Source organism: Nocardioides marmoraquaticus, from assembly GCF_054777915.1.
Window position 1 is genome coordinate 111,791 of sequence record NZ_BAAHAA010000003.1, and the last position, 56,986, is coordinate 168,776.

Annotated in this window: 52 protein-coding genes and 1 riboswitch (2 of these 53 cut by a window edge); of the genes, 27 read left to right on the forward strand and 25 right to left on the reverse strand. The window is 73.9% G+C overall.

All coding sequences use genetic code 11. The features are described from left to right. Window positions 1-1,171, reverse strand: the 5' portion of a protein-coding gene (locus ACYU8I_RS03420; protein WP_460837462.1) for an ABC transporter substrate-binding protein. The gene continues 257 nt to the left of window position 1, outside the view; only the first 1,171 of its 1,428 coding nucleotides appear in the window; the start codon lies at window positions 1,169-1,171; its stop codon lies beyond the left edge, outside the window. A 702-nt stretch (window positions 1,172-1,873) separates the two neighbouring features. Between ACYU8I_RS03420 and ACYU8I_RS03425 the strand changes: the two genes are divergently transcribed. Together ACYU8I_RS03425 and ACYU8I_RS03430 are read left to right on the forward strand one after the other, a co-directional pair. Next, on the forward strand, window positions 1,874-2,179 hold the full coding sequence (locus tag ACYU8I_RS03425) for a hypothetical protein (RefSeq protein ID WP_460837464.1): 306 nt from the start codon (window positions 1,874-1,876) through the stop codon (window positions 2,177-2,179). Between the two features lie 25 nt (window positions 2,180-2,204). Continuing rightward, entirely contained in the window at window positions 2,205-2,849 is a 645-nt protein-coding gene (locus tag ACYU8I_RS03430; RefSeq protein ID WP_460837465.1) for a hypothetical protein, read from the forward strand. 4 nt (window positions 2,850-2,853) lie between these two features. Here the strand turns inward: ACYU8I_RS03430 and ACYU8I_RS03435 are convergent, their stop codons facing one another. From ACYU8I_RS03435 to ACYU8I_RS03445, 3 genes are all read right to left on the reverse strand, one after another. After that, window positions 2,854-3,360 (reverse strand): type II toxin-antitoxin system PemK/MazF family toxin, encoded by a 507-nt coding sequence (locus tag ACYU8I_RS03435; RefSeq protein ID WP_460837467.1) that lies wholly within the window; start codon window positions 3,358-3,360, stop codon window positions 2,854-2,856. A 197-nt stretch (window positions 3,361-3,557) separates the two neighbouring features. After that, entirely contained in the window at window positions 3,558-7,388 is a 3,831-nt protein-coding gene (hrpA, locus tag ACYU8I_RS03440) for an ATP-dependent RNA helicase HrpA (RefSeq protein ID WP_460837470.1), read from the reverse strand. A 144-nt stretch (window positions 7,389-7,532) separates the two neighbouring features. Continuing rightward, the gene (locus ACYU8I_RS03445; RefSeq protein WP_460837472.1) at window positions 7,533-8,063 is read right to left on the reverse strand and encodes a hypothetical protein; all 531 of its coding nucleotides are present in this window, start codon (window positions 8,061-8,063) and stop codon (window positions 7,533-7,535) included. 159 nt (window positions 8,064-8,222) lie between these two features. Between ACYU8I_RS03445 and ACYU8I_RS03450 the strand changes: the two genes are divergently transcribed. From ACYU8I_RS03450 to ACYU8I_RS03465, 4 genes are all read left to right on the forward strand, one after another. Then, on the forward strand, window positions 8,223-8,945 hold the full coding sequence (locus ACYU8I_RS03450) for a response regulator transcription factor (RefSeq protein WP_460837474.1): 723 nt from the start codon (window positions 8,223-8,225) through the stop codon (window positions 8,943-8,945). A gap of 38 nt (window positions 8,946-8,983) precedes the next feature. After that, window positions 8,984-10,381, forward strand: a complete 1,398-nt coding sequence (locus tag ACYU8I_RS03455; RefSeq protein WP_460837475.1) for a sensor histidine kinase — start codon at window positions 8,984-8,986, stop codon at window positions 10,379-10,381. A 382-nt stretch (window positions 10,382-10,763) separates the two neighbouring features. Next, window positions 10,764-12,764 (forward strand): ArnT family glycosyltransferase, encoded by a 2,001-nt coding sequence (locus ACYU8I_RS03460; protein ID WP_460837477.1) that lies wholly within the window; start codon window positions 10,764-10,766, stop codon window positions 12,762-12,764. Next, window positions 12,761-13,960, forward strand: coding sequence for a bifunctional glycosyltransferase family 2/GtrA family protein (locus ACYU8I_RS03465; protein ID WP_460837479.1), 1,200 nt, complete (start codon window positions 12,761-12,763; stop codon window positions 13,958-13,960). The genes ACYU8I_RS03460 and ACYU8I_RS03465 overlap by 4 nt, the downstream gene beginning before the upstream one ends. 77 nt (window positions 13,961-14,037) lie before the next feature. Here the strand turns inward: ACYU8I_RS03465 and ACYU8I_RS03470 are convergent, their stop codons facing one another. Continuing rightward, window positions 14,038-14,646 carry a TetR/AcrR family transcriptional regulator gene (locus ACYU8I_RS03470; RefSeq protein ID WP_460837482.1) on the reverse strand — a complete coding sequence of 203 codons (609 nt, stop codon included), beginning with the start codon at window positions 14,644-14,646 and terminating at the stop codon, window positions 14,038-14,040. Between the two features lie 101 nt (window positions 14,647-14,747). On the opposite strand from ACYU8I_RS03470, the gene ACYU8I_RS03475 reads away from it, so the two are divergent. Genes ACYU8I_RS03475 through ACYU8I_RS03485 form a run of 3 tightly spaced genes read left to right on the forward strand, consistent with a single transcriptional unit; the run spans window position 14,748 to window position 17,336 of the window. Continuing rightward, a complete protein-coding gene (locus ACYU8I_RS03475) occupies window positions 14,748-15,599 on the forward strand; it encodes an SDR family NAD(P)-dependent oxidoreductase (RefSeq protein WP_460837483.1) in 852 nt (283 codons plus the stop codon). 30 nt (window positions 15,600-15,629) lie between these two features. After that, window positions 15,630-16,160 (forward strand): DUF402 domain-containing protein, encoded by a 531-nt coding sequence (locus tag ACYU8I_RS03480; protein ID WP_460837486.1) that lies wholly within the window; start codon window positions 15,630-15,632, stop codon window positions 16,158-16,160. Window positions 16,161-16,190: 30 nt separating this feature from the next. Next, a complete protein-coding gene (locus ACYU8I_RS03485) occupies window positions 16,191-17,336 on the forward strand; it encodes a glutamate--cysteine ligase (RefSeq protein ID WP_460837489.1) in 1,146 nt (381 codons plus the stop codon). Window positions 17,337-17,441: 105 nt separating this feature from the next. Here the strand turns inward: ACYU8I_RS03485 and ACYU8I_RS03490 are convergent, their stop codons facing one another. The 3 genes from ACYU8I_RS03490 to ACYU8I_RS03500 all read right to left on the reverse strand — a co-directional run bounded on the left by ACYU8I_RS03490 (window position 17,442) and on the right by ACYU8I_RS03500 (window position 21,503). Continuing rightward, on the reverse strand, window positions 17,442-18,563 hold the full coding sequence (locus ACYU8I_RS03490) for an FUSC family protein (protein ID WP_460837492.1): 1,122 nt from the start codon (window positions 18,561-18,563) through the stop codon (window positions 17,442-17,444). A gap of 105 nt (window positions 18,564-18,668) precedes the next feature. Further along, complete coding sequence (locus ACYU8I_RS03495) at window positions 18,669-19,952, reverse strand: DUF1501 domain-containing protein (RefSeq protein ID WP_460837494.1); 1,284 nt, start codon at window positions 19,950-19,952, stop codon at window positions 18,669-18,671. Between the two features lie 51 nt (window positions 19,953-20,003). Beyond that, window positions 20,004-21,503, reverse strand: a complete 1,500-nt coding sequence (locus tag ACYU8I_RS03500; RefSeq protein ID WP_460837496.1) for a DUF1800 domain-containing protein — start codon at window positions 21,501-21,503, stop codon at window positions 20,004-20,006. A gap of 171 nt (window positions 21,504-21,674) precedes the next feature. Here ACYU8I_RS03500 and ACYU8I_RS03505 point away from each other — a divergent pair, with 171 nt between their 5' ends. Further along, entirely contained in the window at window positions 21,675-23,090 is a 1,416-nt protein-coding gene (locus ACYU8I_RS03505) for a WS/DGAT/MGAT family O-acyltransferase (protein WP_460837497.1), read from the forward strand. Window positions 23,091-23,096: 6 nt separating this feature from the next. On the opposite strand, the gene ACYU8I_RS03510 is transcribed toward ACYU8I_RS03505, so the two are convergent. From ACYU8I_RS03510 to ACYU8I_RS03530, 5 genes are all read right to left on the reverse strand, one after another. Beyond that, window positions 23,097-23,435, reverse strand: a complete 339-nt coding sequence (locus ACYU8I_RS03510; protein ID WP_460837499.1) for a helix-turn-helix domain-containing protein — start codon at window positions 23,433-23,435, stop codon at window positions 23,097-23,099. Window positions 23,436-23,508: 73 nt separating this feature from the next. Further along, a complete protein-coding gene (locus tag ACYU8I_RS03515; protein WP_460837501.1) occupies window positions 23,509-24,192 on the reverse strand; it encodes a response regulator in 684 nt (227 codons plus the stop codon). A gap of 36 nt (window positions 24,193-24,228) precedes the next feature. Next, a complete protein-coding gene (locus ACYU8I_RS03520) occupies window positions 24,229-24,750 on the reverse strand; it encodes a flavin reductase family protein (RefSeq protein ID WP_460837502.1) in 522 nt (173 codons plus the stop codon). Next, window positions 24,747-25,889 carry a MacS family sensor histidine kinase gene (macS, locus tag ACYU8I_RS03525; protein WP_460837504.1) on the reverse strand — a complete coding sequence of 381 codons (1,143 nt, stop codon included), beginning with the start codon at window positions 25,887-25,889 and terminating at the stop codon, window positions 24,747-24,749. The genes ACYU8I_RS03520 and macS overlap by 4 nt, the downstream gene beginning before the upstream one ends. Then, on the reverse strand, window positions 25,886-26,599 hold the full coding sequence (locus ACYU8I_RS03530) for a lysophospholipid acyltransferase family protein (protein ID WP_460837505.1): 714 nt from the start codon (window positions 26,597-26,599) through the stop codon (window positions 25,886-25,888). Before ACYU8I_RS03530 ends, macS begins: the two co-directional genes overlap by 4 nt. A gap of 124 nt (window positions 26,600-26,723) precedes the next feature. Here ACYU8I_RS03530 and ACYU8I_RS03535 point away from each other — a divergent pair, with 124 nt between their 5' ends. After that, window positions 26,724-27,350: a hypothetical protein gene (locus ACYU8I_RS03535; protein WP_460837507.1), complete on the forward strand. Its 627-nt coding sequence runs from the start codon at window positions 26,724-26,726 to the stop codon at window positions 27,348-27,350. Window positions 27,351-27,366: 16 nt separating this feature from the next. Here ACYU8I_RS03535 and ACYU8I_RS03540 read toward each other — a convergent pair whose 3' ends face one another. Genes ACYU8I_RS03540 through ACYU8I_RS03560 form a run of 5 tightly spaced genes read right to left on the reverse strand, consistent with a single transcriptional unit; the run spans window position 27,367 to window position 31,384 of the window. Next, the gene (locus ACYU8I_RS03540) at window positions 27,367-28,311 is read right to left on the reverse strand and encodes an ROK family protein (RefSeq protein ID WP_460837510.1); all 945 of its coding nucleotides are present in this window, start codon (window positions 28,309-28,311) and stop codon (window positions 27,367-27,369) included. Between the two features lies 1 nt (window position 28,312). Further along, on the reverse strand, window positions 28,313-29,263 hold the full coding sequence (locus ACYU8I_RS03545; RefSeq protein WP_460837512.1) for an ROK family glucokinase: 951 nt from the start codon (window positions 29,261-29,263) through the stop codon (window positions 28,313-28,315). Beyond that, a complete protein-coding gene (locus tag ACYU8I_RS03550; RefSeq protein ID WP_460837514.1) occupies window positions 29,260-29,748 on the reverse strand; it encodes a hypothetical protein in 489 nt (162 codons plus the stop codon). Before ACYU8I_RS03550 ends, ACYU8I_RS03545 begins: the two co-directional genes overlap by 4 nt. Next, the gene (locus tag ACYU8I_RS03555; protein WP_460837517.1) at window positions 29,745-30,950 is read right to left on the reverse strand and encodes an ArsA family ATPase; all 1,206 of its coding nucleotides are present in this window, start codon (window positions 30,948-30,950) and stop codon (window positions 29,745-29,747) included. Before ACYU8I_RS03555 ends, ACYU8I_RS03550 begins: the two co-directional genes overlap by 4 nt. Next, a complete protein-coding gene (locus ACYU8I_RS03560; RefSeq protein ID WP_460837520.1) occupies window positions 30,947-31,384 on the reverse strand; it encodes an SRPBCC family protein in 438 nt (145 codons plus the stop codon). Before ACYU8I_RS03560 ends, ACYU8I_RS03555 begins: the two co-directional genes overlap by 4 nt. Before the next feature lie 166 nt (window positions 31,385-31,550). Between ACYU8I_RS03560 and ACYU8I_RS03565 the strand changes: the two genes are divergently transcribed. The 9 genes from ACYU8I_RS03565 (at window position 31,551) to ACYU8I_RS03605 (ending at window position 42,530) form a co-directional block, all read left to right on the forward strand. Beyond that, window positions 31,551-33,425 carry an AMP-dependent synthetase/ligase gene (locus ACYU8I_RS03565; RefSeq protein WP_460837522.1) on the forward strand — a complete coding sequence of 625 codons (1,875 nt, stop codon included), beginning with the start codon at window positions 31,551-31,553 and terminating at the stop codon, window positions 33,423-33,425. 184 nt (window positions 33,426-33,609) lie between these two features. Further along, on the forward strand, window positions 33,610-34,341 hold the full coding sequence (cpaB, locus tag ACYU8I_RS03570) for a Flp pilus assembly protein CpaB (protein WP_460837523.1): 732 nt from the start codon (window positions 33,610-33,612) through the stop codon (window positions 34,339-34,341). A 59-nt stretch (window positions 34,342-34,400) separates the two neighbouring features. After that, window positions 34,401-35,576, forward strand: coding sequence for an AAA family ATPase (locus tag ACYU8I_RS03575; protein ID WP_460837525.1), 1,176 nt, complete (start codon window positions 34,401-34,403; stop codon window positions 35,574-35,576). Then, on the forward strand, window positions 35,573-36,976 hold the full coding sequence (locus ACYU8I_RS03580; RefSeq protein ID WP_460837528.1) for a CpaF family protein: 1,404 nt from the start codon (window positions 35,573-35,575) through the stop codon (window positions 36,974-36,976). The genes ACYU8I_RS03575 and ACYU8I_RS03580 overlap by 4 nt, the downstream gene beginning before the upstream one ends. Beyond that, window positions 36,973-38,988 (forward strand): type II secretion system F family protein, encoded by a 2,016-nt coding sequence (locus ACYU8I_RS03585; RefSeq protein WP_460837530.1) that lies wholly within the window; start codon window positions 36,973-36,975, stop codon window positions 38,986-38,988. The genes ACYU8I_RS03580 and ACYU8I_RS03585 overlap by 4 nt, the downstream gene beginning before the upstream one ends. Before the next feature lie 5 nt (window positions 38,989-38,993). Further along, window positions 38,994-39,920 (forward strand): type II secretion system F family protein, encoded by a 927-nt coding sequence (locus tag ACYU8I_RS03590; protein ID WP_460837681.1) that lies wholly within the window; start codon window positions 38,994-38,996, stop codon window positions 39,918-39,920. A 3-nt stretch (window positions 39,921-39,923) separates the two neighbouring features. Next, entirely contained in the window at window positions 39,924-41,444 is a 1,521-nt protein-coding gene (locus tag ACYU8I_RS03595) for a sensor histidine kinase (protein ID WP_460837531.1), read from the forward strand. A gap of 56 nt (window positions 41,445-41,500) precedes the next feature. Beyond that, the gene (locus ACYU8I_RS03600) at window positions 41,501-42,142 is read left to right on the forward strand and encodes a response regulator (RefSeq protein WP_460837533.1); all 642 of its coding nucleotides are present in this window, start codon (window positions 41,501-41,503) and stop codon (window positions 42,140-42,142) included. Between the two features lie 169 nt (window positions 42,143-42,311). After that, the gene (locus tag ACYU8I_RS03605) at window positions 42,312-42,530 is read left to right on the forward strand and encodes a Flp family type IVb pilin (RefSeq protein ID WP_460837534.1); all 219 of its coding nucleotides are present in this window, start codon (window positions 42,312-42,314) and stop codon (window positions 42,528-42,530) included. A gap of 198 nt (window positions 42,531-42,728) precedes the next feature. Here ACYU8I_RS03605 and ACYU8I_RS03610 read toward each other — a convergent pair whose 3' ends face one another. The 4 genes from ACYU8I_RS03610 to ACYU8I_RS03625 all read right to left on the reverse strand — a co-directional run bounded on the left by ACYU8I_RS03610 (window position 42,729) and on the right by ACYU8I_RS03625 (window position 46,857). Then, window positions 42,729-44,012: a M48 family metalloprotease gene (locus tag ACYU8I_RS03610; RefSeq protein WP_460837537.1), complete on the reverse strand. Its 1,284-nt coding sequence runs from the start codon at window positions 44,010-44,012 to the stop codon at window positions 42,729-42,731. A 4-nt stretch (window positions 44,013-44,016) separates the two neighbouring features. Then, window positions 44,017-45,357, reverse strand: coding sequence for a hypothetical protein (locus ACYU8I_RS03615; RefSeq protein WP_460837539.1), 1,341 nt, complete (start codon window positions 45,355-45,357; stop codon window positions 44,017-44,019). Further along, window positions 45,299-46,330, reverse strand: a complete 1,032-nt coding sequence (locus ACYU8I_RS03620) for a C40 family peptidase (RefSeq protein WP_460837542.1) — start codon at window positions 46,328-46,330, stop codon at window positions 45,299-45,301. Before ACYU8I_RS03620 ends, ACYU8I_RS03615 begins: the two co-directional genes overlap by 59 nt. A 12-nt stretch (window positions 46,331-46,342) precedes the next feature. Then, a riboswitch (cyclic di-AMP (ydaO/yuaA leader) is annotated at window positions 46,343-46,492 on the reverse strand. Between the two features lie 158 nt (window positions 46,493-46,650). Further along, window positions 46,651-46,857: a hypothetical protein gene (locus ACYU8I_RS03625; RefSeq protein WP_460837545.1), complete on the reverse strand. Its 207-nt coding sequence runs from the start codon at window positions 46,855-46,857 to the stop codon at window positions 46,651-46,653. Window positions 46,858-47,037: 180 nt separating this feature from the next. On the opposite strand from ACYU8I_RS03625, the gene ACYU8I_RS03630 reads away from it, so the two are divergent. Further along, a complete protein-coding gene (locus ACYU8I_RS03630) occupies window positions 47,038-48,783 on the forward strand; it encodes a DEDD exonuclease domain-containing protein (RefSeq protein WP_460837684.1) in 1,746 nt (581 codons plus the stop codon). Between the two features lie 5 nt (window positions 48,784-48,788). Beyond that, window positions 48,789-49,067, forward strand: a complete 279-nt coding sequence (locus ACYU8I_RS03635) for an Lrp/AsnC family transcriptional regulator (RefSeq protein ID WP_460837548.1) — start codon at window positions 48,789-48,791, stop codon at window positions 49,065-49,067. Window positions 49,068-49,079: 12 nt separating this feature from the next. On the opposite strand, the gene trpD is transcribed toward ACYU8I_RS03635, so the two are convergent. Further along, entirely contained in the window at window positions 49,080-50,111 is a 1,032-nt protein-coding gene (gene trpD, locus ACYU8I_RS03640; RefSeq protein ID WP_460837550.1) for an anthranilate phosphoribosyltransferase, read from the reverse strand. Window positions 50,112-50,115: 4 nt separating this feature from the next. Further along, window positions 50,116-50,538 (reverse strand): Rv3143 family two-component system response regulator, encoded by a 423-nt coding sequence (locus ACYU8I_RS03645; protein ID WP_460837552.1) that lies wholly within the window; start codon window positions 50,536-50,538, stop codon window positions 50,116-50,118. Window positions 50,539-50,672: 134 nt separating this feature from the next. On the opposite strand from ACYU8I_RS03645, the gene ctaE reads away from it, so the two are divergent. The 5 genes from ctaE to ACYU8I_RS03670 all read left to right on the forward strand — a co-directional run bounded on the left by ctaE (window position 50,673) and on the right by ACYU8I_RS03670 (window position 56,466). Further along, entirely contained in the window at window positions 50,673-51,320 is a 648-nt protein-coding gene (gene ctaE, locus ACYU8I_RS03650) for an aa3-type cytochrome oxidase subunit III (RefSeq protein ID WP_460837554.1), read from the forward strand. A gap of 89 nt (window positions 51,321-51,409) precedes the next feature. Continuing rightward, complete coding sequence (qcrC, locus tag ACYU8I_RS03655; protein ID WP_460837686.1) at window positions 51,410-52,264, forward strand: cytochrome bc1 complex diheme cytochrome c subunit; 855 nt, start codon at window positions 51,410-51,412, stop codon at window positions 52,262-52,264. After that, window positions 52,261-53,370, forward strand: a complete 1,110-nt coding sequence (qcrA, locus tag ACYU8I_RS03660; protein ID WP_460837557.1) for a cytochrome bc1 complex Rieske iron-sulfur subunit — start codon at window positions 52,261-52,263, stop codon at window positions 53,368-53,370. The genes qcrC and qcrA overlap by 4 nt, the downstream gene beginning before the upstream one ends. Window positions 53,371-53,377: 7 nt before the next feature. Further along, entirely contained in the window at window positions 53,378-55,126 is a 1,749-nt protein-coding gene (qcrB, locus tag ACYU8I_RS03665; protein ID WP_460837559.1) for a cytochrome bc1 complex cytochrome b subunit, read from the forward strand. A 137-nt stretch (window positions 55,127-55,263) separates the two neighbouring features. Further along, window positions 55,264-56,466, forward strand: coding sequence for a L,D-transpeptidase (locus tag ACYU8I_RS03670; RefSeq protein ID WP_460837561.1), 1,203 nt, complete (start codon window positions 55,264-55,266; stop codon window positions 56,464-56,466). A gap of 439 nt (window positions 56,467-56,905) precedes the next feature. On the opposite strand, the gene ACYU8I_RS03675 is transcribed toward ACYU8I_RS03670, so the two are convergent. Then, window positions 56,906-56,986, reverse strand: partial view of a cytochrome c oxidase subunit 4 gene (locus ACYU8I_RS03675; RefSeq protein WP_460837563.1) — the 3' portion only. It continues 318 nt past the right edge of the window; 81 of the gene's 399 nt are visible here — the last part of the coding sequence; its start codon lies beyond the right edge, outside the window; the stop codon is at window positions 56,906-56,908.

Genomic DNA, 56,986 nt, shown 5'->3' on the forward strand with positions numbered 1-56,986 from the left:
GCACGAACACCTGCGTGTGCAGGGGCCGCTCCCCCGGCATCAGGAAGTCGTCGGAGTCGACGCTCTCGAGGTTGGTCGGCATCACCGATCCGGTGGCGGCCAGCGCGTCCTGGGCGTCGGTGCCGACCAGGTCGACGAGCAGGTCGGCCGCCTGCTCCTGCACCTGGGAGTCGGCGGAGATGCACAGCCCGCGCATGCGACCGCTGGTCGCGGCGCTGCCGAGCACGGGCATCGGCATGACGTCGAAGGTGAGGTCGGGGTGCTGGCGCAGCGTGCCGACGAGGTCGCGGTAGCCCAGCATCATGCCGAGCTGGCCGTCGATGAAGCGGCGCAGCGCCGGCTTCCGCTCGAGCGCCTGGGGGCCGAAGGTCAGGCCCGGGTCGCGCACGACCGCGAGCAGCTCCTCCATGGCGGAGGCACTCGCGTCGTCGGTGAAGGTGAGCGAGGTCGGGGCGTCGGTCTCGTCGACGAGGGTGCCGCCGCCGGACTGCAGGAACGGGGCGACCTGGTCGAGGGTGGGGGCGACGTACAGCCCCCGGACGCCGGGGGCGCGGGGCTGTTGCGCCGCACGGGCCATCTCGTCGAGGCGCCACCCCCGCTCGGGGGTGACCTCGGCGCCGCCGTCCTCGTTGACCTGGTCGAGCTCGATCAGCTGGGGGTTGTAGTAGACGACGAGCGGGGAGACGTCGACCGGCATGCACTGCAGGGCGGAGTCCTGGCCGAACGCCTCGAGGCCACGACGGTTGTAGCCGTCGCCGAAGTCGACCTGTCGCGCCGCGAGCAGGTCGTCGACGCGACGCACGGCCTCGGTCGAGACCAGCGTCGGCAGGTCCTCGACGTCGGTGAGGAAGAGGTCGGGCGGGTCGCCGGCGGCGCGGGCGCGCGTCAGCGCCGCCATGGCCTCGGCCCGGTCGTCGTACGACGTGACGGTGACGTCGGTCTCGGACTGGGTGGTCGCCCACTGGGTGGCGAGCTGCTCGTAGGTGTCGGTGACCTCCTGCGGCCCGAAGACGAACACGGTGATCTCGGTCGGGTCCGCGGCGGAGGCCGACGGCGACGGCTCGGGTGCGGAGCCGGAGTCCTCGCCGGAGCAGCCAGCGGCCACGAGCGCCACGCTCAGCGTCGCCAGGGCGGCTCGGCGCCAGCGGCGCCGTGGTGCGGGGGACCTCACGGACCTGCCACCTCGTCTCGGTCGCTCGGCACCGCGGCCGGGTGCTGTCGGGGTGAGCCGCCGGGGACCGACGGCCCGGTCACACTAACGGGGCTGCGGTCGGCGCTCACGGACAGCCGTCGACGGGCCCCGCGGCGTCGTGGCCCGGGACACGCCTGGCGCTCACGTACCCCGTGCGGCGCGACGTCGCCCCTACGCTCTCGACATGCCTTCCCCCGGCTCGCCGACCGTGTCGCGCCCGTCCGTCCTGCTGCGCCCTGCTCGGCTCGCGGGCCTGCGGCGCCGCGTCCTCGGGGCCGGCGTGGCCGGCCTGCTGGCCGGTGGACTGGTCGCCTGCGGGGGTGAGGAGCCGAGGGCCACGCCGAGCGAGCCGGCGTCGTCGGTGACACCCTCGGAGTCGGAGTCGGGGTCTCCCTCTTCGCCCGCCAGCGTCAGTGCCTCTGCGAGCCCGCCGGCGACGGCCTCGGCGACCCCCGCGGAGACCGCCTCGGCCCCGGCCGGCGGGACGCTCGCCGACGCCCTGCTCCGGGCGGGCGACGTCCCCGGCCTCAACGCCTCGTCCCGGTGGACCGCCGGCGCCACGGGCGCGGTCGGCGACCAGCCCTTCGGGTGGTGCGCCCGCACCAGCGCCCTCGCCGTCGGGGCGCAGGAGGGGGTGCAGCGCACCTTCACCTCGGGGGGGGCGACACGGCCGCGCAGCAGGTGCTCGACGTCGTCGACGAGACCAACGCGCGCCGTCTCGAGCAGGTCTTCCGGGGCTGGCACCGCGACTGCCGCGGCGCCCGGGTCGGCCCGGTCCGAGCGCTCCCGGTGCCGAGCGGCACGGCCTGGTGGTACCTCTCCAGCCGCCCCGCCGGCGACGGCACCTGGGAGGCCTTCGGCCTGGCGCGCGACGGTGCCCGCCTCACGGTGCTCCGCATGGAGCACAGCGGTCAGGACCACTCCTACGAGCCGGGTCAGGACCCGCTCGAGCGGGCCGTCGTCGCCGCGGCCGGGCGTCTGGGCTGACCGAGCCGGCGGCAGGATGGGGGGCATGTCCGAGCGTCGCCACCACCGTCCCTCGCTGCCCGGCGCCCGCCACTTCGAGGGGATCGAGGGAGCAGCCGACCCGGCCGAGCTGACCGCCGCCGCCGACCGGGCCGCCACCGCGCTGGTGCGCGGGGCCCGCGAGGACGCCGACGAGGCGCTGGTGGAGCGGGTGGTGCACCTCGCCGAGACCGAGGGTCTCGACACCCTCGCCGAGCTGTGGGCGGCAGCCCCGGCGGAGTCGCTGGCGGGATCGCTGTGGCGGCTCTACCTGCTGCGCTCGTGGGTGCACCGCGCACCCGGGCGCGCCGCCGCCGAGTTCGACCTGGGGCGGCACCACGTCCCGGTCGGCGAGGTCGTCGCCGGCGTCGAGGTCCCGCCCGGCCCCGAGGAGGTCCGCACCCTGCTCGACCAGGTGCTGCGCGGCGTCGTGGTCGGCGAGTACGCCGACACGCTGTTCCGCGCCGCGGCCTTCGCCCGGGTGACCGCGGCCGGTCGCGCCCACGCCCACGACGAGCCGGCGGACGAGGCGGCGGGCGAGGCGCACACCTCGGGCCACTACGCCTCGGACCTGTCGGCCTCGCGGCTGCTCGCCCTCGCCGACCAGCTCGAGCGCGCCGGCTACCTCGAGCTCGGCGGCACCCTGACCTGACGCGTCAGCCCAGGTACGGCGCCGCGGCGCGCAGCACGGCGTCGTACACCTCCCGGTCGAGGGCCGCCCCCTCGCGACGCACGTCCTCCGGGGCCAGCCGCAGCACGCGGTTGACCCGCACCTCGCTCGGTCGTCCCTGCCGGTCCCAGCCGCCGGTGCCGACGTCCATCCAGAGCCGACCGGCACGGCGCTCCTGCTCGGCGTCGCGGTCGTGGTCCTTGGACGTCAGCGCGAGGCCGAGCAGCGTCGTGCCCTCCGTGCCGACGACCAGCACGGGACGGTCCTTGCCCTGGCGTGGGTCGTCCTCGTAGGGCACCCACGCCCAGACCACCTCACCGGGGTCGGGGCGCCCGTCGGCGCGCGGGGCGTAGCCGAGTCGCCGCTCGACGGCCCGACGCACCGGCGCGGGGGTGGCCCGGGCGACCGCACGGCGCCGCCGGCTCGGTCGTCGGCCGGGCACGGTGCCCGCCGGAGGGCCGAGGACGGAGTCGATCAACCGGAAGAGGTCCACCGGACCACCCAAGCACGTGCATCTGGAAGTAGGGCGTCGGGCCGGGAGCGCCTCACGGCGCGTGGCCGCTCGTGGCGGCTGATGTTGGGACCCGGGGCTGCCGCGGCCCGACGCAAGACCCCACCGTACTCCCGATCACGCTGTTCCCAAGCCGAACCGCCGACCCTGTGGACCACGTCACGCGACCGCGGGTGCCCTCACCCCAGCAGCTTGCGGACCCGGGCGTCCGACACCGGCTCGGACGTGCCGAGCTGCTGCGCCCACAGGCTCACCCGGTACTCCTCGAGCAGCCAGCGCACCCGGCGCAGGTCGGCCGGTGCCGGCACGCCCTCCGGAAGGGCCTGCACCTGGTGGCGCCACGCCTCCTGCAGCGGAAGCACGCGCTCCATCAGCTCGCGGTCGCGGCGCAGGTCGGTGAGCCGCTCCACCCGCGCGGCCATGCCGGCGAGGTAGCGGGGGTAGTGCCGCAGCCGCTCGGCGCCCGCCTCCCCCACGAACCCGGGGGCCATCAGGCGCTCGAGCTGCCCGCGCAGGTCGTTCATCGCCGGCAGCGCCGCCATCTCGACGCGACCGCGCAGCGACTTCTCCACCGGACGCCACGCCTCGAGCACGCGCAGCACCTGGTGCAGCACCGCCTCGGCGTTGCCCCTCAGGTCGCGGCGCGCCCGGGCGACCAGGGCGTCGTACGCCGCCTCGTCGCGGACCGGGGGCGCGGCGTCGACCAGCGACGTCGCTGCGGCCACCACGCAGTCGGCGGCGAGCGCCCGGGCGTCGGGGTACGGCGAGGCGGCCAGCCCCAGCTTGGCGGCGTTGCCGAGACCGTCGAGCAGCGACGCCGGGGCGACGGGCACCGCGAGCAGGACGAGGCGGCGTACGCCGAGCCGGTGACGGGCCTCCTGCTCGGCCTCGGAGGCGGCGACCGCGAGGCCGACCGTGTTGCCCTCGTCGACGAGTGCGGGGTAGCCGCGTACCTCGTGGCCGGCGCGGGTGCGGGTGAAGGACGGCTCGACGGTGCCGAAGGTCCAGGAGGTCTGCCCGGTGGCCGCGACGCCGGACTCCTCGGCGACCTGCTGCACGGCGGCGTCGAACGACGGCCGCAGCGGCGCCTTGAGCTCGTCGAGGTCCTTGCCGACGGCAACCTCGTCGCCCGACTCGTCGAGCACCCGGAAGCGGGGACGCAGGTGGGCCGGGACGGCGTCGAGGTCCCACGCCTCGCGGGGCACGTGCACCCCGGTCGTGGAACGCAGGTGACGCGAGAGCGCATCGAGGAGGTCCTCCTCGCCCGGCGGCACCGCCTCGAGGAAGCGCCGGGCCACGTCGGGGGCCGGCACGAAGTTGACCCGCAGCCGCTTGGGCAGCGACCGGATGAGTGCCGTGACCAGCTCGTGACGCAGGCCGGGGACGTTCCAGGTGAACGGCGCGGGACCGACGGTGTTGAGGGTCGCCAGCGGGACGTCGACCGTCACGCCGTCGTCGGCGGCGCCGGGCTCGAAGTGGTAGCGCAGCGAGAAGGTCAGCGGACCCTCGGCCCAGGCGTCGGGGAAGTCGCCCTCGGTCACCTGCCGCGCCGTGTCGTGCACCAGCATCGCCGGGTCGAAGGTCAGCAGCTCGGGTCGTCGGCGGCGCTCCTGCTTCCACCAGGTGTCGAAGTGCGCCCCGGAGACCACACCCTCGGGCACCCGGGCGTCGTAGAAGTCGAAGAGCGTCTCCTCGTCGACCACGATGTCGCGGCGGCGGGCGCGGCGCTCGAGCTCGGCGGCGTCGTCGAGCAACCGCCGGTTGGTCTCGAAGAAGCGGTGGCGGGCGCGCCACTCCCCCTGCACCAGCGCGTGGCGCAGGAACAGCTCGCGGGCCGTCGCGGGGTCGCGCGAGCCGAGGCCGACGAGGCGGTCGGCGACCAGCGGTACGCCGTACAGCGTGACGCGCTCGCGGGCCACGGCCTGCTCGCGCTTTTTCGACCAGTGCGGCTCGGCGAGCTGGCGCGAGACCAGGTCGCCCGCCAGCTCCTCGGCCCACTCGGGCTCGATGGCCGCGACCTGGCGGGCGAAGAGGCGGGAGGTCTCGACGATCTCGCCCGCCATGACGAGGTCGGGCTGCTTCTTGGCCAGGCCGCTGCCCGGGAAGATCGCGAACCGGGTGCCGCGCGCGCCGAGGTACTCCGGGCGGGGTGGTCGGGCGCCACGTCGGGCGGGCTTCTCGACGACCTCCTTGAGGCCGACGTGCGACAGCAGCCCCGAGAGCAGCGCCCGGTGGAGCGCGTCGGCGTCGACCTGGTCGTCGGGACCGGCCGCACGCCCGGGCCGCAGGCCGACCTCCTTGGCGACCTGGCGCAGCTGCGACTCGTAGTCCTGCCACTCGCGCACGCGCAGGTAGTTGAGGTGCTGCTCGCGGCAGGCCCGGCGAAAGGCGCTGGAGCCCAGCTCGCGCTGCTGCTCGCGCAGGTGGCGCCACAGGTTGAGCCACGTGACGAAGTCGGAGGTCGGGTCGCGGAAGCGGGCGTGCAGCTGGTCGGCCTGCGCGCGCTGCTCGAGGGGTCGCTCGCGCGGGTCCTGGACCGACAGCGCCGCGGTGACGACGAGCGTCTCGCGCAGGCATCCCTCGCGGTCGGCCTGCAGGACCATGCGCCCCAATCGGGGGTCGATGGGCAGCCGCGAGAGCGACCGACCGACCGCCGTCAGGCGCGGACCCTTCGGGCCCTCGGTCAGCGCGCCGAGCTCCTCGAGCAGCTGCACGCCCGCCCGTACAGCGCTCCGGTCGGGCGGGTCGAGGAAGCCGAACCGCTCGACCGCGCCGAGCCGCAGCGAGGTCATCTGCAGGATCACGCTGGCAAGCGAGGTGCGCAGGATCTCGGGGTCGGTGAAGGCGGGGCGGGACTCGAAGTCCTCCTCGCTGTAGAGCCGGATCGCCACCCCCGCCTCGACCCGGCCGCAGCGGCCCGAGCGCTGGCGCGCGCTGGCCTGGCTGATGGGCTCGACCGGCAGCCGCTGCACCTTGGTGCGCGTCGACCAGCGGCTGATGCGGGCCACGCCGGTGTCGACGACGCCGGTGATGCCCGGGACGGTCAGCGAGGTCTCGGCCACGTTGGTCGCGAGCACGACACGGCGTCGGGTGTGGCGCTCGAAGACGCGGTGCTGCTCCTGCGACGACAGCCGGGCGAACAGCGGCACCACGTCGAAGCCGCCCACACCGTGGCCGCGACCCTCCGCGAGCCCGCTGAGCGCCTCGGCGGTGTCGCGGATCTCCCGCTCGCCGGGCAGGAACACGAGCACGTCGCCCCGGGTGTCGGCCATCAGCTCGGCGACGGCGTCGCGCACCGCCTCGGTCGGGTCGCGCTGGTAGGCCTCGCCGTCGTCGTCGGCACCCTCCGCCTCGCCCGGCAGGGCCAGCAGCGGTCGGTAGCGCACCTCCACCGGGTAGGTGCGGCCCGACACCTCGATGACCGGGGCCGGCCGGCCGCGGCGGTCGGCGAAGTGCGCCGCGAACCGGCGCGGGTCGATGGTCGCCGAGGTGATGACCACCTTGAGGTCGGGACGCCGCGGGAGCAGCCGACGCAGGTAGCCGAGGATGAAGTCGATGTTGAGGCTGCGCTCGTGGGCCTCGTCGATGATCAGGGTGTCGTAGCGCCGCAGGTCGCGGTCGCGCTGCATCTCCGCCAGCAGGATGCCGTCGGTCATCACCTTGACCCGGCTCTGCTCGCCCGCGGCCTTGGTGAACCGCACCTGGTAGCCGACGAGGTCGCCGAGCTCGGCGTGCAGCTCCTCGGCGATCCGCTCGGCGACGCTGCGCGCCGCGATCCGCCGGGGCTGGGTGTGCCCGATCATGCCGTGGCGGCCGCGTCCCAGCGCGAGCGCGATCTTCGGCAGCTGGGTCGTCTTGCCCGATCCCGTCTCCCCCGCGACCACCACGACCTGGTGGTCCCGGATCGCCGCCGCGATGTCGTCGCGTCGCGCCGAGACCGGGAGGTCGGCCGGGAAGTCGATGCGCAGGTCGGCGCCTGCGTCGGCCGACGGGCTGGTGGGTGCACTCACAACCCGACCAGTGTGACGGGTGGGGGTGACCCGGGTCGCGGCGGTTTCCCCGGACGTCCGGGGACGCAGCCACCTGGATGTCAGGATCCGGTCGTCGTGGGCGGCGTACGACGACCGGATCCTGACGACGAGCTGCTGCCCGGGTCAGGTCGTGGTGCCGCCTCCGGCCGCGCCGGGCTCGTCCGGGCTCGTGCCGTCGGGCGGGGTCGTGCCGCCGGGGCCGTCACCGTCCCGGTCGCCCGGGCCGTGCCCGAAGCCCCCGGGACCACGGCCGTCGCCGCTGCCGTCCTCGTCACCGTCGCCGTCACCGTCGCGTCCGCCGCGCTGGCCCGGGCCCACCTGGCCTCCCTGGCCCGGGGAGAAGTAGCCCATCGAGGGGCCGTGGCCACCGGGGCCACCGGGGCCGCCGCGACCTGACGAGCCGTCACCCGAGCCGGCGGCCAGGGCGACGCCGCCGAGGCTGCCGAGCGCGACCGCGACGACGCCCACCACGGCGGCGCCCTTCCACCCGCCCAGCCGTCGCAGCCGACCGCCGCGTGCGGGAACCGGCTCCCCGTCCGCCCCGGGGGGAGGCGCGGACGGGGAGCCGGGGCCACGACCGCCGGAGCCACCCGCACCGACGGCGGCGTCGGGAGTGGCGGTGACGGGGGTCATCGGGCGGGTCTCGTCGCTCATGTCCGCCACGGTGGTCGGCGCGCCTGTGCTGACCCTGTGGCCCGGCTGGCGCGGGCCTGGCAGCTGCCCGCCGGCCGGGGCGGCGTACGCCGCGACACGCACAGGTCGCTCACAGGTGCCTCATGGGTGCGGCACGCACAGGTGGCCCACAGTGGAGCCATGAGCGCGGCCCCCGACCTGACCCGACCCGACGGCACCCCGCTGCGGGTCCTGGTCGTCGACGACGAGCAGAACATCGCCGAGCTGCTGCGCATGGCCCTGCGCTACGAGGGGTGGGACGTCGAGGTCGCCCTCACCGGCTCGAAGGCCGTGAGCACCGCCAAGAGCCAGCGTCCTGACGCGGTCGTGCTCGACATGATGCTCCCGGACTTCGACGGCATGGAGGTGCTGCGGCGCATGCGCGGCGACGCCCCCGACGTGCCCGTGCTGTTCCTCACCGCGCGCGACTCGGTCGAGGACCGGGTGGCGGGCCTGACGGCGGGCGGCGACGACTACGTGACCAAGCCGTTCTCGCTCGAGGAGGTCGTCGCGCGGCTTCGCGCGCTGATGCGTCGTGCGGGCGCGCGCCAGGCCGACAGCGAGTCGGTGCTGACCGTGGGCGACCTCGTCATGGACGAGGACAGCCGCGAGGTCACGCGCGGCGGGCAGGACGTCGCGCTCACCGCGACCGAGTTCGAGCTGCTGCGCTTCCTGATGCGCAACCCGCGGCGGGTGCTCAGCAAGGCGCAGATCCTCGACCGGGTGTGGAACTACGACTTCGGCGGGCAGGCGAACGTGGTCGAGCTCTACATCTCCTACCTGCGCAAGAAGATCGACGCGGGCCGCGAGCCGATGATCCACACCATGCGTGGGGCCGGCTACGTGCTGAAGCCGGTCCCGTGAGGCCACGGCTCCCCCGCACCCTGACCGCGAGGCTGGTCGTGACCGCGGTCGCGCTGGTGGCGCTGGTCTCGCTGCTGATCGCCGGCGTCGCCACCCTCGCCATCCGCTCGTCGCTGATGGACCGCCTCGACGCCTCCGTGCGGTCGTCGGTCGAGCAGGGGCCCGGACCCGACTTCGACCGCGGCGACGACGGACCGCCGCGCTTCGACCCGCGCAACCAGGGTCCGGGCACGCTGCGCGCCCTGGTCGACGGCTCCGGCAGCCGGGGCGAGGTGTTCACGCGCGAGTACGGCGGCACGCGCCGGCTGTCGAGCACCGCCCTGGCCGAGCTGGCCGACGTGCCGCGCGACGGTCGCGTGCACGGTGTCGACCTGCCCGGCGTCGGGTCCTACCGGGTCGCGGCCGTCACCACGTCGAGCGGCGTGACGCTGGTCAACGGCCTGCCCACCCGCGAGGTCGACGAGACCGTCGCCACGCTGCTCGGCTACGAGGCGCTGCTCGTGCTGCTCGGCACCGGCGTCGCCGCCGGCCTCGGCGCGGTCGTCGTACGACGCCAGCTGCGGCCGCTGCAGGAGGTCGCCGACACCGCCGACCGGGTGGCCCAGCTGCCGCTCGCCTCGGGCGAGGGCGTGCTCGCCGACCGGGTCCCCGACCACCTGACCGACGAGCGCACCGAGGTCGGCCGCGTCGGCTCGGCCCTCAACAGCCTGCTCGTCCACGTGGAGTCGTCGCTCGGTGCGCGTCACCGCAGCGAGCAGCAGGTGCGGCAGTTCGTCGCCGACGCCTCCCACGAGCTGCGCACGCCGCTGGCGACGATCCACGGCTACGCCGAGCTGTCGCGTCGTACGCCGGACGACCCGGCGGCGCTCGGCTCGGCGCTCGCCAAGGTCGAGACCGAGACCGACCGGATGTCGGCGCTGGTCGAGGACCTGCTGCTGCTCGCCCGGCTCGACTCCGGCCGGCCGCTCGAGCGTGCGGAGGTCGACCTCACGCTGCTGCTGCTCGAGTCGGTCGCCGACTCGCGGGTGCTCGGCCCCGACCACCACTGGCGGCTGTCGCTGCCCGACGAGCCGCTGACCGTCGTGGGCGACGAGCACCGGCTGCACCAGGTGGTGCGCAACCTGCTCGGCAACGCCCGTGCCCACACCCCACCCGGCACCACCGTGACGGTCGGCGCGGCGCAGGAGGGCGACGCGGTGCTGGTGCGCGTGCACGACGACGGCCCTGGCCTGCCGCCCGCCCTGGTCGACGAGGCGTTCGACCGGTTCACCCGCGGCGACTCCTCCCGCACCCGCGCGTCCGGCGGCGCCGGCCTCGGCCTCTCCCTCGTCGCCGCCATCGCCGAGGCCCACGGTGGTTCTGCCTCCGCCGCCTCCTCCCCCGGCGACACCACCTTCACCGTCACCCTCCCCGCCCGCCGAGGGGTCACTCCCTGACACGCGAGGAGTCACTCGCTGACACGCGAGGAGTCACTCGCTGACAGCCGAGGAGTCGCTCCCTGACACGCGAGGAGTCACTCCGTGACACGCGAGGAGTCACTCCCTGACACGCGAGGAGTCACTCCCTGGCACGCGAGGAGGCAATGACAGACCCCCGACCAGTGCCAGGTGACCTCCGCCAGCCAGGCACTGACCCCTCGACCGTCAGGCACTGACCCCTCGACCGTCAGGCACTGACCCCTCGACCGTCAGGCACTGACCCCTCGACCGTCAGGCACTGACCCCTCGACCGCCAGGCACTGACCCCTCGGCGTGGGTCACAGGGGAGGCACAGGCGGGGGCGAGGGTACTCGCAGGCTCGCCCACGAACGTCAGCAGCATGACGACGAGCGCCTCGACGACGCCCCTGCCGCGATCGGCCACCGAGCCGACCACGACCCGGCGGGAGCACCCCGTCGCCACCACCACCCGACGGGTCTTACAAGGGCATCCGGACGACCCGGCGTGGGCGCGACCGGCGCTGCTCGGCCTGCTCGGGGCTACCGCGCTGCTCTACCTGTGGGGCCTCGGGGCGAGCGGGTGGGGCAACTCGTTCTACGCCGCTGCCGCCCAGGCCGGCTCGGAGTCGTGGAAGGCGTTCTTCTTCGGCTCCAGCGACGCCGGCAACGCCATCACCGTCGACAAGACCCCGCTCGCGCTGTGGCCGATGGCGCTGTCGGTGCGGCTGTTCGGGCTGTCCAGCTGGAGCATCCTGGTGCCCCAGGCCCTCATGGGCGTGGCCACCGTGGCGCTGCTCCACCGCACCGTGCGGCGTACGACGGGCTCCCCCGCGGCCGGCCTCGTGGCCGGCGCCGTCATGGCGCTCACCCCCGTCGCGGTGCTGATGTTCCGCTTCGACAACCCCGACGCGCTGCTGGTGCTGCTGCTCGTGGGCTCGGTGGCGGCCACGCTGCGCGCCGTCGAGGAGTCGCGCCGCGAAGACGGGCACGCGCTGCGGTGGGTCGCGATCGGGGGCGCGCTCGTCGGCCTGGCCTTCCTCGCCAAGATGCTGCAGGCGTTCCTCGTGCTGCCGGCCCTCGCGCTGACGTACCTCCTCTTCGCCCGCACCCCTGGGGGCAGGCGCGTGCTCCACCTGCTCGCGGCCTTCGGCGCGATGGTCGTCGCCGGCGGCTGGTGGGTGGCGGTCGTCGAGCTGTGGCCCGCGTCGAGCCGGCCCTACGTCGGCGGCTCCCAGACGAACTCGATCCTCGAGCTCACCCTCGGCTACAACGGCCTCGGTCGCCTCAACGGCGAGGAGGCGGGCTCGGTCGGCGGGGGCGGCGGCTGGGGCGAGACCGGACTGCTGCGCCTGTTCGACACCGAGATCGGCGGCCAGGTCGCCTGGCTGCTGCCCGCGTCGCTGCTGCTCGGCGCGGCCGCACTCTGGCTCGCACGCCGCTCCGCCCGCGAGGCCGCGGCGCTCACCGCGTTGCTCGGCTGGCTGGTCGTGACGGGGCTGACCTTCAGCCTGATGGCCGGCATCTTCCACGCCTACTACACCGTCGCGCTCGCCCCCGCGGTCGCCGCGCTCGTCGGGATCGGCGGGTGGACGCTGTGGCGCCACCGCGACTCCCTCGTCGCGACCGGGGTGCTGTCGGCCGCGACGGCGGTGACCGCGGTGCTCGGGTTCGCGCTGCTGGGCCGGTCGGCCGACTTCCTGCCCGGCCTGCGGTGGGTGGTGCTGGTCGCCGGGCTCCTGGTCGCGCTCGCCCTCGCCGGCCTAGGCCAGCTGCCCCGCCGGGTCGCCGCCGGACTCGCGACCGCGGCGCTCGTCGTCGGCCTCACCGGCCCGGCGGCGTACTCCCTGCAGACCGCCGCCACGCCCCACACCGGCTCGATCGTCACCGCGGGCCCGAGCACCGGCTCCGGGGGGCCCGGCGGCACGGGAGGCGGCCCCGGTGGTGGCTTCGGCCCCGGCGCCGGGCGAGCCCCCACCGGCGCCGCCGGAGGCACCGGTGGCGGCGGCGTGGGCGGGCTGCTCCAGGGCAGCGAGTCGACCGCCGAGATCACCACGCTGCTCCAGCAGGACGCCGACCTCTACACGTGGGCGGCCGCGGCCGTCGGGTCGAACTCGGCAGCGGGCTACCAGCTCGTCAGCGAGGAGCCCGTCATGGCGATCGGCGGCTTCAACGGCTCCGACCCGAGCCCCACGCTGGCGCAGTTCCAGCGGTACGTCGCCGACGGCGAGGTGCACTGGTTCGTCGCCGGCGGCGGCGCCGGACCGGGTGGCCAGGGCGGCAGCGGCACCGCGCAGGAGATCACCGCGTGGGTCGAGGCGACGTTCACCGCGCAGACGGTCGACGGCGTGACGCTCTACGACCTGTCGGGCGGCGTGCGGTGAGCGCGCTGCTCGACCCGGTCGCCGAGCCGACCGTCACCACCACCGTGCTCGACGTCGTCATCCCGGTGCACGACGAGCAGGCGCAGCTGGAGGCCTCGGTACGCCGCGTGGTGGCGCACCTGCGCACGCTGCCGTGGACCGCCCGGGTCACCATCGCCGACAACGCGAGCACCGACCGGACGCCCGAGATCGCCGACCGGCTGGCCCGCTCCCTGCCCGAGGTCGAGGTGCTGCACCTCCGCGAGAAGGGCCGCGGTCGCGCGCTGAAGCGCGCGTGGTCGACCTCCGGCAGCGCCGTGCTGGTCTACATGGACGTCGACCTCTCGACCGACCTGGCGGCCCTGCTGCCCCTCGTCGCCCCGCTGGTCAGCGGCCACTCCGACCTCGCCACCGGGTCGCGGCTGTCCCGCGGGTCGCGCGTCGAGCGTGGGCTCCGGCGCGAGGTGATCAGCCGGTCCTACAACGTGCTGCTGCGCGGCACGCTCCGAGCGGGGTTCCGCGACGCCCAGTGCGGCTTCAAGGCCATCCGCCGCGAGGCCGCGGCCGAGCTGCTCCCGCTGGTGCGCGACGACGCGTGGTTCTTCGACACCGAGCTCCTCGTCGTCGCCGAGCGGGCCGGCCTGCGCATCCACGAGGTGCCCGTCGACTGGGTCGACGACCCCGACAGCAGCGTCGACGTGCTCCGCACCGCCCTCGCCGACCTGCGGGGCGTCGTACGGCTCGGGCACGCGTTGCTCCGCGGCCGGCTGCCGCTGCGTGAGGTGGGCGAACGCCTCGGCCGCACCAGTGCCGAGGCGGGCCGCGGCCGGCCCGGCACCCAGCTGGCGGTGTTCGCCCTGGTCGGCCTCGCGTCGACGGCGGCGTACGCCGTGCTCTACGTCGCGCTGCGCTCCCTGGTGTCGCCGTGGTCGGCCAACCTGCTGGCGCTGCTGCTCACCGCCGTCGCCAACACCGCGGCCAACCGGCGGCTGACCTTCGGCGTGCGCGGGCCCGACCGGCTGCTGCGGCACCAGGTGCAGGGGCTGGCCATCTTCGGGGTCGGCCTCGGCGTCACGAGCGGCGCGCTGTGGCTCCTGCACGCCACGGCCACCCCCGGCCCCGGCCTCGAGGTCATCGTGCTCACCGCCGCCAACCTCGCCGTCACCGTGCTCCGGTTCGTGGCGCTGCGGGTGTGGGTGTTCGCCCGCCGTACCTGACCGACGACCGTCAGCGGCTGACCTCTCGGACGCCAGGGAGTGACCCCTCGGCTGTCAGGGACTGACTCCTCGGCGGGTCACAGGGCGCGGAGGAGGCCGGGGAGGGAGCCGTGGAGCGTGGTGAGGAGCTGGGCGCGGGTGACGTCGCGGGGGTCGCGCACCCAGTCGACGACGACCTCCTCGACGAAGGCCGACCAGCCGTGCACGAGCAGGCGCACCTGGGGGGTGTCGTCGAGGCCGATGGCGGCGCGCTCGGCCGGGGCGGCGTCGAAGAGCCGGTCGGTCAGGGCCGCCCGGGCGGCCTCGTAGATGCGGCGGAGCTCGTCGTCGCCGCCGGCCGCGCCCCGGCGCAGCGAGAGGTAGCCGCGGTAGTTGGCGGCGACGTGGTCGACGTAGCGCTCCAGCGACCCGGCCAGCTGCTCGAGACCGGTGCCGCGGCCCTGGGGTGCGGTGACCTCGTAGAGCCGCTCGGCGGCGCGTCGTACGACGGCGAGGTGGTACTCCTGCTTGCCGCCGAAGTAGTGGTAGAGCAGCCCTCGCGAGATGCCGGCCTCGACGGCGAGCACCTCGATCGAGAGCTCCTCGAGCGAGCGGGTGGCGAGCAGGCGCACCCCGAGGTCGATGAGCTGCTCGCGGCGCTGGCCGGGCGCCATGCGCACCCGGCTGCCTGCAGGCGTGGTCGACACGTGGCGCATCTTACTGAACTTCGTTCAACAGGCCTGTTGACGCCCTGTCAACAGAGCCGGGACCATGGTCCGACCGCCCCACCACCGACGCGAGGAGCCCCATGAGCACCAGCAAGACCCTGACCCGCCTGCGCGACAAGGTGGTCGTGGTGACCGGGGCGGCCGGCGGCATGGGCCGCGAGATGGCGGTCCTGGCCGCGCGCCACGGCGCCCACGTCGCGGTCTCCGACGTCGCCGAGGACGCCCTCGCCGAGACCGTCGACCTGTGCAAGGACGCCGGCGCCGAGGTGCACAGCCAGGTGCTCGACGTCTCCGACCGCGCCGCGTTCACGTCGTACGCCGCCGCGGTCGCCGAGCACTTCGGACGCGTCGACGTCGTCGTCAACAACGCGGGCGTCACCGTGACGGGCGACTTCGAGGACATGGAGCTCGACGACTTCGACTGGATCGTCGGCATCAACCTCATGGGCGTCGTCAACGGCACCAAGGCGTTCCTCCCCCACCTGATCGCGTCGGGCGAGGGCTACCTCGTCAACATCTCGAGCCTCTTCGGCCTGGTCAGCATGCCGAGCCAGACCGCCTACAACGCCACCAAGTACGCCGTGCGCGGCTTCACCGAGGCGCTGCGCGAGGAGATGCTCGTCAGCAAGCACCCCGTGTCGGTGACGTGCGTGCACCCCGGCGGCATCAAGACCGGCATCTCGCGCAACGGCCGCAAGAACGCCAACGTCGACGCCGCCGCGCTCGACGACTTCTTCGACAAGCACCTGGCGACCATGCCGGCCGACAAGGCGGCGCGGATCATCCTGGAGGGTGCGCTCAAGCGTCACCCGCGCCAGCTGGTCGGCCTCGACGCCCACGTCATCCACCACTTCGGTCGGCTGCTCGGCGCCCGCTACCAGGACGTCGTCGCCCGGGTCGCCCCGAGCCGGATGCCCCGCAAGAAGGTCTGAGGAGACCTGGCGCGGTCGTAGGGTCCACCCGTGACCCTCACCCCCGTGCGCGTCGAGTGCCGCAAGTGGCCCGACTCCCCCCACTGGGAGTTCGACGCCCTGCGACTGGGCACCGACGCGCACGGCACCTGGGTCGGCATCACCCGAGGCACGCTGCTGGCGAGCCCGGTGCGCGTCTTCCACGCCGCGGCCGACCACGTGACCCTGGTGCCCCACGAAGCGTGGTGGCTGGCGACCTTCTACGGCTCCGACCCCGTGCTCGACGCCGGCGCCCCGTTCGCGACGTACGTCGACATCGCGACGCCGGTGGTGTGGCACTCCGAGCAGCTGGTGCGCGCCGTCGACCTCGACCTCGACGTCATCGAGGGCACCACCGGTCGGGTGTGGGTCGACGACGAGGACGAGTTCGCCGCCCACCGGGTCTCGCTCGACTACCCCGACGAGGTCGTCGAGCGGGCCGTGCGCAGCTGCCAGGAGGTCTACCGGGCGGTGGAGCTGCACCGCGGGCCGTTCGACGGCACCCACCGGGAGTGGCTGGCCCGGCTGCGTCGCGACGCCTGAGCCCCCTGGTCCTCGTGGGACGATGCCAGGGTGCCGCTGACCCCCGGGGACCCGTTCTCCGTGCCCTTCGCCGACTCGCCCGAGCCGACCCTGGGCGTGGAGTGGGAGTTCGCACTCGTCGACCGGCACTCGCGCGACCTCGTCAACCGCGCCTCCGAGCTCTTCGACCTCGTCACCGAGCGGCACGGTCCGCAGCCGCGGATCCACCGCGAGCTGCTCCGCAACACCGTCGAGCTGGTCACCGGCGTGTGCCGCAGCGTGCCGGAGGCCATCGGCCAGCTCGACGAGCTGCTCGGCCTGGTGCGGCCCGTCGCCGAGGAGCTCGGGGTCGACCTGTACGCCGCCGGCACCCACCCGTTCGCCGCGTGGTCGAGCCAGCAGCTCACCGAGGGGCACCGCTACGAGGAGCTCATCGCCCGCACCCAGTGGTGGGGCCGGCAGATGCTGATCTGGGGCGTGCACGTGCACGTCGGCGTGCGCCAGGAGCACGTCATGCCGGTCGTCTCGGCGCTGCTGAAGTACTACCCCCACCTGCTGGCCCTCTCGGCCTCCTCCCCCGTGTGGGCCGGCACCGACACCGGCTACGCCAGCAACCGGGCGATGATGTTCCAGCAGCTGCCGACCGCCGGGCTGCCCTTCCACTTCGACGACTGGCCGCAGTTCGAGCGGTACGCCGCCGACCTCGTCACGACCGGCGTGATCGAGGAGATCGACGAGATCCGCTGGGACGTGCGCCCGGCGCCGCGCCACGGCACGGTCGAGGTGCGGGTCTGCGACGGCGTGCCGACCCGCCGCGAGCTCCGGGCGCTGGTGGCGCTGACCCACTGCCTCGTGGTGCACCTCGTCGACCGGCTCGAGGCGGGCGAGCAGCTGCCGACGCTGCCGCCGTGGCACGTGCAGGAGAACAAGTGGCGCGCCGCCCGCTACGGCCTCGACGCCTGGATCATCCTCGACGACCAGTCGCACGAGGCACTGCTCCTCGACGACCTCGCCGACCTGCTCGAGGCCCTGACCCCGGTCGCAGGTCGGCTCGGCTGCGCCGACGAGCTCGCCCTCGTCGCCGACGTCCCGCGACGCGGGGCGTCGTACCAGCGCCAGCGAGCGGCCGCCGAGCGCCACGGCGGCGACCTGGTGGCCGTCGTCGACGGCATCGTGCACGAGCTCGACCAGGCCTGAGCGGGCGGTCGTGCCCCACCCGTCACACTGGACGGCCTGTTTCGTCAGTTGTCGGCCGGGATCGAGGCCGACAAGTGACGAACTCCCCGGCTGACCGGGGATTTCTCACCGGAGCGGCGGGATCGCCTCCGTCGCCACCAGGGGGTCCATGCCGCACACGGCGAGCAGGTCGGCGGCGATGGAGCGGGCCTGACCGAGGACGACCTCGGCGTCGAGGTCGGTGGAGCGCTCGGCGTCGGCGGTGCGCTCGCCGAAGCCGACCAGCTGCGAGCGCACCGAACGGGGCAGCCGGTCGGCGGAGAGCTCGCCGGCCACCGCGTCGCTCGCGTCGGCGAGGTGGCGCAGCAGCGCGGCGTACGACGGCGGCAGCGCCGACCCGCGGTAGGCGGCCACGGCGACGCGTCGGACCAGCACCCGGGTGTTGCGCAGCGCGAAGTCGAGCGGCTCCACCAGCTCGACCATGGCCCTCACACGGCCGCGGTGACGCCGGCGGAACGGTGAGGACCGCACGACCTCGAGGCCCTCGGCCGCGGCGGCGCGCAGCTCGGCCACCAGGTCGTCGGTGGTGCGGGCCTCGCGGAGCACCGCGAGGGCGCGCTCGGCGTCACCCTCCTCGATGCCGTCGGCGGCCGCGCGCAGCAGCGTCGAGACCTTGGCGACGACGACGGCGGCCTGCTCGCGCGGACGTCGCAGCGGGGCCCGAGGCACCACCATCGCGGCGACCAGCGCGACGCCGCCGCCCACCAGGGCGTCGGTCCAGCGCAGGAACGCCGCTCCCGGTGCGGGAGCGAGCGTCGCGACGATGATCGACTGCACGGCCGCCTGGGTGACCAGCAGCGTGCCGGCGTCGAGCAGCAGCGCCACCGACATCGCCACGGCGACGAGCAGGACGAGCTGGAGCGCCCCCGTGCCGAGCGTGAAGGTCACGAGGTCGCCGAGGAACACGCCGATCGCGACGCCCACCGCGACCTCGAAGACGCGGCGCAGCCGCTGGCCGTAGCTGGTGCCGAGGCACACCACCGCCGCGATGGGGGCGAAGAACGGCATCGGGTGCCCGAGCAGGTCGTGGGCGACGAACCAGGCCACGCCGGCGGCGACGGCGCACTGGGCGACGGCCCAGCTCTTCGCGCGCAACCGGGCGCGGCGGGCCCGCACGCTGCGGCGCCCGCGACGCAGCGCCGTACCGAGGTACGGGGCGCCTGCCGCGGTGGCGCGCGACCGCTCCACCCTGCCCACCTCGCTCCTCTGCTCGCTGGGGCGAACCTATCCGCTCACCGGCCCCGTTGCCCGGTGAGCGGACAGGACCACCCCAGCGAGGGTCCCGGCGGGTCGTCAGCGCATGAGGCCGAGCGGCTCGTAGGTGAGCCCGGGGAAGACCTCCGGCAGCGAGCGGTCGGGGAAGCGCGTGGCGACGACCTCGCCGAGGACGTTGCGGTAGTCGGTCGTCACGGCCAAGTCGCCGGCGACGAGCTTGCCGTCGGCCAGGCCGGGCCAGCGGCCGTAGTACGCACCGCCCCGCACCCCGCCGCCGAGGAGCAGCATCATGTTGCCCCAGCCGTGGTCCAGGCCCCGGTTGCCGTTCTCGGCCACGCGTCGGCCGAACTCCGAGACGGTCGCGAGGGTGACCCGCTGGCCGAGGGCACCGAGGTCCTTGAAGAACGCGGCCACCGACTCGGCGAACCCCCGCACCATGGCCTGCATCTGGCCGCCGCTCTGGGTGCCGTAGTCGGCGTGCATGTCCCAGGAGCCGTAGTCGATGCTGATCACCGTCGTCGCCGGGTTGCGTCGGATCAGCGCCGCCGCGTCGCGCAGCGAGCTCGACAGGTCGGTCGCCGGCCAGCTCGTCGGGTACACGGCGCCGTTGGACGGCCGGTAGGTGGCCTTCATGGTCTGGGCGAAGCCCTTGCTGATGGTCACCGCGTCGCGGGAGGCGGCGGCCAGCGGGCCGTCGGTCCCGGCCCAGACCGTCTGGATCCCGGCGTAGCGCTGGGCGGCCCGGCCGTTCTTCGTGCCCTCGAGCTGGAGCCGCTCGTAGCCGTCGACGGCCAGCGTGGGCGCCGGGCCGAACAGCATCGACGGCGTCAGCGCCGAGCCGACGTGCACCGCCTCGGTCGGCCCGACGATGCCGCCGAGCCCGATCATCCGGTTGACCCACCCGCGGCGCACCGAGGAGCCGGGGTCGGCGTCCTCGACCAGCTCGATGGCCTCGAAGTGAGAGCGGTTCGGCACCTTCATGCCCACGGCGTGGACGGCGGCCATGGAGCCGGCCCGCCACATCGGCAGCAGCGGCGCCATGCTCGGGTGCAGGCCGAACATGGCGTCCTGGGCGACGAGCGACTCACGCTTGACCGCGATGCTGCGGCGGGCCGAGTAGTACGCCGGGTCGCCGTGCGGCACGACCATCCCGAGCCCGTCGATGCCACCGCGGAAGCTCAGCACCACGAGCACGTTGCCGGGCGTGGCGCCGAAGCTGGCGTCCATGACGGTGTCGCCGTAGACCGAGCTGACGACGGCCATGCCCGTGGCGGCCGCGAGGCCCTGGAGGAAGCCGCGGCGACCGAGGCCACTGGCGCGGTGGAAGTCCTCGCAGCTCATCTGATGGGGGTCGGTGGTCATGGGGGTCTCCGGGCGGGGGGTGGCTGCGGGGGTGTCGGGAACAGCGGCGGGTCAGCGGGTGAGGTGGGCCGGCGAGTCGAGCAGGACCGAGGCGACCATCGGGAACTGGTAGCGGGCCACGCCGTGCTTGCGCGTGATCGTCGTGGTCGGCGAGAGCTTGGTGGCGGCGCACGCGGCCCGCAGCACCTTCTCGGTCGACGGGGTGCCGAGCAGGGTGCGCGAGAGGTGGTCGACGTACGCCGCGAAGCTCATCCGGGTGGCGGGGATGAACGAGGCGCCACTGCGGTAGCGGACCGCGAGCTTGGGGTAGTAGCCGCCCGCGAGCAGCCAGTGCACGCGGAAGGAGTGCAGCATGCGCACGCCGGACGACCACTCGCCGTTGGTCTCGGGGGCGCCGTCGGGGCGTGGCCAGGTGTGCAGCCGCAGGCCGTTGTGGAAGTAGTTCAGCGCGTGGGCGAAGGCCTTGGCGGGGCGGCCCGCAGCGGGTGCGGTCGCCGTGACGCCGAGCGCACGCACGGTGGCCACCAGGTCGTCGACGGGGGTGCTGACCTTGGCGCCGGCCGAGCCCCGGAACTCGGGGTGGGCGACCAGGGCCCGCAGCGTCGCGGCGATGTCGGTGCCGCTGCGTGTGAAGGTGTCGGCCAGGTGCGTCACGAGTCCCTCGGACGGCGTGTCGCTGACGAACCGGACTGCCAGCCGCCGGGCCACGACGCGGGCGGTGGCGGGGTGGTTGGCGAGGTAGCGCAGGTAGGCGTCGCAGACGGCGCGGCCGTCGGAGGAGGAGTTCGGGTGCGAGAAGTCGAGCACGCGCACCGGGCCGGTGGTGTGGTGGGCCGCGTCGTAGAAGCCGTCGTAGGAGGAGCCCCACCGCACCGACCAGCCCGACAGGATCTTCGCGCTGTCCTTGACCATGTCCTCGGTGTAGCCGGCGCCGCGGCCGACGGTGTGCAGCTCCAGCAGCTCGCGCCCCTGGTTCTCGTTGGGGGCGTTGCGCGTCGAGCGCCAGTTGTCGAGGTAGAGCGACATCGCGGGGTGGGTGCTGGCCGCGACGAGCAGGTCCTCGAAGCGGCCGAGCGCCATCCGACGCAGCATCTGGTGGTAGTCGTGCAGGTGGGCGTAGGCCCGCTCGTCGCCCGAGGCCACGTGCAGGTGGTTGCCCCAGAAGTCGACCATGGTCTCGAGCACGGGCCACGCCGAGTACATCCGCTTGAGCGTGCTCCAGTTGGCCAGGTCGATGCTGTACTGCCAGGCCTTCAACGACCCCGAGTCGTTGGTGGCCACCTTCTCGGCCGCGCTGCGCGTGAGCCAGGGGAACCAGCCGTCGACGGCCCTGGCCTGGGCGGTGTCGGTGGTGAGGTCGGGCTGCAGCTGCCGGTCGAGCCACGCGTCGATGCCGCCCGCCTTGCGGACCTCGGCCAGGCCCGCCTGGGAGAAGCCGCACCCGAGCCGCTTGAGCAGGAGCAGCTCGTACGCCGACGCGGCCGGCGTCGCGGCGTACGCGACCGGCTTGTAGCTGACCGCCGTGCGCGCGGCCACGGTCACGTCCGTCATGGTGTCCCTCCCAGGTACGTCGGGACCATCGTCGGTCTCGGGATCCGACACCGCAGGCTTTTCCGGCAATTCGGACATCGGTTGTGAGGAGCGGTCCCTCGCGGGAGGATCGGTCTGCTCCGCAGCCCCCGGCTGCCGACCTCACCCGCCCGACCAGAGAAGAGCCGCCACGTGCCGGTCCCGATCGACCCCACCTCCGCTGCCTTCCTGTACGCCGAGAACCGGCAGATGCCCATGCACGTCGGCGGGCTGCAGCTCTTCGAACGCCCCGACGGCGCCCCGGACGACTACGTCCGGCAGGTCTACGAGCAGATGAGCCAGCCGGTCGACATGTCGCCGCTGTTCCTCAAGCACCCCGTGCGCGGGCTCTCCACCGCCGGGCAGTTCGGCTGGACCCCCGACGACGACTTCGACCTCGAGTACCACTTCCGCCACAGCGGCCTGCCCGAGCCCGGGCGCGTGCGCGAGCTGCTCGAGCTGTGCTCGCGGCTGCACAGCACCCGGCTGGCGCGGGAGCGCCCGCTGTGGGAGGCCACCCTCATCGAGGGCCTGGCCGACGGCCGCGTCGCGCTGTACACCAAGCTCCACCACGCCCTCGTCGACGGCGTCTCGGCGATGCGGCTGCTGCAGAGCGTGATGTCGACCGACCCCGACCGCCGCGACGTGCCCCCGATGTGGGCCGCACGGCCGTCCGGCCGGAAGTCCGCCGCGGAGGAGTCCTCGGGCAGCCTCGCGACCATGCCGCTGGAGGCCCTGCGTTCGTCGGTCGGCTCGGCACTCGGGATCGCCGCCGACGCCGCGGGCCTGCCGGGCGCCCTGGTGCGCACCCTGTCGCGCGGGGTGCGCAACGACACCTCGGCGCTCTCGCTCTACGCCCCCCGCACCATGTTCAACACCACCATCACCGGCTCCCGGCGCTTCGCGGCCCAGGGCTGGCCGCTCGAGCGACTGCGGGCCATCGGCAAGGCCAGCTCGACGACGCTGAACGACGTCGTGCTGGCGATGTGCTCCGGCGCGATCCGGCGCTACCTGCTCGAGCAGCAGGCGCTGCCCGACAGCAGCCTGGTCGCGATGGTGCCGGTGGGCCTCAAGGCCGGCCAGTCGGGGTCGGCGTCGGCCGACGGCGGCAACGCGCTCGGCGTGGTCATGGTCAAGCTCGGCACCGACCTCGACGACCCGGCCGCCCGGCTCAAGGCCATCCACGGGTCGATGCGCAGCGGCAAGAGCGCGCTGGGCTCGATGACGCCGCTGCAGATCACGGCGATGAGCGCCCTGGGCATGGCGCCGGCGATCGTGCCGGCGCTGCTGCAGATGAACGGTCTGGTCCGGCCGCCGTTCAACCTCATCATCAGCAACGTCCCCGGGCCGCGGAAGACGCAGTACCTCAACGGCGCCAAGATGGTCGGCAGCTACCCGCTGTCGATCCCCATCAACGGCATGGCGCTCAACATCACGTGCAACAGCTACGTCGACGACATGTGCTTCGGGCTCACCGGGTGCCGGCGCAGCGTGCCGTCGCTGCAGCGCCTGCTCGGCCACCTCGACGACGAGCTGGCCGCCCTGGAGCAGGCGACCGGGGTCTCCTGACGGGTCTCAGGCGGCGGCGACCACGTCGGCGCCCGGCGTCGTGGCCCGGCCAACCTGCTCGCTGACGCGGCTGGTGATCTCGGCGACCTCGACCTGGTCGCTGACCAGCCGGAGCACCTCGGACAGCGGCACGTCGAGCGCCTCGCACAGCGCGGCGAGCAGCTCGGAGGACGCCTCCTTCTGGCCGCGCTCGATCTCGGAGATGTAGCCCAGGCTGACCAGGGCCGCCGCCGATAGCTGGCGCAGCGTCATCCCGCGACGCATGCGGCTGGCGCGCAGCACCTCACCGAGGGCGGCACGGAACAGCATCGATCCTGCGGACGGCCCCGCGGTGGTGCTCCCCATGTCTGCTCCTTCCGGCGTGTGGCCCAACGCTACCGGGGGGAGGGTTCTTCCCGGGCGGCGATCCACCGGCTCGTCACTCGTCGTCGTCGTCGAGCCCGCGCTCGAGCGCGTAGCGCACCAGCTGCACCCGGTTGTGCAGCTGCAGCTTGCGCAGCGTGTTCTGCACGTGGTTCTGCACCGTGCGGTGCGAGATCACGAGGCGCTCGGCGATCTGCTTGTAGGACAGGCCCTTGGCCACCAGCCGCAGGACCTCGGTCTCGCGGTCGGTCAGCCGCGGGGCCTCGTCGTCCACGGCCTCGCCCGCGGGCGCGTCGGAGAGCCGGCGGAACTCGCCCAGCACCAGCCCGGCCAGCCCGGGGGTGAACACCGTGTCGCCCTCGGCCACGCGCCGTACGGCGTCGAGCAGCTCGGCTCGCGACGCCGACTTCACCAGGTAGCCGGTGGCGCCGGCCTTGACCGCCTCGAGCACGTCACGCTGCTCGCCGCTCGCCGAGAGCACCAGCACCCGGACGCCGGGGTCGGCCTGCACGACCTCGCCGGTGACCGCCACGCCGTCGGGCTCGGGGATCTGCAGGTCGAGCACGAGCACCTGCGGCCGCGCCGCCGGGAAGCGGGCCAGCGCCTCCCTGCCGTCGGCGGCGGTGGCGACCACACGGTGACCGGCCTCCTCGAGGTCGCGCGCGACGCTCTCGCGCCACATCGGGTGGTCGTCGACCACCATCACCCGCAGCGGCTGCTGCTGCTCCCCCGTGCTCATGGGGGCACCCTAGGGCGTGCGCACCGCCGCCCGCGCTCAGTCGACGGCGTCCGGCGCGTGGCGGTAGCGGCCGCGGCGGTGCTCGAGCGGCTGCTCGTCGGGAGCGACGACGACGTCGACCACGCGCGCCTGCACCAGGTCGGACCAGCCCGCGCTGCGCACCTCGTCGAGCTCGACCAGCGCGTGGGTCGGCGCCGGGTCGAGCACCGGGCCGTGGCTGCCCTGCTGCCAGGTCGCCTGCCGGAACGGCCCGCCCGGGGCCGGCATCAGCCCGGCGAAGACCTCGGCGAGGTCGCGGTGCCGCCACTGCAGGAGGTGCACCACCGCACGCCCGGTCGTCCCGAGCCCGTCGCGCACGTCGCTGTCGGGATCGAGCAGCGCCAGCACCAGGCCCGGCTCGCCGCGCGCCACCATGACCGACGAGACGGTCAGTCCCGCGGGCTGCTCGCCCAGGCGACCCGCCGTCCACAGGGTCACCGCGCCGCCGAGCCGGCCGCGCAGACGGCGCACCGGGTCGGGGTCGGGGTCGGCGAAGGGGTTCTCGGCGTGGATGGTCATCGCGACGCAGTCTGCCGGGGCAGCACCAGCTCCCACTCAGCGCCCTGCCCCGGGGCCGAGCTGACCTCGGCGCTGCCGCCGAGGTCCTCGAGGCGCCCGACGATGGACTGCTGCACCCCGAGCCGCCCCTCGGCCGCCGACGCCTCGAGGCGACCGGGGGCGATGCCGGGGCCGTCGTCGCGCACCGAGACCACCCAGCGGTCGGGCAGCACCTCGAGCAGCACCCACGCCTCGGCGTCACGCCCGACGTGGTGGCGCACGTTGGACAGGCAGGCCTCGACGGCCGCCAGCAGCTCGCTGGCCTGCTCGGCGGGCAGCACGACCGGCTCCGCGGGCAGCGCGACGTGGACGCGCGGGCCGTCGAGCTCGCCCAGGAGCTCGGCGAGGTCGCGCTCGCCCAGCGGCGCCACCAGCTCGCGCGAGCCCTGCTGCACCAGGGCGCGCAGCCGGCCCTCCTGCTCCCCCGCCAGCCGGCCCAGCTCGCGTCCGTCGGGGCCGAGCTCGGGGCCGCGGCGCTGCACCAGGGCGAGCACCTGCAGCACGCCGTCGTGGACCACCCGCGAGAGCCGCTGCCGCTCCTCCGCGGCCGCCGCCGCGCGCTCGGCCGCGTCGCGCTGGGCCGCCGTCTGCTGGAGCAGCGCCGAGAGGAAGCCGATGATCGCGCCGCCGACGAGCAGCAGGAAGATGTTGCCGTAGTTCTGCTGGGTGAACTCGTCGCGGATGCTGACGTCGGCCACCGTCACCAGGACGGCCGCGAGCAGCCCGCCCTGCCAGTGCCAGACCACCGCCCAGGTCAGCACGGCCACCATGACGTAGAAGCCGGGCAGGGTGGCCGCGGGCGAGGCGCCCTTGACGACGGGGGTCAGCAGGATGGCCGCGACGGCCACGGCGAGGTCGGGCACCAGCCACGCCGCGGTGCGACGGGCCGCAGCGCCGTACGCCCAGACGACGAGCGCGGACCACGCGGCCAGCCCGACGACCACGACCCACCCGAGCACCGGGCGGGCGTAGTCGTCGACGCGCATGGCGTACAGGACGACGGCGTTGACGAGGACGATCGCCCGCAGCACCGCGAGGGCCCGCAGCAGGATGTCCTGCACCGGGACGTGCCGACGGTCGCGCTCGACGTGCCCGCTCACGCCGCGCGGTCGGCCCGCTCGGCCTTCTCGGCGCGCTTGGCCTCCTCCTTGGCGACCGCGGCGTAGGTGTCGACGTACTCCTGGCCCGAGAGCCGCATGATCTCGTACATGATCTCGTCGGTCACCGAGCGCAGGATGTAGCGGTCGTTGGCCATGCCCTCGTAGCGCGAGAAGTCGAGCGGCCTGCCGTAGCGCACGTGGGGGCGCGTCCAGCTGCCGAACTTCTTGCCCGGGGGCGCGACGACGTCGGTGCCGACGACCGCGACGGGGATGACCGGCACGCCGGTCTCCAGCGCGAGCCGGGCGACGCCGGTCTTGCCGCGGTAGAGGCGACCGTCGTGGGAGCGGGTGCCCTCGGGGTAGATACCGAAGAGCTCGCCGTCGCCCAGGATGCGCTTGGCCGTGGTCAGGGCGCCCTCCGCGGAGGACCCGCTGGCGCGATCGATCGGCACCTGGCCGGCGCCGGAGAAGAAGGTCTTCTGCAACCAGCCCTTGAGGCCCGGCGTGGTGAAGTACTCCGCCTTGGCGACGAAGGTGACGCGCCGGGTCATCGTCAGCGGCATGAACAGCCAGTCGGCGTACGACAGGTGGTTGCTCGCCAGGATCGCCGGACCCGTCTCGGGCACGTGCTCCGTGCCCTGCGCGTGGGGCCGGAAGACCACCCGGAGCAGTGGACCGAGGGCGATCCACCTCAAGAACCAGTAGAACACCGCAGACCTCCCAAGCCTCGCCGAGGGAACACTAGGCCATCGGACCCGGGCCGCGAAAAGACCGACCACCGAGCCCGTGCGACCATGGGCGGACCCCCGCTCGCCCCGCTTGGAGCCACGTCCCGTGACCCTGTCCCCCCGCGACGACGAGCCCGACGACCACGCACGTCGGGCCGAGGCCTCGGGCGACCCCGTCGAGGCCTCCGGGACCGGTGCCGGCGAGGGCGACGCAGCGCCGGCGGACGAGCGCTCCGGCGCCCACGACGACGCCCGGCTGGCGGCGGAGGCGGCCGCCTGGGAGGCGATCGTCGCCCACTACGGCGAGGCCCCGACGTGGGACGGTCCGGCCGACCCTCCGCGCGGCACCCCGCACCCCGACCACCCGGCCGGGCGCGGCCGGACGCGCTCGCGCCCCCCGCACGACGTCGGCCCCGGCACGGGAGGCGGTCGCGACGAGGGCGGACCGTTGGCCGGTCCCGACGAGCACGACCCCGACGTCGTCCGGGGCCCGGAGGAGCGGTTCGTGCCCCCGCCCGCACCCCCGCTGCCGCGCACCTCCCCCGCCCGCGGTCTCGCCTGGTTCGGTCTGCTGGGGGTGCCGGCCGTGGTGCTGGTGCTCCTGGTCGCGAGCGTCGCGCTGCCGACCTGGGTGGGCATCGGGTTCGTGGCGTGGTTCGTGGGCGGTTTCGTCTTTCTCGTCGTCGGCATGCGCACCGAGCGCGACGACCCCGACGACGGCGCCGTCGTCTAGACCCGTCGCCCAGCGCCTAGAAGACCTCGCGGGCGAGCTCGGCGGCCCCGACGACCCCGGCCAGCGGGCCGAGCGTCGCGCCCACCAGGCCGGGCAGCTCGCGGTGCGTCGCGCCGACGAGCTCGGCCCCGAGCACCTCGCGCGCCGGGTCGAGCAGCAGCGACCCCGCCGCCGACACCCCGCCCCCGACCACCACGAGGTCGGGGTCGACGGCGGCGACGACGTTGGCCGTGCCGAGTCCGAGCCAGCGCCCCACCTCGTCGTACGCCGCCCTGGCCGCGACGTCACCGGCCTGGGCGGCGGCCGTCAGCTCCGGGCCGACCAGGCTCGAGCCGTGGGCGGCGGCCGCGCGGGCGAGCGCACGGCCCGAGCAGTACTGCTCCCAGCAGCCGTGCCCGCCGCACTCGCACGGCCGGCCGTCGCGCACCACCGTCATGTGGCCGAGCTCGCCCGCCATGCCGTTGCGGCCGCGGTGCAGCGCGCCGCCCAGCAGCAGCGCCCCGCCGATGCCCGTGCCGAGGGTGATCATGACGACGTGCTCCGCGTCGCCGGCCGCCCCGAACCGGGCCTCGGCGGCGAGCGCGCAGTTGGCGTCGTTGTCGACGTAGACCTCGCCCACGACGTGGTCGCCGAGGCGGTCGGTCAGCCGCTCCGAGAGCGGCTCGTCGCGCCACGGCAGGTGCGGCGCGAACCGGACGCGCTCGCCCGCCGCGTCGACGAAGCCGGCGGCCGCGATGCCCACGGTGCAGCGCCCGTGCACGCGCACGAGCGCCTCGACGACACCCGCGAGCGCGTCCTCGACCTCCCCGGGGGTCGCGCGCTCCAGCCCGGCGCCCCGGCCCGGCGTGGCCGTCGTCTCGGTGTCGACCACGCGTCCGGTCTCGTCGACGACCGCCGCGAGCACCTTGGTGCCCCCGATGTCGACGCCGATCGAGGGCGTCGGCGCAGGCTGCCCGGTCACCTCAGCGGTGGTGCGCCAGGTCGGCGACGCCGACGAGCCCGGCCTGCGACAGCGCGGCCCGCCGCACCTGCAGCATCGGTCGGTGCCCGCGGGCCGTGACGTGCTCGGCGAAGCTCTCGCGCACCGGGTCGAGCAGCAGGTCGCCGGCCTCGGCGACACCACCGCCCACCACCACCACCTCGGGGTCGAGCACGGCGGTCAGCGAGGCGATGCCCCGGCCGATCCAGCCGCCGAGGTCGGCGAGGCGCTCGACGCTGAAGGCGTCGCCCTGCTGGGCGAGCTCGGTGACCATCCGTCCGTCGATGCGCGCGGGGTCGCCGCCCGCCCGCCGCACGAGGGCCGCGGCGTGCTCGGGACGCGCCGCCGCCAGCTCGCGGGTCACGCGGACCAGCGCCGAGCCCGAGGCGTAGGACTCCAAGCACCCGAGGTTGCCGCAGCCGCACTGCACGCCGTCGGGGACCATCGCCAGGTGGCCGACCTCGGCGCCCATGCCGAAGCCGCCGCGCACCAGCTCGCCGTCGAGCACGATGCCGCCGCCGACCCCGGTGCCGATGGTGAGCATGAGCAGGCTGTCGACGTCCTCCCCCGCGCCGAAGCGGAACTCGCCCCACGCCGCGGCGTTGGCGTCGTTCTCGACGACGACCGGCAGGTCGAGCTCCTTCTGCAGGTGGTCCTTGAGCGGCTCGTCGCGCCACGCCAGGTTGGGGGCGAAGACCAGCGTCGAGCGGCTCTTGTCGACGAAGCCGGCCGCCGACGCGCCGACGGCCTCGACCTCCTGGCCGGGCACCCGCGAGCGCAGCTCGCGCACCAGCTCGCCGATGGTGCGCACGATCTCGGCCGGGTCGGTCGCGGGCGAGCGGGTGCGGTCGGAGGCGAGCACCTCGCCGGTCTCGGTCACCACGCCCGCGGCGATCTTGGTGCCCCCGATGTCGACACCGATGGTCAGGCTCATCGTCCGTCGTCCTCCTGCTGGTGTGCGTCCCACGGCTCGATGTCGTCGTCGAGGTCGATGTGCTCGACGGGACCACGGCCCGACGGGGGCGGCGTGGTCGCCATCAGGCCCGCCGCCGCCTGCATCAGCGACCCGGCGGCGCTGGCGAGGTGGGCGCGCACCTCCGGGCTGGTCTGACGCACGACGTGGATCACCTGGCACACCGGGCACCAGCGGCAGTCGGGGCCGGTGGAGCCCAGGTGCTCGCCGACGTCGTGCAGGCCCTGGGCCAGCGCCTCGCGCGCGGAGGCCGCGGCCTGCTGCCCGCGGCCGGGCTCACCGGCCTGGCCCCCGGCGCCCCCGCGGGCCCCGTCCCGGGCTTGCTCCCGGGACTGCTCCCGGGACTGCTCCTGGGCCCAGGCCGACAACGCGCCGAAGAGCTTGGCCGCCTCCTCGCCGACCGAGCCCACCGGCTCGCCCCCGGGCGGCTGCTGTCCGTCGCTCACCGCTGCTCCTCCTCGTCGATGCGGAACCGTACCCGCAAGGCTCCGCCCTCGACCCGAGCACCGCGCACCCGGTGGCGCCGCAGCGCGGCCGGGAGCGCGAGCAGCCGGCGGTAGGACCCGACGGTCACCACCAGCTCGTCGCCGTGACGGGCCAGGTCGACCTCCTCGCGCCGCGCGAAGGGCAGGGCGATCCGGAGCTCGGCGCCGTCGGCGTGACGGGTGATGGTCATCGGGCCCTCGCCCTGCGGGACCGCGAGCGGGTCGTCGCCGTCGTACGCCGCCTCGGCGAAGGTGCGCAGCGCGTCGACGCCGACCGGCTCGCCCGCGGAGTAGGCCGAGCGCCACACGGGGAGCTCGGCGAAGGACTGCCGCACCTCGGTCATGACGGCGGCCTGGGCCCGCACCCAGCCCTCGCGCCACGCGTCGCCGGGCACGTCGGGGAACACCCGGTTGGCCACGACCCCGTCGACGCGGTAGCCGTAGAGCGACAGCGTCGTCAGGCTGCGGCGCGCCTCGGCGACCACGACCGTCTCGGGGGTCAGCACCAGGCGCACCGACGAGGTCGGGGCCGTCAGCAGCCGACGGACGTCGTCGAGGTCGGCGTGCAGCCGCTCGATGGCCTCGAAGACGGCGTCCTCGGGCATCGGCACCCCGGCCGTGCGGCTCAGCACCGGTCGCAGCGCCCGCACCACCCGACGCTGCACGCCGAACATCCGCGACATGTACCAGTTGAGGGCCTCCGGCAGCGCGAGCAGGCGCAGCGTCTCGGCCGTGGGCGCGCAGTCGACGACCACGACGTCCCAGTCACCGCTGCCGACGTGGCGGCGCAGCTCGAGCAGGGCCAGCACCTCCTCGGCGCCGGGGATGACGGTGAGCTCCTCGGCGGTGATCGGGTCGACGCCGGCGGCGTCGAGGACCGACATCAGGTAGCCCTGGATCTCGCCCCAGGAGCGCTCGAAGCTGCGCTGTGTGTCGACCTGGTGCATCCACAGCCGGGGCGCCACCTCGGTCGGCACGTCGTCGACGGCGAGCCCGAAGGCGTCGGCCAGCGAGTGCGCTGCGTCGGTCGACACGACCAGCGTCCGCAGCCCGCCGGCGGCCGCGAGCGCGGCGGTGCCGGCCGCCGAGGTCGTCTTGCCGACGCCGCCCTTGCCGGTGAACAGGACCACCCGCGGGCGCTCCGGCGCCCCGGGCGCGGTCACGCGCCGGACTCGACGCGCTTCTTCAGGCCCTTGAGCGCGGTGTCGATGATGACCTTCTCGGCCTTGCGCCGCAGCATCCCGATCATCGGGATGGACAGCTCGACGGCGAGGCGGTAGATCACCTCGGTGCCGCCGTCACGCTCCCGCAGGACGTAGGCGCCCTCCATGGCCTTGAGCATCTTGCCCTCGACGAGGCCCCAGGTGACCTGCCGGTCGCCGTCCCAGGTGTAGGCGAGGGTGTAGGAGTCACGGATCGGGGTCGCCTCGAGCTCGAAGGCCACCTGCTCGGCGCGGCCGTCGGGCCCCTGCGCGACCACCTCGGCCTGCTTCATGCCCTGGGCCCACTCGGGGTAGGCCGGGAAGTCGGCGATGACCGCCATCACCTCCGCGGGCGAGGCGTCGACGACGATGCTGCTGGTGGTCTGCTCTGCCATGGGCCCCTGCCGGTGTGAGTCGTCGGACCTCGAAACCCTAGGGCATGGGCGACCGGCCGCGGGAGGCGCAGCCCGCGGGGCCGCGGCCGAGTAACGTGCGCCCTGCGGTCCCGGGACCGGCACCCGGCCGGCCCCCGCACGCGAGCCTCCCAGGGGGTCCTCACCCGTGCGCGAGTACGCCACCGCCCTCGACGTCGCGCTGGCCGAGCACGGCAACCTCACCGACGACGTCGTCCGCAACGGCACCGAGCACCCCGACGCCGTCGTCCTGGTACGGCGCAGCGACCCGCGGGCGCCGTGGACCGACGTGACCGCGGCCGGGCTGCTCGACGAGGTCCGCGCCGTCGCGAAGGGGCTCGTCGCGGCGGGGATCGAGCCGGGCGACCGCGTCGCGCTGGTCTCGCGCACCCGCTGGGAGTGGACCGTCCTCGACTACGCGACCTGGTTCGCCGGTGCGGTGGGCGTGCCGGCGTACGACACCGCCAGCGAGGAGCAGCTCGCCTGGCTGCTCGACGACTCCGGGGCCCGTGCCGTGGTGGTCGAGGACGCGCGGCTCGCCGCCCGCGTCGCCGCCGTGCGTGGCGAGCTGCCCGCCCTGCACCACGTGTGGACGATCGACCCCGATCGCGACCAGGGCCGCGGCGCCGTCGACCTGCTGAGCCGGCTCGGCGCCGACGTCGACGACGCCGAGCTCGAGCGACGCCGGACGACCGCCGGGCCCGACGACCTCGCCACCATCGTCTACACCTCCGGCACCACGGGGCCGGCCCGCGGCTGCATGCTCACCCACGGCAACCTCGACGCCGAGCTCACCGTCACCCTGGGCGCCCTCGACGCCCTCTTCGAGCCCCACCGCGACGACGACGCCGGCAAGGGTCCGGCCGAGAACGGCGACGACCAGACCGACGACCCCGGCCCGACCACGCTGCTCCTGCTGCCGCTGGCCCACGTCTTCGCGCGGGTGGTGCAGGTGGGCGCCGTGCGGGCCCGGGTGCGACTCGGCCACACGAGCGACGTACGACGCCTCGTCCCCGACCTGGAGGCGCTGCGGCCGACCTTCGTGCTGGCCGTGCCGCGGGTCTTCGAGAAGCTCTTCAACACCGCCTCGCAGCAGGCCGTCGCCGACGGCCGCGGCGGCGTGTTCGACAAGGCCGCCGAGACCGCCATCGCCTGGTCGCGGGCGCAGGACGCCGGCAGGGTCCCGCTGCCGCTCCGCGCGCGCCACCGGCTCCACGACCGGCTGGTCTACCGCCGGCTGCGTGCCCAGCTGGGCGGTCGCTGCCGCTGGGCCATCTCGGGCGGCGCGCCGCTCGGCGAGCGGCTCGCCCACTTCTACCGCGGCATCGGGCTCGGGGTGCTCGAGGGCTACGGCCTGACCGAGACCACGGCTGCCGTCACCGTCAACCTCCCGGAGGTCCAGCAGCTCGGCACGGTCGGGCGCCCGCTCCCCGGTGTCGCCGTGCGGGTCGCCGACGACGGCGAGCTGCTGGTGCGCGGCCCGCAGGTCTTCGCGGGCTACTGGAACGACGAGGCCGGCACCGCCGAGACCCGCGACGAGCACGGCTGGCTCAGCACCGGCGACCTCGGCGAGATCGACGACGAGGGCTTCGTGCGGATCATCGGGCGCAAGAAGGAGATCCTGGTGACGGCCGGTGGCAAGAACGTCGCACCCGCCCGCCTCGAGGACCTCCTGCGCGCCCACCCGCTCGTCGACCAGGCGCTCGTGGTCGGCGACGGCCGGCCCTACGTCGCGGCCCTGCTGACCCTCGACCCCGAGACCCTGCCCGCCTGGGCCGAGCAGCACGGCCTGGCGCCCGACGCCCGGCGGCTGGCCGACGACCCGACGCTGCGGGCCGAGCTCCAGCGCGCGGTCGACCAGGCCAACGCCTCGGTGTCGCAGGCCGAGTCGGTGCGCGAGTTCGCGGTCCTCGCCGAGCAGTGGACGGAGGAGGGCGGCCAGCTCACCCCCAGCCTCAAGCTCCGGCGTCAGGTCCTGCTGCGCGCCCACCGCGACGACGTCGACGCCCTCTACCTGCGCTGACCCTGCGGGCCTCGGGGTGCTCCTCGCGACGGGGCCCCATCGGTGGTCCACCACTGGTCTAGTGGTGGGTGGCGATCACCGTAGTTTTACGTACAAAACGGACTGATCGGGTCCACGCTGTCTCCGAACGCGACACCCCCGCCGCGTTCGTCCCCGCTCGACAGAACCAAGCCGAGGCAGCTCGATGGATCGCAGGAAAGCCCTTCTCAGCTCCGCCGCCGTGGTCGCGCTCCTCGGCACGCTGCTGGTCTTCTTCTACGTCCGCGGCGCGGACGCCCGCGCCGACGCCCGCTACGAGGCGGTGCAGGTCCTGCGCGTGGCCAAGCCCATCGCCGCCGGCGAGAGCGTCGCCGCGGCCCAGGCGGCGGGCAAGTTCGTCACCGGCACGATCTCCAGCCAGGACCGTCTCCCCGGCGCCCTGGCCGGGCTCGAGCCGCTGGAGGACCAGGTCGCGCTGACACCGATGTACGCCGGCGAGCAGGTCGTGGAGGACAAGTTCGGCGCCGTCGGCTCCGAGGCCGAGCTGCCCATCCCCGCGGGCAAGCTCGCCATCTCGATGAACCTCGACGACCCGTCGCGGGTCGCCGGCTTCCTCGACCCCGGCGACAAGGTCGCGGTGCTCATGAGCGGCTCGGACGAGGACGGGCCGTGGACCCGGTTGCTCCTGCGCAACGTGCAGGTCATCGGCACCGGGAGCACCTCCGCGACCGTCAGCGCCCAGTCCGCCGGCGACCCCGAGGCTGCGGCCGCGCCCGACGAGCTCCCGCAGGCGCTGCTGACCCTGGCCGTCAGCCAGCGCGAGGCGGAGCAGCTCACCTTCGCCAACAACAACGGCACCCTGTCCCTCGCCCTGCTGAACGACAAGTCGGCCGTGGCGAAGGGTGGACCCGTGACGCAGCAGAACCTCTTCGACTGACCTGTCCACGAGTCACGACCCGACCCGCACCCCCCTCCCCCCACCCGCGGAGACCCCCGATGCCGCTCCTCCTCGAAGCCGACGCCGACGCGGCGCGCGCGCTGACCCCCAGCCTGGGCCAGGGCGTCGAGGTCCTCACCCGCCCCGAGGACCTCGACCAGCGGCTCCGCCGGCGGCCCACCTCCGCGGTCGTGCTCGGGCCGGGTCTCGCCCTCGACACGGCCCTCGCCACCGCCGAGCGGGTGCGGGTGCAGCACCCCGCGACGGCCGTCGTCCTCGCTCGGGCGCAGCTCACCTCCGAGCTCTACGCCCCCGCGCTCGAGGCCGGGGTGAGCGCGGTGGTCGCCGCCGACGACGTCGTCGCGGTCGGGGCCGCCCTGGCCCGCGCCCGCCAGGCCTGGGAGTCGCTCCACGGTGCGGGGGGCGAGCCGCGCCCGGCCGGTCGCGTGGTCACCGTGTTCTCCCCCAAGGGTGGCGTCGGCAAGACCACCACCACCGTCAACCTCGCGCTCGCGCTGGCCTCGCTCGGCTCCCGGGTGTGCGTGGTCGACCTCGACCTCGCCTTCGGCGACGTCGCCATCACCCTCCAGCTCATCCCGAGCCACACCGTGGCCGACGCCGCCGGCCTCGAGGAGCGTCTCGACTGGACGATGCTGCAGGGCCTGCTGACCGAGCACCGGTCCGGGCTGCACCTGCTCGCCGCGCCCACCAGCCCCGAGGGCCGCGAGCGCATCACCGCCACCCTGGTCCGGCACATGCTCACCCTCCTGCGCGAGAACTACGACCACGTGGTGGTCGACACGCCCCCGGGGTTCGACGAGCAGGTGCTCGGCGCGTTCGACGAGACCGACGACATCGTCGTGGTCGCCACCCTCGACGTGCCGACCATCAAGAACGTCAAGGTCGCCATCGAGACGCTCGACCTGCTGGACCTCGTGCCCGACCGCCGGCACCTGCTGCTCAACCGCGCCGACGAGCAGGTGGGCCTGACGGTCGAGCACGTCCAGGACCTCCTCGGGACGACCGTCGAGCTCAGCCTGCCGAGCGCGGTCGCCGTGGCCTGCGCGACCAACAGCGGCAACCCCATCGTCTCGGCCACGCCGGACCACCCGATCTCCCGCGCGCTCACCGACTTCGCCCGGACCCTGCCGGGCGTCAACGCCGCTCCGCCCCCGCCCGAGGGGGTCGCGAAGCGCGGCCTCTTCGGCCGACGACGCAAGGACGGTGTCCGATGACCAGCCTCGGCGAGCGCCTCGCCGGCCGCGGTGGCGCCGAGTCCGGCACCCCCGTCGCGGCGTCGGCGCCCGCCGACCTCGGCCAGGGTGCCGCCGCCCGGCTCAGCGCCCAGACCGGACGGTTCGACGACCTGAAGGAGCAGATCCACGACGAGCTGCTGAGCCAGCTCGGACCCCAGCTGTACGACGCCGAGATGCAGCCGGCCGAGCTCGAGTCGAAGGTGCGGGGCGTGATGGGCGAGCTGCTCACCGCCGGCACCCGACCGCTGACGCGGCAGGACCGCGAGCAGCTCACCCAGGAGATCGCCGACGACATCCTCGGCCTCGGCCCGATCGAGCCCTACCTGCGCGACCCCGACGTCGCCGAGGTGATGGTCAACGGACCCGGTGACATCTGGATCGAGCAGAAGGGCCGCCTGCTCCGGGTGTCCGGCACCTTCAAGGACGAGGTGCACCTGCGCCGGGTCATCGACAAGATCGTCTCCCGCATCGGTCGCCGCGTCGACGAGTCGTCCCCCATGGTCGACGCCCGACTGCCGGACGGCAGCCGCGTCAACGCCGTCGTACCGCCCCTGGCGATCGACGGGAGCGTCCTGACCATCCGCAAGTTCGCCACCGACCCGCTCACGGTGCGTGACCTGGTGTCGTTCGGCTCGCTCACCGAGACCGCGGCCGACTTCCTCGACGCGTGCGTGCGAGGACGCCTCAACGTCGTCGTGTCCGGCGGCACCGGTGCGGGCAAGACGACCACCCTCAACGTGCTGTCGTCCTTCATCCCCGGCGACGAGCGCATCGTGACCATCGAGGACGCCGCCGAGCTGCAGCTCAAGCAGGACCACGTCGTCCGGCTGGAGTCCCGCCCGGCCAACATCGAGGGCAAGGGAGCCGTGACCATCCGCGACCTCGTCCGCAACTCGCTGCGCATGCGGCCCGACCGCATCGTCGTCGGCGAGGTCCGCGACGCCTCCGCGCTCGACATGCTGCAGGCGATGAACACCGGTCACGACGGCTCGATCTGCACGGTCCACTCCAACGGCCCGCGCGACACCTGCTCGCGGCTCGAGACGCTGGTGCTGATGGCGGGGATGGACCTGCCGATCCGCGCCATCCGCGAGCAGATCGCCTCGGCGGTGGACCTCATCGTGCACCAGGCCCGCCTCAAGGACGGCACGCGCCGCATCACCCACGTCACCGAGGTCGAGCGGATGGAGGGCGACGTCATCACGCTGCAGGACATCTTCGTGTGGGACGCCTCCGCCGGGTTCGACCGCGAGGGCCGCTCGCTCGGGACCCTCAAGCCCACCGGGCTGCGCCCGAAGTTCCTCGAGAAGATGAAGCACGCCAACGTCAGCGTCGACCCGCGGGTCTTCGCGACCGGATCGACGGCGGGCCGCTGGTGAGCGCCTGTCACGGTGCCGTGCGGCGCGCGGTCGCCGCCACCGGCCTCGCCCTGGTCTGCCTCGTGGGCGCCGCACCGATCGCCCAGGCGTCGCTCGCGCCCGTCGACGCCGACCAGATCTCCATCGACCACTCGCAGCCCGTCGACGGTGCCGTCGAGCTGCTCGTCTCGGTGCCCGCCGGCACCCAGCCCGACCTCGACAGCGTCGCCGTGACCATCGCCGGGACGAAGGTGCAGGCGACCGCCGAGGCCGCGGCTTCGTCCGCCCGCGTCCGGCGCACCGCGGTGCTCGCCATCGACACCAGCCTCAGCATGGCCGGCGAACGGATCGAGGCGGCCGAGGTCGCCGCCCTCGCGTACATCGACGCCGTGCCCGACGACGTCGAGGTCGGCGTGGTCACCTTCGACGACGACGTCACCACCGTCCTCGAGCCCACGCGCGACCGGGGCGCCGCACGCTCCGCGGTCACCGACCTCCGGCTGCAGCGCGAGACCGCGCTCTACGAGGGCATCGCCGGTGCGATCGCGGCCACGGGCGACGCTGCGGCCGGGCAGCGCTCCGTGCTGGTGCTGTCGGACGGCAAGGACAGCACCGGCACCTCGCTCGCCCCCACGCTGCGGGAGGTCAAGGAGTCCGGCGTGCTGCTCGACGTCGTCGCGCTCCAGCAGACCGGGCCCGCCGCCTCGGCGCTGCAGCTGCTCGCCCAGCAGGGACGCGGCGAGGTGCTCGACGCCGCCGAGCCCGGCGCCCTGACCGACGTGTTCGAGGCCCGCGCCGAGGTGCTGGCGCGCCAGGTCGCCATCGTCGCCGACCTACCCGACAGCGTGCCGGGCGACGGCAGCGCCGACGTGACGGTGAGCCTGCCCACCGACGACGCGACCCTCGCGACTGCAGCCTTCCTCCCGGTGACGCCCGAGGCTGACCCGGAGGCACGCGCCGCCGCGGCCGCCGCGGAGAAGGCCTCCGCCCAGGAGGCTGCCCGCGCCGAGGTCGCAGCCCCCCCGTCCCGGGGGCCGGCCATCTCCCAGGTGCTCGCCGTCGTCGGCGTCGTCGCCGTCGGGATCGGCCTGCTGGGTGCGGTCCTGACCCTGGGCGGCACCCGCAAGGCACCCGACCGCGAGTCGGCCCTGCGCGCCCAGCTCCAGGCGTACGGCGTGCTCGGGGCCCCGATCGCATCGGCCGCCACCACCGAGCAGCAGACCCGCGAGTCGCTCGGCGACCAGGCGCGCGGCGTCGCCGAGAGGGCACTGGCCGGCCGCGCCGGGCTGGAGAGCACGATCGCCGCCCGGCTCGAGGGGGCGGGCAGCAGGACGACGCCCGCCGAGTGGGTGCTGATCCACGCCGGCATCGCCGTCGCGGGCGGGGTCCTGGGCCTCCTCCTCGGTGGCGGCGGGATCCTGCTGCTGCTGCTCGGCGTCGCCGTCGGCCTCGTCGGGCCCTGGGTGTTCCTGGGCCTCAAGCAGGCGCGCCGGCTCAAGGCCTTCGCCGAGTCCCTGCCCGACACGCTGCAGCTCATGTCCGGCTCGTTGTCGGCGGGGTTGTCGCTGGCCCAGTCGGTCGACACCATCGTGCGCGAGGGCGCCGAGCCGATGTCCTCGGAGTTCCGCCGCGTCGTCGTCGAGAGCCGTCTCGGCGTGCCGTTCGAGGACGCCATGACGGGCGTCGCGCAGCGGATGCGCAGCAAGGACTTCGAGTGGGTCGTCATGGCCGTCAAGATCCAGCGCGAGGTCGGCGGCAACCTGGCCGAGCTGCTGCTCACCGTCGCCGCCACCCTGCGTGAGCGGGAGTACCTTCGTCGCCACGTCAGGGCGCTCAGCGCCGAGGGCCGGCTGTCGGCCTGGGTGCTCGGTGGCCTGCCGCCCGGCTTCATGCTCTACCTCTCGGTGAGCAACCCGTCGTACGTCGCGCCGCTGTTCACCACCACGCTGGGCTGGGTGATGCTCGCCGGCGCCGGCCTGCTGATGGGCGTGGGCGTGCTGTGGATGGTCAAGGCCGGGAAGGTGGAGCTGTGACGGTCATGGTGCTGGCCCTGGGGATCGGGCTGATCTTCGCGGCACTCTTCCTCGTCCTGGCGGCCCTCGTCGGCGCCGGCCGCGAGCGCGTCGGGGTGGGCCGGTCGCTCGAGGTGCTGCAGGCCCTGACCTCGGCCCCCGAGGAGATGCAGCGCGAGCTGCAGCCGTCGTTCGGCGAGCGGGTGCTGCTGCCGCTGCTGTCGCGGGCGCAGCGCCTGGGCCGCAAGCTGACCCCGACCGACGCCGGCGGTCGGATCCGCGACAAGCTCGACAAGGCCGGCAACCCGGCGGGCTGGACCGTGGAGCGGGTCGTGGCGGGCAAGGCGCTCGGCTTCTGCGCCGCGCTCCTGGTCGCCACCGTCGCCTGCGTCGTGGCGGGGGCGTCGTTCCCGGTCATGCTCGGCGTGGTGGTCCTGGCCTCGCTGCTCGGCTACAACGCGCCGAACCTCTACCTCTACCAGCGGGTCTACGACCGCAACGCCGCGATCGGCGGCGCCCTCTCGGACGCGATCGACCTGCTGACGATCTCGGTCGAGTCGGGGCTCGCCTTCGACGCCGCCGTCGGACAGGTGGCGCGCAACACCGAGGGCCCCCTGTCCGACGAGTTCGCGCGCATGCTCCAGGAGATGCAGATCGGCCGCAGCCGGGCCGACGCGCTCCGCTCCCTGGCCGACCGCTGCGACCTCCCGGAGGTGCGCTCCTTCGCCGGGGCCATGGTCCAGGCCGACAGCTTCGGCATCCCCGTCGGGCAGGTGCTCCGCGTCCAGTCCTCCGAGATCCGCACCAAGCGGCGCCAGCGCGCGGAGGAGAAGGCCCAGCAGGTGCCGATCAAGATCATGCCGCCGCTGATCTTCTGCATCCTGCCGTGTCTCTTCATCGCCGTGCTCGGCCCGGCTGCCCTCTCGCTGATGGGACTCGGTGGCACTCTCTGAGTCATGAGCGAGGTCAACCGGGCCGGGCTGGCCGCGCGCGCCTTCGCCCTGGCCGTCCTGGTGCCGCTCGCCGCCCTGTCGGGTCCCGCGCACCTGCGCGCGACCGGGGCGCTGCTGCTGGTCGCGCTGGCGGCCGGTCTGGTCGTCGCCTCGGCCCGGCTGCCCACGGCGTGGGTGGCGGCGGCCGAGGCCGCCGCCGTCGCGGGCATCGTGGTGGTCGCCCACCCCGACGCCGCCACCGTCGCGCCCTACCTCGTGGTGCCCGTGCTGGCGGCGGCCCTGAGCTCGGGCCGCCGGGCGCTGGTGGTGGCCCTGGTCGTCGAGGCGGCCGTGCTGGCCGTGGCCTGGCTGCTCCTGGAGCAGCGGTGGAGCCGCGGCTACGTCGCCGGGGCCTCGCTGTGGCTGGCCGCCGGGGCCGGCGTGGGGTGGCTGGCGGTGACGCTGCGCCGTGCCCTGCTGACCGGCGAGGACGAGCAGCCCTACCGCAGCGCCGTGGCCATCATCCGTCGCCTCGAGGCCCTCTCGGGCAGGCTCAGCGGCGGGCTCGACGCGGTCGGCACGGCGGAGCAGGTCATGGACCTCGCCGAGGACCTCGTGCCGCTGCGCGCCGCCGGGGTGTTCGTGCGTGGGCCCGGCGGCGGCGTGGTGCCGGTGCGCTTCACGGCCGGCACCGCTCCCGGCACGATGGACTGGGCGGCGGAGATGTCGGAGCGGTGCTTCGAGTACGAGGCGATGATGCTGCGGGAGCGGCGCCTGGCCCTCCCCCTCGCCGTCAACGACGAGATCGTGGCCGTGCTGGTGCTCGACGCGGTGCAGCCCGTGCCGGCCGACGTCGTGCCGCAGCTGCGCCGTCACCTGGCCCGACCGACCGTGCAGCTGCAGGCCGCACTGCTGTTCGGCCGCGTCCGCGACACGGCGACCGCGCAGGAGCGCGCCCGGATCGCGCGCGAGGTCCACGACGGCGTGGCGCAGGACGTCGCCGGGCTGGGCTACCTCGTCGACAACCTGCTGCTGACCACCACCGACACCGACCAGCAGCTCCGGCTGACCGCACTGCGACAAGAGGTCTCCAAGGTGGTCACCGAGCTGCGCTACTCGGTCTTCGACCTGCGCCAGGAGCAGGCGGCGAGCTCGGGCCTCGGCGAGTCGATCGCGGCGTACGCCAACCAGATCTCCGGCATCTCGCCGATGGCCGTCCACGTGACCCTCGACGAGGAGGGCCCCCGGTTGCCCCGCGACCAGGAGTTCGAGCTGATGCGCATCGCCCAGGAGGCGATGACCAACGCCCGCAAGCACGCCGACGCGGGCAACCTGTGGGTGCGGTGCACGGTGCGCGCCCCCTTCGCCGAGATCGAGGTCGCCGACGACGGCACCCGCCGCCACGCGCCCCGCAGCGACTCCAACGGCCTGAAGATCATGCGCGAGCGGGCTCAGGCAATCGGCGCCGCGCTCGACGTGCGTCCCCCCGACGGCTCGAGCATCGGCACCCGGGTGCGCGTGCGCGTCGGCGAGCCCGGCGCCTGACCCCCCGGACGACCGCTAGATTGCGGGCGGAGGCCGGGCTCCGCAGCCCGGGAGCGATGACCGACGTGCTGCTGATCGACGACCACGAGCTGATCCGTCAGGGCCTCGCGGGAGCCTTCTCCGCCGTCGAAGGGTTCGACGTGGTCGGCCAGGCCGGTTCCGTGGCCGACGGTCTCGAGGCGGCGCGGCGGCTCCAGCCCGACGTCGTCGTCACCGACGTCCGGCTGCCCGACGGCTCCGGTCTCGACGTCGTGCGCACCTTGCGCAAGGACGACAAGCAGGTCGGCCTCGTCGTGCTCACGATGTACGCCGGCGACGAGCAGCTGTTCGCCGCGATGGACGCCGGCGCGTCCGCCTTCGTCGGCAAGGACTCCCCCACCGCCACCGTCGTCAGCGCCGCCCGGCAGGCCTCCGTCGCCCCGCTGACCTTCACCTGCACCGGGCTGGCCGAGGCCATGCTGCGCCGGATGAGCTCGGCGACGCCCCGGCTCACCGACCGCGAGCGCCAGGTGCTCGACCTGCTCGCCGAGGGGCTCGGCGTCAGCGCCATCGCCGCGCGCCTCTACCTCAGCGAGTCGACCGCGAAGAGCCACATCGGCCGCATCTACGACAAGCTCGGCGCGGCCAACCGGGCGCAGGCCCTGGTCACGGCGATGCGCACCGGCCTGATCGACAGCGCCACCCCGCCGAACGTCTGATACCGGTGCAATTCGGATAGTCCCGACGGACTACCCCGAAAGTCATCCGAGGTGACTACGGACGAATGTCCGGAAACCCGATGTCACGGTATGTCCTTTTTGACACCCTTTAGTCAGTCGCACCCCCGCGACCACGTCACGACACACCGCTCACGAAAAGAGTCCCCCGATGCTCGAGTACCTCCGCTCCCTGCTCCCCTCCGTCCGCCGCACCGAGGACGGCGCCTCCGCCGTCGAGTACGGCCTGCTCGTCGCCGGCATCGCCGCCCTCGTGGTGGCCGTCGTGTTCCTCCTCGGCGGCGTCGTGAAGGGCTCCTTCACCGAGACCTGCTCGACCATCTCCGGCGACGGCACCGCCACCGCGGCGACCACGGCTGCCTGCGACTGACCTGCCACCACCACCCTTCGCGCTGCACCGGCACCTGAGCCAGCAGCCCCCACCGTCCCGCTCGACCACGCGCGGGCACGACGGCGGCCGCGGCGGGTGCGTCCGAGCAACGCACCCGCCCTGCCGGGGGTGGTAGCCGCTGTCCCACGCGCCCGGTCCCTCTCGAGGGGCCGGGCGCGTCGGCGTACCCGGCCCGCGTCACTCCAGGGCGCGGGCGATGCCGACGCGCTGCACCAGGGTCGGGTGGCTGCCGAACCAGAGCTGGCTCCACGCCGGTGGCGCCGGGTCGGCCAGCGACCGCGTCGCCAGCCGCACCTGCATCGCCTCGAAGGCCGCGGGGTCGCGGGTGAACTCCAGGGCCACCCGGTCGGCCCTCGCCTCGATCGCCCGACTCACGGTGTTCTGCACCGGCGAGGCCAGCAGCGTGCCGACCGCCACCAGCGCGAGCACCAGCGGCACGACCTCGGGGTGCCCCGCACCCGCGGCGCCCGAGCGCCGCAGCAGGCCGCCCCACCCGAGGAGCAGCCCGAGCGCGCCCGCGCCGGCGCCGACGCCGAGCGCTCCCAGCGTCGTCCCGAGGGCGACGTCGTGCTCGCGGGCGTGCGCGAGCTCGTGCGCCACGATGACGAGCGCCTCCCGCCGGGGCACGTCGTCGACGAGGTTGTCGTAGAGCACGACCCTGCGGGTGCTGCCGAGGCCCGAGACCCAGGCGTTCAGCGTCGTGGTGCGTCGCGACGCGTCGGCGACCAGCACCTGCGACACCGGAACCCCTTCCTCCTCCGCCAGCGTCACGACCTGCGAGCGCAGCTCCCCGGCCGGCAGCGGCTCGAAGGAGTTGAACAACGGCTCGACCAGCACCGGGTAGGCCCACGAGCCCAGCACCACCAGCGTCGCCGCCACGGTGCCGAAGACGGCCGGCCAGGCGCGCGGCAGCCGGCGGGCCAGTCCCACGACGAGCACGACGACCACGGCGGCGTACACCCAGGACACGGCGGTCGACACCGCCCAGTCGCGCAGCCAACCGGGCAGCGACTGGGTGGACAGCCCGACATTGACCGCGCGGTGGCGTGCGACCAGCCGTAGCGGCAGCGTGGCGGCAGCGCCGGCGAGCACCACGAGGAAGGCCCCCAGGGCCGTGCGCCACCACCACGGCCCCCGCAGCCGGGCCAGCAGCCCCGCCCCGGCGCGGGTCAGAGCAAGACCGAGCGCCACCACGAGCGACAGCACGAGGTTCGCCCAGCCGATCCACCGCTGCACGGTGGCGAAGTCCTCCGCCTGCCGCACCTGGTCGGGGCTCAGCAGCTCGTCGGGCCGGACCGGGACGACCTGGCGCCCGGGCACCCAGTCCCACGGCACCAGCAGCCCCGCCACCACGACGAAGGCGGCCGTGGCGAGCACGAGCACGACGACGGACGTGCGCCGTGCCGTCGGGGCCGTCTGGGACGTCGGGCCCGTCGGGCCCGACGCGGTCGTGAGCGGCACGACCTCAGCCTGCCACGCCCGCCAGCCCGGCGAGGTCACGGCGCCAGCCCTGCACGAAGCGCTGCTCGGTGGTGCCGAGCACGTCGCGGAAGGCCCGTGGGGCCGGTGTCCCGTCGTCGACCACCTCGTAGAGCCGGACCAGGGCGTCCTGGCCGAACTCGGCACCCAGGTAGCGGCAGGCCAGCCAGGCCTCCTCGTACGTCGCCCCCAGGCCGGGCGCGGAGGGATCGAGGTCAGCGCTCGTCGGGAGGCCGTCGGGCAGCCCCTCCTCGCGGACCCGCTGGAGGACCTGGCGTGCCGCGACGTCGACGGGCACCCGGCCACCCGCGAGGGCGACGTAGTCGGCGAACCCCTCGAGCAGCCACACCGGCATCGAGGCGTACGGCGCCTCCACGGCGACGTGGGTGGCCTCGTGCGTCAGCACGACCTGGGCGCCCCGTCGCGACAGCGCACCGAAGACGCCGGGGTTGAGGTAGACGCGCACCGGCGTGCCACGCTCGGCGCTGCCGTCGACGGTGGCCGCGAGCCCCGCGATGGCGTCGAAGCGGCCGTCCGGTGCGGCCAGCACCGCGTCCAGCTGGTCGGCGTCGGCCGGCACCTCGACCACCAGGTCACCGTCCCACCGCGGCAGCACCTGACGCACCTGCTCGACGGCCCGCGCGGCCAGACCGGGGTAGCGACCGGCGTCGTCGCCGGCGACGGCGAGCAGGGCGCTCCCCTCGCGCACCACCGTCAGCGGGGTGCTGAACCACAGCGGCGTACGCGTACCGGCGCCGGAGGCGTCCGGGTCGGCGTCGGCCGGGGGCGTGGCCGCCGAGACGCCACCGAGGTCGGCCACGCGCGGACCGTCGTCGCCGGGCAGCAGCAGCACGCGGCTCTCGACGTCGACGGGGCGGCGGTCGACGCCGGCGTAGGCGAAGCCGAGCCGGGCCCGCACGGCGACGACGTCGTCCCCCAGCCGCTCGCGCTCGCCGTCGGTCGCGGGCGCGTCGGGCGCCACGTAGCGCAGCGACACGTCGCGGACGTCGAGCGCGCGCGCATTGTCGACGACCGCCGCCAGCAGGTCCGCGGCCTGCGGGGTCGCCACCGCGGCCGCGGCCTCGACGTCACGGTCGTCGATCGCCTGCTCGAGACGTCGGAGCACGGTGGCGGCGCCGTCCTCGACGGCGCCACCGCCGGCGGTGGCGCCACGCGGTGGCTCCAGCTCGGTCCCGCGCTCGCACCCGGTCAGCAGCCCCAGGGCGAGCGCGAGGACGAGCAGGAGCGTCCGCGCGAGCAGCAGCGCGTCAGCCCGGACGGACCGCGCCGGAGTACGGCATGTCGTGGAGACCCGAGACCTGGACACCGGAGCCGGGGTTCAGCGCGTTGACGACCTGGCCGTTGCCGACGTACATGCCGACATGGCTGATCGGGCTGTAGTAGAAGACCAGGTCACCAGGCTGCAGCTCGCTCTCGGAGACGGGCGTGCCTGCAGCGTACTGCGCCTGCGAGTTGTGCGGCAGCGAGACGCCCTCGGTCGCCCAGGCCGCCATCGTCAGGCCGGAGCAGTCGAAGGCGTCGGGCCCGGCAGCGCCCCAGACGTAGGACTTGCCGACCTGCGCCATGGCGTAGGCCACGGCACCGCTGGAGACCTGCTCGGCCTGCTGCTCGGCGCGCTCGTCCTCGAGCGAGGCGAGCCGGCCCTGGGCGGCGCCGAGCTCGGCGCCGGCGCGCTCGGCGCGCTTGCCGGCGTCGCGCGCAGCGGCACGACGCTCCTGGAGCACCTCGCGGACCGCGGCCCGACGCTCGACCAGCTCGACGCGGGTCGTCTCGGTCTCCTGCAGCGCCGAGGAGGTGTCGCCGGCGTCCTCGGTGACGAGGGCGACGCCGGCGAGCAACCGCTCGGAGGTCGCGGGCATCGAGGTCGACGCGACAGGGACGACGTCGGCCGCGGGGGTGCCGGAGCCGGCGGCACCGGCGGCGGTGCCGTGCTCGACGAGGACGCCGCGGGCCACGCGCTCGCGCAGGTCGGCGGTGCGCTCGCGCTGCTCCTCGATGCGCTGCGTCAGGCGCTCGACCTTCTGCTTGCTGGCACCGGCGCGGGCCTGGGCACGCTCGTGGGTGGTCGCGCGCTCGCCGGCGAGCCGGTCGAGACGGTCGACCTGGGCCTGCGCCCGGTCGATCCTGGCGTCGAGGTCCGCGGCGCCCGCGGGGGCGGCGAGCAGGCCGGAGCCCGCGAGACCGAGGGCCAGCGCGGCGACGGTCGGGACCGCGGCACGACGGGTGAGTGGCGTGCGTTCCGCACGGTGGGCAGGGCGGTACTTCCGGCCGTCGGTCACGAGCGGACGGTCTCCTCTTTGTGTCGACGCCTACCAGGTGAGCTGACGGGTTCGGGCCCAAAGAACGCCCTACCGGATCGGCCCCACCGCAGGTGGTGCGTCACCCGGATTCACCCCGTGGACCGGTGGCTCGGCACGAGGCCGACCCGCCGTTCCGGTTGGGTCCCCGGCTCCTTCGCCAGCACCCCCCGGCACGGCTTCGGACTCGGCGCGGCCCCCGAGCACGCCGGGCGGCGCGCTGGTGCGGGGACCAACAAGCGCGAGACCCTAGGCCACCCCGTGGGGCGGATCCAAGTCGGCGCCTCGCGACGTGAGCCGTCTCACGCCGTCTCGACGTCGGGACCGGAGACCGGCAGCACCATCCGCAGCGGCGGCACCAGGCCCGACCCGGCGAGCACCTCGAGGGCGTGCCGCTCCTCCTCGTCGAAGGCCAGCTCGGGCGGTGGGCCGAGCAGCGCGGTCACCACGCAGTCGTGGCAGGCGGGGCCGCGCACCAGGCAGGCGTCGCAGTCGATGTGCAGGCTCATGGCGTGCTCCTCGGAGGTCTCGGTCCGGTCGGGGAAGGGACCGGTGCGACGCACGCTGGCAGGGACCACCGACAACCCGTGCCGGGCCCAGCCGTGCGAGCGGCGCCGACGCGTGTTGCGGCACAGGGTTGTCGGTGCGGGCGCCTAGCGTCGGGCGACGTGACCAGGTGGGACGCCCAGATGAGCTTCGACGAGCTCGGCCGCCCCCTGCGCGAGACCACGTTCTGCGTGGTCGACCTGGAGACGACCGGGGGCTCGGCGGCCGCGGGCTCCATGATCACCGAGATCGGCGCGGTCAAGGTCCGTGCCGGCGAGGTGCTCGGCGAGTTCCAGACCCTGGTCAACCCGCACACGGCGATCCCCCCGTTCATCGCGGTCCTGACGGGCATCACCGACGCCATGGTCGCGCAGGCCCCCCCGGTCGAGAGCGCGCTGCCCGCCTTCCTCGAGTTCGCGCGCGGCACGGTGCTGGTGGCCCACAACGCCCCCTTCGACGTCGGCTTCCTGCGCCACTTCGCGCAGGAGCAGGGGCGGGCGTGGCCGTCGTTCGAGGTGCTCGACACGGCCGTGCTCGCACGCCGCGTCCTCACCCGCGACGAGACCCCCAACTGCAAGCTCGGGTCGCTGGCGCGGGTGTTCGGCGCCTCCACCACCCCCGACCACCGGGCGCTGCACGACGCGCGTGCCACGGTCGACGTCCTGCACGGGCTGATGGAGCGGCTCGGGGGCCTGGGCGTCCACACCCTCGAGGAGCTCGCGACCTTCAGCTCCCGGGTCTCCCCCGCGGTGCGCCGCAAGCGCCACCTGGCGGAGCCGCTGCCGCACGCGCCGGGCGTCTACCTCTTCCGCGACGCCCAGGACCGCGTCCTCTACGTCGGCACCTCGCGCGACCTGCGCTCGCGGGTGCGGTCCTACTTCACGGCCTCCGAGACCCGCTCGCGCATCGGCGAGATGGTGACGATCGCCGAGCGCGTCGACCACGTCGAGTGCGCGACGCCGCTCGAGGCGCGGGTCCGCGAGCTCCGGCTCATCGCGGCGCACCGGCCCGCCTACAACCGCCGCAGCAAGGACCCCCACAAGGTGCACTGGCTCAAGCTCACCGTCGAGCCCTGGCCCCGGCTCTCGCTGGTGCGGCGCGTGCTCGACGACGCCGGATCCGGCGCGGAGTACCTCGGGCCGTTCTCCTCACGCCGCACCGCCGAGAAGTGCCTGGCCGCCCTGCACGAGACCTTCCCCGTGAGGCAGTGCGGCGGCCGGCTCCCGGTGGTGCCGCGGGGCACGCCCTGCGCCCTGGCCGAGCTCGGTCGCTGCTCCTCCCCGTGCGACGGCAGCGTCACCACCGACGCCTATGCCGACCTCGTCGGCCGGGTGCGCGACGCGGTGCGCGGTGATCCCGGACCGGTCCTGCAGGCACTCGAGCGCAGGATGGCCCGGCTGGTGGCCGACGAGCGGTTCGAGGAGGCCGGCGTGCACCGTGACCGGCTCGCGGCGTTTGTCCGCTCGGTGTCGCGCCTGCAGCGGCTGTCCGCGCTCACGCGCCTGCCCGAGCTCGTCGCGGCCCGTCGAGAGGACGACGGTCGCTGGGCCGTCCACGTCCTGCGGCACGGCCGGCTCAGCGCAGCCGGCCTGATCCCGGCCGACGCGCACGCCGGTGACTGGGTGCGCTCCCTGCGCGGGTCCGCCGACACCGTGATCCCCGGCCTGGGCCCCACCCCGGCGGCCAGCGCCGAGGAGAGCGAGCAGGTGCTGCGCTGGCTCGAGCAGCCCGGCGTGCGTCTCGTGCACGTCGAGGGCGAGTGGTCGTGCCCCGTGCGGGGCGCCACCCGGCACCTCGCGGTGCACGACGCGGTCGAGGCGTCACGGGCCGACCTCACGCCCTTCGACGAGCGGCGGCGGCTCCCGACGGTCCACCAGCCGGTACGTTGACCACCATGATCACCGCGATCGTCTTCGTGCGGGCTGACGTCGCCCGGATCCCCGAGGTGGCCGAGGCCATCGCCGCCCTCGACGGCGTCAGCGAGGTCTACAGCGTCACGGGCCAGATCGATCTCATCGCGCTCGTGCGGGTGCGTGACCACGACGACGTGGCCCGCGTCGTGGCCGACCGGCTCAACAAGGTGCCCGGCGTGCGCGAGACCGAGACCCACATCGCCTTCCGCACGTTCTCTCGTCACGACCTCGAGGCCGCCTTCTCCCTCGGCCTCGACTGACCGAGCGGCGCGTCAGGCGGTCGCCGCGACCCAGCGCTGGAGGGTGTCGGCGGCCGCACCCGAGTCCACGGCGGCGGCGGCGCGCTCGAGCCCGGCTGCGAGCCGGTCGTGGACGTCACCCTCGTCGCCGGCGTGCACCGCCAGCGCCGCCGCGGCGTTGAGCAGCACGGCGTCACGGACCGGGCCGGCCTCGCCGCCGACGACCCGGCGCACGACCTCGGCGTTGTGGGCGGCGTCCCCGCCGCGGAGCTGCTCGGCGGTGCCCGTAGCCAGGCCCAGGCGCGCCGGGTCGACCCGCGCGGGCACGACCTCGCCGCCCTCCACCAGCCAGACCTGCGACGTGGTGGTCGTCGTCAGCTCGTCGAGGCCGTCGTCACCGCGGAAGACCCAGGCGTCGACGCCGCGCCGGGCGTAGACGCCCGCCATGACCGGGGCCATGGCCGGGTCGGCGCACCCGATGGCCTGAGCGGCCGGCTTCGCCGGGTTGGCGAGCGGGCCGAGGAAGTTGAAGCTCGTCGCGATGCCGAGCTCGCCGCGCGGCGCGGCCGCGTGGCGCAGCGCCGGGTGGAAGCCGGCCGCGAAGCAGAAGGTGATGCCGGCCTCCTCGGCGACCCGGGCGACGTCGTCGACCGAGAGGTCCAGCCGCACGCCGAGGTGCTCGAGCACGTCGGCGCTGCCCGCCTTCGACGACGCCGAGCGGTTGCCGTGCTTGACGACGGTCGCCCCCGCGCCGGCGGCCACCACGGCCGCCATCGTCGAGATGTTGACCGAGAAGCTGCGGTCCCCACCCGTGCCGACGACGTCGAGGGTGCGCCCCGGGACGTGCAGGGGCCGGGCCACGGCGTACATCGCGTCGACCAGGCCCTCCATCTCGGCGACGGTCTCGCCCTTGGAGCGCAGCGCGACGGCGAAGCCCGCGACCTGCGCCGAGGTCGCCTCGCCGCGCAGGACCTCGCTCATGGCCCACGCCGTGTGGCTGGCATCGAGGTCCTCGCGACGCACGAGGCGCGTCAGCACCTCCGGCCAGCTGTGCTGCTCGGCCACGCCGCTAGCGGGTCGGCACGCGCGGGCGCAGCAGCCCGACGACCGTCTCGGCGAGCTCGACCGGGTCGAGCGGGTGCGACACGGCGGCGTCGGCCCGCGACCAGGTGGCCAGCCAGTTGTCCTGCACCCGGCCGGTCAGCACCAGCAGCGGCGGGCACCGGTAGATCTCGTCCTTGAGCTGGCGCGCGACCCCCATGCCGCCCGCGGGGACAGCCTCGCCGTCGAGCACGGCGAGGTCGATCCCGCCGGCGTCCATCTGCTGGATCACCACGGGCTCGGTGGCGACCTCGACGTACTCGGCCTCGGGGAGGTCGGGGTGCGGTCGGCGCCCGAGCGCGAGCATCAGCTGCTGCCGGGTGTCGACGTCGTCGCTGTAGACCAGGATGCGGAGGGTCGGCGCGGCGTCGGCGCTGGTGCTCTGGCTCACGCGGCGGATGCTACCGCCGGGAGTCGCGCCGCAGGTCTCCCCCTCTTCCCAGGTCGCGCTCAGCGACGTCTCAGGGCGACATGTTCGCATCGACACACGACCCACGCGTGCGGGTCTTCACCTGCCGAGCCATAATGAGGAACGTGGCGACAGCAACGGCTATTCCGGCGTCCCGGCTGCACGGGCACCACGACCGTCCCTCGATGGTCAGCGTGGGCACGATCGTGTGGCTGTCGAGCGAGCTGATGTTCTTCGCGGCACTGTTCGCCGCCTACTTCACGATCCGCTCGGTGAGCCCCGACCTCTGGGGCCAGGAGACCGAGCTGCTCAACGTGCCTTTCTCGTCGATCAACACCACGATCCTCGTGCTGTCGTCGGTGACCTGCCAGCTCGGCGTGTTCAAGGCCGAGGACGGCAAGGTCGGGCGCACCGGAGCCTGGTACCAGGTCGGTTCGTGGGGCCTGCGCGAGTGGTTCATCGTCACCTACGTCATGGGTGCCATCTTCATCGGCGGCCAGGCCTTCGAGTACGCCGAGCTGGTGCACGAGGGCCTCACGCTCTCCTCGTCCGCCTACGGCACCGTGTTCTACCTCGCCACCGGCTTCCACGGCATCCACGTCGTGGGCGGCCTCATCGCCTTCCTGTTCGTCCTGGGCCGCACCTACCTGGCCCGCAAGTTCACCCACGAGCAGGCCGTCACCGCGATCGTCGTGTCCTACTACTGGCACTTCGTCGACGTGGTGTGGGTCGGCCTCTTCGCGACCGTCTACCTCATCAAGTAGCCGGTCCTTCCCCCAGCCCAGCAGCACCGACACCGAAGGAAGACCAGGTGCGACTCACCTCGAAGTCCCGCTCCCGGAAGCAGTCCGGGCTGCGGCGCCTGTCCGCCCGCCGGCGCAGCCGCTACGCCGGCCCGCTGGTGATGCTGCTGGCCCTCGTGTTCGCCGGTGGCGTCTTCGCGACGGCGAAGGCCATGGTCGACTCCCCCGCCCAGGCCAGCGCCAGCGACACCGACCTCGTCCAGCAGGGCCGCGACCTGTTCCTCGTCGGCTGCTCGTCGTGCCACGGCAAGAACGCCGAGGGCATCGCGACCAACAAGGGCGACAACTACGGCCCGTCGCTGGTGGGCGTCGGCGCCGCGTCGGTCGACTTCCAGGTCGGCACCGGCCGGATGCCGATGTCCAACCCCGGAACGCAGGCCCCGCGCAAGAAGCCCGTCTACACCGACGCCGAGATCGAGGCCATGGGGGCCTACATCGACTCGCTGGGCCCCGGCCCCTCCGTCCCTGCTCCCGAGCAGTACGACACCGAGGGCGTCGACAACGAGGGCATCGTCCGCGGCGGTGAGTTCTTCCGCACCAACTGCACCGCCTGCCACAACTTCGCGGGCGCCGGCGGTGCGCTGCCCCGGGGTCGCTACGCCCCTAGCCTGAGCGGTGTCTCCAACAAGCACATCTACGAGGCGCTGGTCACCGGCCCGCAGCAGATGCCGGTCTTCTCCGACGCCGTGCTGACCCCCGAGGACAAGCGCGACATCATCGCCTACCTCAACTACGCCGAGACGATGGACAACCCCAGCGGGTACAACCTGGGCAATCTCGGTCCCGTCACCGAGGGCATCGCCGCCTGGTTGGTCGGCATCGGTGGTCTGGTCGCCTTCGCGGTCTGGATCGCCGCCCACTCGACCCGTTCGACCCAGCGCAAGAAGCAGGAGGCAGGCTCGTGACCAGCGTCGACCGCACGAGCGACCACCAGCCCGGCAACGAGGACGCGGGCGACGACCGCCGCGGCAACGAGCTCGCCACGACGGCGGCCGAGCCCATCGCCGACCCGGGCCTCCCGGCCCACGAGCCCCGACCCACCGACGTCGACGAGGCCGCCGAGCGTCGCGCCGAGCGTCAGGTCTCGCTGCTCTTCGGTCTGTCGGCCCTCTTCACGGTCCTCTTCGTCGTCGCCTACTTCGTCTTCTCGGTCGGCGACGAGATCGACACGGTGCTCGGCTTCGGTGCCTCCAACCTCGCCCTCGGCGCCTGCCTCGGCATGGCGCTGCTGCTGATCGGCGTCGGCACCATCCAGTGGGCCCGCAAGCTGATGGCCGACACCGAGATCGTCGAGTACCGGCACCCGTCGGCCTCGTCCGAGGAGGACAAGGAGGAGACGCTCGCCGCGCTCCGCCTGGGCACCGAGGAGTCGGGCATCGGCCGCCGGCCGCTCATCCGCAACTCGCTGCTCGCCTCCGTCGGCCTGCTCGGGCTCCCCGCCGTCGTGCTGCTGCGCGACCTCGGTCCGCTGCCCGGCAACGTCCTGACCCGCACCGTGTGGACCGAGGGCATGCGGGTCGTGCAGGACGTGTCCGGCACCCCGATCCGTCCGCAGGACGTCGAGGTCGGCCAGCTGATCAACGGCCAGCCCGAGATCTTCTTCAACTCCTTCGAGGACGAGGAGCAGATCGAGGGCCACGAGCTGCTGGTCGAGAAGGCCAAGGCCTCGGTCGTCATCGTCCGGATGCCCCCGCAGGACATCACCCCGTGGCCCGGCCGCGAGGACTGGGGCATCGACGGCATCCTCTGCTACTCCAAGATCTGCACCCACGTCGGCTGCCCCATCTCCCTGTGGGAGCAGCAGACCCACGACCTCCTCTGCCCGTGCCACCAGTCGACCTTCGACCTGGCGGACAACGGCAAGGTGGTCTTCGGCCCCGCCGCCCGTCACCTGCCGCAGCTACCCTTGGCACTGGACGACGAGGGCTACCTGATCGCCCGCAGCGACTTCACCGAAGCCGTGGGACCCAGCTTCTGGGAGCGTGACAACGATGAGCCAGGACCGGAGTGAGTGAGTCATGAGCGCTGAGACCGTCGCGCCCACCAACGGGCGCACCGCGGCGAAGGCCGGCAAGCCGTCCAAGGTGGGCCAGGCCGCCACCTGGGCCGACGACCGGCTCGGCATCGCCGGGCTGGCCAAGAAGAACCTCCGCAAGGTCTTCCCGGACCACTGGTCCTTCATGCTCGGCGAGATCGCGCTGTGGAGCTTCGTCGTCCTCCTGCTCACCGGCGTGTTCCTCACCTTCTGGTACCGCCCGAGCATGGCCGAGGTCATCTACGACGGCTCCTACGCACCGTTGCGCGGCCTGCACATGTCGGAGGCCATGGCCTCGACCGTGCACCTGTCGTTCGACATCCGCGGCGGCATGCTGATGCGGCAGATCCACCACTGGGCCGCGCACCTGTTCATCGCCGCGATGCTCATCCACATGATGCGCGTGGCCTTCACCGGCGCCTACCGCAAGCCTCGCGAGCTCAACTGGGTGATCGGCGTGCTGCTGCTCGTCCTCGGCACCCTCGAGGGCTTCACCGGCTACTCGCTGCCCGACGACCTGCTCTCCGGCACCGGCATCCGGGCGGCCGACGGCTTCATGAAGTCGATCCCGGTGATCGGCACCTACGCCTCGTTCTTCGTCTTCGGCGGGGAGTTCCCCGGCGACTCGATCATCCCGCGGCTCTACACGATCCACGTGCTGCTGATCCCGGGTGTGCTGGTGGCGCTGATCGCCGCCCACATGCTGCTGCTCGTCTACCACAAGCACACGCAGTGGCCTGGCCCCGGCCGCACCGAGCAGAACGTCGTCGGCTTCCCGATGCTGCCGGTGTACGCCGCCAAGGCCGGCGGGTTCTTCTTCATCGTCTTCGGTGTGCTGGCCCTGATGGGTGGCGTCTTCACGATCAACCCGATCTGGCGCTACGGCCCCTACAACCCGGCCGAGGTCACCGCGGGCTCGCAGCCCGACTGGTACATGGGGTGGCCCGACGGCGCGCTGCGGATCATGCCGGGCCTGGAGTCCCACTTCTGGGGGACGACCTGGTCGTGGAACGTGTTCGTCCCGATCATCCTGCTGCCGACCCTGGCGATCGTCATCCTGCTGGTGATGCCGTTCGTGGAGTCGTGGATCACCGGTGACAAGCGCGACCACCACCTGCTCCAGCGGCCGCGCAACGCGCCGAACCGCACCGCCTTCATGGTGGCGCTGATGACCTTCTACGGCCTCATGTGGGCCGCGGGCGGCAACGACATCATCGCGATCCGGCTGGGCCTGAGCATCAACCAGATCACGTACTTCCTGCGGGCGGCCGTCTTCATCGGACCCGTCATCGCGTTCATCGTGACGCGGCGCTGGTGCATCTCGTTGCAGCGCTCCGACAACGAGAGGCTGCTGCACGGCTACGAGACCGGCGTGATCATGCGCGACGCCCAGGGTGGCTACAGCGAGAAGCACCTGCCGCTGCCGCTGACGTCGCAGTACACGCTCACCGCCCGTGACCGCGACGAGATGATCCTGCCGCCGGCCGAGGTCGACGGCAACGGGGTTGCCTCCCCCAGCGCCCGCAAGGACCGTCTGCGCGCCCGGCTCTCGGAGCTCTGGGTGGGTGACAACATCCAGAAGCCGACCCGGGAGGAGCTCGACGAGGCGCGCCACCACGCGGAGCTCGAGCACGCCCACGAGGCGGCCCTCGAGGGTCACGCGGCCGACGGCCACCAGTTCGACGGCCGCGAGGGTGCGACCGGTCACGGACACCAGCTGAGCGGCCACTAGGTCCGAGCGCTCATCGCGCGTGCGAGCCCGCCCACCGACACCGGTGGGCGGGCTCACACGTCTGTGCTGCGGGGTCCACTGGGGTGTGCTTGTTAGTCTGAGGCGGTTGTCCACGACATCGACCTGTGGAGTTCTCCGTGGCACGTCATTCTCGGGCGTTCGGCGTCGCCGCCGCCTCAAGCCTCCTGCTGCTCACCGGCTGCTCGATCGGGACGTCGTCCTCCGCTGACGACGCGTCGGGCACAGGCGGGTCCGGTGACCCCGCCGCTGCTCCCGAGTCGGCCGCCACGGTGACCAGCAACGTCCGCTCCGGTGCCCGCCAGGCGCAGCTGGGCAAGCCGCTCACGCTCCGCGTCGACGACGGGCGCTTCGAGACCGTCCGGGTCACGACCGGCAAGGGCGCGAAGCTGCGCGGCACCCTCGACGCCGACGGGGCGACCTGGACCTCCGACAGCCTGCTGCAGCAGGGCACGCGCTACCGCGTGGTCGGCGAGGCGGTCGACGACGACGGTCTGGCCACCACCTACCGCTCGAAGTTCACCACCCGCTCCCTCACCCTCGACGAGCAGACCTACCCCAGCTTCGTGGCCGACGGCGCCACCGTCGGGGTCGGCATGCCCGCCATCGTGCGCTTCGACGTGCCCGTGACCGACAGGGCCGCGATCCAGGACCACCTGAAGGTGACCTCGGCGCCCGCCCAGCCCGGCGCGTGGCACTGGTTGAGCGACACCGAGGTGCACTGGCGCCCGAAGACCTACTGGAAGCCCGGCACCAAGGTGACCGTCGACGCCGACGTCGCGGGCGTGCCCGCCGGCAACGGCATCTACGGCCAGGTCGACCGTCGCGTCGGTTTCACCGTGGGCGACGCCATGGTCAGCAAGGTCGACATGACCACGCACGAGATGAAGGTGTTCCGCAACGGCTCGCTCGTGCGCACCATCCCGATCACCACCGGCGAGCAGCCCAAGTTCACCACCCGCAGCGGTACCAAGGTGATCATGGAGAAGTTCGAGAGTCGCCGGATGAGCTCTGAGACGACCGGCATCCCGGTCGACAGCGCCGACGGCTACGACATCGACGACGTCCGCTACGCGATGCGCCTGACCTACAGCGGCGAGTTCATCCACGCCGCGCCGTGGTCAGTGGCCAGCCAGGGCTACGACAACGTCAGCCACGGCTGCACCGGCATGAGCACCGAGAACGCCGGTTGGCTCTACGCCAACTCCAAGGTGGGTGACGTCGTCGAGTACGTCGGCTCCGACCGCTCGATGACCCTCGACAACGGCTACGGCGACTGGAACCTGCCCTTCGAGGAGTGGAAGCAGCCCTCCTCCGCCTGAGGCCCCGTCTGCTGGTCGAGCCTGTCGAGACCGCACCCAGCCACCGCTGGTCGAGCCTGTCGAGACCACACCCAGCCACCGCTGGTCGAGCCTGTCGAGACCACACCCAGCCATCGTCGGTCGAGCCTGTCGAGACCACACCCAGCCACCGCTGGTCGAGCCTGTCGAGACCACGGCCCCATCTGCTGGTCGAGCATGACCCACCGCGATTGCTCACGGTGGTCTCGACAGGCTCGACCGACGAGTACCCGGCTTGGTCTCGACAGGCTCGACCGACGAGGTTGTACGCCCAGGTCTCGACGGACTCGACCGGCGAGGGTGGTCTCGACAGGCTCGACCAGCTGGTCGGGCTCGACCGACGAGGTGGCCGGGCGTGGGGACGACGAAGGGCCGTGACCGAGGGTGCTCGGTCACGGCCCAGACGTCAGGCGGGTGTCGCTCAGTGGGCGTGGATGCCTCGGTAGTACTCGAAGACCAGGCCGCTGAGGGCGAGGACGCCCAGCGCCGCACCGATGATGAA

Coding starts and splice junctions, on each gene's coding strand:
- ctaE (WP_460837554.1), top strand. CDS start 50,673: ATGAGGAACGTGGCGACAGCAACGGCTATTCCGGCGTCCCGGCTGCAC.
- qcrB (WP_460837559.1), top strand. CDS start 53,378: ATGAGCGCTGAGACCGTCGCGCCCACCAACGGGCGCACCGCGGCGAAG.
- ACYU8I_RS03575 (WP_460837525.1), top strand. CDS start 34,401: ATGCCGCTCCTCCTCGAAGCCGACGCCGACGCGGCGCGCGCGCTGACC.
- ACYU8I_RS03600 (WP_460837533.1), top strand. CDS start 41,501: ATGACCGACGTGCTGCTGATCGACGACCACGAGCTGATCCGTCAGGGC.
- ACYU8I_RS03430 (WP_460837465.1), top strand. CDS start 2,205: ATGTCCGAGCGTCGCCACCACCGTCCCTCGCTGCCCGGCGCCCGCCAC.
- ACYU8I_RS03515 (WP_460837501.1), bottom strand. CDS start 24,192: ATGAGCACGGGGGAGCAGCAGCAGCCGCTGCGGGTGATGGTGGTCGAC.
- ACYU8I_RS03460 (WP_460837477.1), top strand. CDS start 10,764: ATGACGACGAGCGCCTCGACGACGCCCCTGCCGCGATCGGCCACCGAG.
- ACYU8I_RS03580 (WP_460837528.1), top strand. CDS start 35,573: ATGACCAGCCTCGGCGAGCGCCTCGCCGGCCGCGGTGGCGCCGAGTCC.
- ACYU8I_RS03560 (WP_460837520.1), bottom strand. CDS start 31,384: ATGGCAGAGCAGACCACCAGCAGCATCGTCGTCGACGCCTCGCCCGCG.
- ACYU8I_RS03625 (WP_460837545.1), bottom strand. CDS start 46,857: ATGAGCCTGCACATCGACTGCGACGCCTGCCTGGTGCGCGGCCCCGCC.
- ACYU8I_RS03630 (WP_460837684.1), top strand. CDS start 47,038: ATGAGCTTCGACGAGCTCGGCCGCCCCCTGCGCGAGACCACGTTCTGC.
- ACYU8I_RS03605 (WP_460837534.1), top strand. CDS start 42,312: ATGCTCGAGTACCTCCGCTCCCTGCTCCCCTCCGTCCGCCGCACCGAG.
- cpaB (WP_460837523.1), top strand. CDS start 33,610: ATGGATCGCAGGAAAGCCCTTCTCAGCTCCGCCGCCGTGGTCGCGCTC.
- ACYU8I_RS03495 (WP_460837494.1), bottom strand. CDS start 19,952: ATGACCACCGACCCCCATCAGATGAGCTGCGAGGACTTCCACCGCGCC.
- ACYU8I_RS03500 (WP_460837496.1), bottom strand. CDS start 21,503: ATGACGGACGTGACCGTGGCCGCGCGCACGGCGGTCAGCTACAAGCCG.
- ACYU8I_RS03450 (WP_460837474.1), top strand. CDS start 8,223: ATGAGCGCGGCCCCCGACCTGACCCGACCCGACGGCACCCCGCTGCGG.
- ACYU8I_RS03475 (WP_460837483.1), top strand. CDS start 14,748: ATGAGCACCAGCAAGACCCTGACCCGCCTGCGCGACAAGGTGGTCGTG.
- ACYU8I_RS03520 (WP_460837502.1), bottom strand. CDS start 24,750: ATGACCATCCACGCCGAGAACCCCTTCGCCGACCCCGACCCCGACCCG.
- ACYU8I_RS03545 (WP_460837512.1), bottom strand. CDS start 29,263: ATGAGCCTGACCATCGGTGTCGACATCGGGGGCACCAAGATCGCCGCG.
- ACYU8I_RS03590 (WP_460837681.1), top strand. CDS start 38,994: ATGGTGCTGGCCCTGGGGATCGGGCTGATCTTCGCGGCACTCTTCCTC.
- ACYU8I_RS03445 (WP_460837472.1), bottom strand. CDS start 8,063: ATGAGCGACGAGACCCGCCCGATGACCCCCGTCACCGCCACTCCCGAC.
- ACYU8I_RS03510 (WP_460837499.1), bottom strand. CDS start 23,435: ATGGGGAGCACCACCGCGGGGCCGTCCGCAGGATCGATGCTGTTCCGT.
- ACYU8I_RS03595 (WP_460837531.1), top strand. CDS start 39,924: ATGAGCGAGGTCAACCGGGCCGGGCTGGCCGCGCGCGCCTTCGCCCTG.
- ACYU8I_RS03635 (WP_460837548.1), top strand. CDS start 48,789: ATGATCACCGCGATCGTCTTCGTGCGGGCTGACGTCGCCCGGATCCCC.